Origin of the sequence: Microbacterium testaceum (assembly GCF_020781835.1) — a bacterium.
Classification (GTDB): domain Bacteria; phylum Actinomycetota; class Actinomycetes; order Actinomycetales; family Microbacteriaceae; genus Microbacterium; species Microbacterium testaceum_H.
This window is the reverse complement of sequence record NZ_JAJGNJ010000006.1, coordinates 230,687-273,840: the sequence shown is the minus strand read 5'-3', so window position 1 is coordinate 273,840 and position 43,154 is coordinate 230,687. Positions and strand designations below refer to the sequence as shown.

Genomic DNA, 43,154 nt, shown 5'->3' with positions numbered 1-43,154 from the left:
ATCACCGCGTCTCTCGCGCTCGACCCGGACTCCGCGACGCGCGCGGCGATGCAGGAGATCTCCTCCGCTCTGCTCAGTCAGGCGATCGCGGAGGATCCGACTCTCGCGGCCGAGCTGACCGCGGCGGCCGGGCCCGCTGTGGACGAGGCTGTCGCTGCCCGTGACCTGCTATCGAGCACGGACCCGCAGGTGCCGCAGATCGTGGCGGACATGGCGTGGAAGCACGCCATCGCCGGGTCGAACAACATGGTCCCGTTCGGTGTCGACGAGCAGGACCGCACGTTCATCGCGGAGTTCCACCCGTCGATGTACATGCCCGACCGGGACAGCGCTGACGTGACCCACTGGGCGCTCCGCAACCCCACCCCGGGGACCGCGCCTCTCGCGTACGGGACTCGGGGCTTGTTCGCTGCGGACATCCACCCGAACACCCCGCTCCCGCGCCACCGCATTTACTTGCAGGAGTCCCTCCTCCCGGGCGAGCTGCTCCCAGACGACGATCAGCGGCCGGCCGACGCTCTGTTCCAGCGTGCCGCTGCGCGCGCCCAGTCGCTCGTGCCGTTTTTCGGTCCCGTCGAGGTCGAGATCCCTGCGGGCCGCTTCCGGCTTGTGAAGGGCATCGACGTCTTCGGGATGAGCGGTGTCGGTTGGGTGGGCGCTGGCCGCAACGACACGACGCTTCTGCCGCGCCTGGGGGCGTCCGCGTTCATCGCCCGCATCCCCACCGGGTACGACGGCCCCGACCACACGGACATGTCGTTCCGGGACTTCACGATCGACGGCGCCGGCCAGGGCGGGTCCGGGTCGATGACGAACGTGAAGGGCATCTACATCCAGCGGATGATCCGCGCCCGGTTCGAGAACGTGACGATCAAGAACGTCGCCGCCACCGGGTTCGGGGTCGACTTCCTGCAGGACGCGTGGTTCATCAACTGCTACGCGGAGAACTGCGGTCGGCTCATCGAGGGTGACTCCTCCACCGGCGCCGGGTTCGGGTTCGCGACGGGCCTGTACCCGGTCGAGTCGATCCGGATGATCAACTGCACCTCCCGCAACAACCGCTCCCACGGGGTGTTCCTCGAGCGTGGCGCGTCGCGTCTCGCGGCCCTGCCCGGTGCCCCGGGCGGCTACCGGTCGATGGGGTTCACCATGATCGGCTGCTGGATGGAGGGGAACTACGACGGCTACTTCGGCTCCGGCGGGACGATGGCCGTGTTGCAGGGCAACACGTTCTACAAGAACCGTTTCGCGGGGATATTCATTGACGAGAACACGACCACGACGATCGCTGATGACCTGACCCAGATCCGGGGGAACGTGATCTACGGCAACGGGTGGGATACCACCGCCGGCACCAACCGGGGCGGGATCCGTATCCGCGGCACGCAGGTGAGCATCCCCCCGGTGATCGACGGGAACGTCATCGCCTGGAACGACGGGTGGGGGATCAAGATCACCGACGCGCTCACGGGCGATGGGCTGTGGATCACCCGGAACCAGATCTTCGAGAACCTGTGGTCCGGGGTGTCGATCACCTCCGGCACGGGCCCGCACCGGTGCCGCATCGAGGACAACGACCTGTGGAACAACGGTCGCGGTGCCACCGGTGTCACCGGTGAGGAGGACGGGATCGTGATCAACAACCGGGTCATGAACCGTCCCCGCATCATGGGCAACCGGTCGTGGGATCGCCGGTCGTCGGGGAAGACGCAGAAGCGGGGACTCGCCCTCACTGGCGGGAACCTGTGGACCACGCCCCGCGTGTCCGGCAACGACCTCGACGGGAATGCCACCGCGGGTCTCGTCGACGAGCTCGACGCCGCCACCGTCCGCACGTACGTCACCGACAACATCACTGCCTGAGAGGGAGAACCGATATGCCCACTGCGATTGTGCAAAACCTTCCCACGGCGGTGACGAACCCGCGGGCCCTGCCGTTGGTGACGCCGATCATCCGGGACTACTTCACTGGTGCGACGGGTCCGCTGACGGACGCGGCGGACGGGAACACGGTCCGGGCGTGGCAGGACGTCGCCACCGGCGCGTGGATCAAAGACGGTGGGGCGGCGCGTGCGTCGGCCACGCCGGCGTCCACGACGCAGTACATCACTCGGGTCGAGCAGCCTTCGGTCGATGTCGTCGTGACCGCGCGGCTCGCCGCGGAAGGTTCCACGTCGGCGACGACCAACGGCGCCGGGATCGTTGCCCTGTACCTCGACGCGGGTAACCATCTGCGTCTCGTGCACACAGGAGGTACGACCGGGTGGCGGTTGCAGCGTGTGATCGCGAATGCCCCCGTCACCCTCTTCGACACGAACATCGTCGAGGAGGCGCTCGACACCATCACCCTGCAGGTGATCGGGAACGTCGCGACGATCGCGGTCCAGCCGGATGGTGGGGCGGTGCAGTCGTTCCCTGTGACGATCCCGGACGAGTTCCTCGCGGTCATCTCGGGCGCCTCGACTCTGTATGCGGGGTTGCGGTCGCCGCGGAATGGTTCGACGTCGTCGGCGTCGTTCGACAGCTTCGAGGTGCGGCAGGCGATCATCGCGTGACCCGCGGTGAGGGAGGGTTCCGATGACTCGGATTGATTTGTCGGCGGTGGCGCGGGAGTTCGGTGACGTCCCCGTGGATGCTGTCGCTACCGTGCGGGTGCAGGGGTGGGCTGGCACGCGTCCTGCCGCGACTGTGGATGGTGCCGCGGTCGTGTTCTCACCCCGCAACGAGGTCATCGTCCAGGGTGACACCCCGGGGCAGGCGATCGACCTGGTGCCGACGGATGGGACTTTCTGTTACCGGTGGGACGTGTCGATGCGGTCGGGGTCGCTGAAGCTCCCCACCCGGTACACGCTCGTCCCGACGTCGGGTCCGGTCGCGTTCGGTGACCTGGTACGGGTGAGTCCGGAGTCGTTCGAACCGACACCGGATGTGGTGGCCGCGTGGGAAGCCGCGATCGGGGAAGTCGAAACCCTCCGCGACGAAACCCTCGGTGCGGCCGGGGACGCGCAGGTGTTCGCCAATGCCGCAGCAGGTTCCGCTGGTGCTGCATCGACATCGGCCGGTCAAGCAGCATCCTCCGCTGGCGCTGCAGCCGACTCCGCCACACAGGCAGGCAACTCGGCCACCAGTGCGTCAACCTCGGCAGGGCAGGCATCCACCTCCGCGAACGAAGCGAACACGGCGCGACAGGCAGCGGAAGACGCCGCGGCCAGCATCGCGAAGGGTAAGCCGAACGGAACCGGAAGCCTCGACGCCGACGGTCGCCAACCCGAAGCGGAAGTCCCTGAACGGCTCACACCCGAAGCGCTATCGGGAGCGTTCGCTTCGATCGGTGAGTCGGTCTACGCCACACCCGAGACCGGAATTCAAGCCGCTCTGGACGCAGCGCACCAGATCGCCACCGAACCGAAGTACGGGTCATACATCGCGGCGGGCGATGTGGGACCGGTCAAGGCGACCGTCGTGGTGCCCGCGGGCGTGTGGAGCATCACCGCACCACTGCGACTCCCTGACGGCGTGACCCTCCATGTTGATGACCGGGCGATCATCAAGGCAACCGCGGCTATGTCCCACCTGATCGACACCGACATCACCAAGCGGTATCAAGGCGTCGGAATCTACGGGGGAATCTGGGATTGCAACAACCTCGCCCAGGCCGCGATCTACGCACGGTGGGCGGCACACTTCACCATCGACGTGAAGCAGGTCCGCAACTGCGCCATGCACGGCATCATCTTCGGAGACCCCGCCGCCACGGGCGCGTCCTTCGAGGGGTTCATCGGCCCGGTGTTCATGGTTCGCCCCAACAACCAGGCCGTGCCCGCAGGAAGCGTCGGCGTCTGGATCCGCAACGCGACCGACTGCACGGTTGGTATCCGCAAGGGCATGATCATCGTCGGCCAGGACATCCAGGTTCGGATAGACGGGGCGGCGCACACTGTCGATGGCGTGCACCCGTGGGGTTTCGCCTCGACGCCGCAGAACGGGTACGCCACGGGTCTCATGCCGACCAACTCGTTCTACATCAACGCTCCGGCGACGAAGCTGATCGACTGCTACGCGGACGGCGTGAAGAACGGCGGCGCGGGTTACTACTTCACCGCCAACGCAACCGCTACCAAGGCGATCGCGTGTTCCGCGTTCCTCAACCCAGACGGTGAGGGAACCGACAACTCCGCTGACGCTTTCTACTTTGAGGCTGGGGCGCGGGTTTCGCTGCACGGCCCGGTAGTGCGGGCCTCGTCAACTAAGCGGTGGAGGACCGATTACGCCGGGGATCTGACGAACGTAACCGTGTTCGGCCAGACATACCAGGACGTCGTCACCGTCAACCGTCCAATAGTGCAGGCCGGGTACAGCTCGTGGGCCTCGTTCACGCCAACTCTGTTCGCTTCGGTTACGAACCCGTCGCTCGGGACGGGAGCAACGCAGTACGGCCGATACCGGGCGGATAGCTACGCGGTCGAGTTCTCGTGCCGCATCATTTTCGGCACGGGGGCGACGGCCGGCGACGGTGTGTTCGAGCTGGGATGCCCCGCTGCCATCGCGCACGGACTCACCGCGCAGACCGTCGCGGTCGGGAGCGGGTGGATCTACGACAGCAGCGCGAACACGACCCGCATGGTAGCGATCTACGCATCCACGTCGAACAGTGGGCGGCTGCGTTTCGTGTGCGAGGCGGTGGTCGCGTCTTCGCAGGTCGGTGCGGCAATCCCGTGGGCGTGGTCGGCTGGCGACTCGCTCACCCTCACCGGCCGGTACGAACGCGCAGCGACCTGACCCTTAGCCAGAACGGGACGCCTGACCCTTTTCGTTCACCCCCGATGCTTGTTCCCTTCCCCTGTTGTGGGGGTGGGGGCGGGCATCGGGGGTGTTTCGTCGTTGTCAACCCCCTCAAGGACTTCACGCAGCGCGATGCACCCTGATCGCGGGGCAAGGAACGAGCGCAGCTCACAATGCCCGAACTCGAGCCCATCACCTGGCAGAACATCCCCGGCCTCACCGACCGTGAACGCGAACTCGGAGAGATGCTGTTCTACGGCGCAGACCTTCGAACCCTCACGCTGGCCAGCGCGACCGTCGGGGATGAACGCATCCCCGACATCCGCGCTGGTCAGGTCTACCGCGAAACCGACTCTCACACTCACGGTCGCGCCGGATGACCTGACACTCAACGCCCCCGGCATCCCTCCTAAAGAGGTGACGCCGGGGGTGTTTCGAGTCGAGCAGCCGCGCCGATATGCTCTGGCTCATGTCTCCGCTGGTGTCCGTTTGCCCAAACTGCGGCCCCTTCGAGAGCATCGCATATCCGTTTCAGAATGCGCGACGGCTCACTATGAGCGGGAGTGGGGAGTCGTGCCCGAGGTGCGGGCGCCCAGCCCGAACGATCGACGGAACCTTCGACATCAGCGAGGGCGTTGTGACGGTGCTCTCCGCACCGGAGTGGTCTCGGCAGGCGCTGGATCTCATTCAGAAGCCGCTGCTGGACTCGGCGCGGGCATTGATCGATCCCAAATACAGCGACGCCCGCGCGTACGGGCTGCTCGATCGCAAGCTTGACGCTGTGGAGGCCGAGGTTTCGCAGCTTCGGCGTGAGAACGCGCGGCAGGCGGAGCTTGTTCAGAGCCTGCTCACCGAGATCCGTGACGCGCAGAAGAAGAAGCCGCGTCGCTGGCTCGCCAAGTTCCTGTACGGAACATGGCTCGCGGCCGGCGTACTAGCAACAATTGGTGGGGCTGCGTCCTTCGTGGGGGATGTGTGGGAGTGGGGTGCGACTATGTTCGACGAATCGCATCAACCGCAGCTTCAAGACGTGCCGCCCGAGATTCTGCGGCCAAAGCCAAGTCCCGGGCCGCAACCAGACGCGCCTCGATAAGACGCGCGCGGCTCTCCTCGACGCGTCGGCGGCGAGCATCGGTCCGGTGCGCCACCAGCAAGGCGACGATGGACGCGACGCCTGCAAGGGCAGCAGCCAGCGCGGTCCACATCGACGGCACGAAGAAGGCATGGAACATCGCGAGCAGGGCGGCCGCCGTTGCGGCGGAAGCTCCGATCTCTCGCATGAGACCAGGATAGATCCGACGCTGGCCAACGACTACGACCGTCGAGAGGGCGGTCGGCGGCTTCGATGTCGCGGACCTCGTCGCGGGCTCATGTCGTCACGGGGCCTGTTCGTCGACGGCGCCGACCCACACCCAGCACCGGTACTCGGTGTCGTCGATGTGGAACACGATGCCGATCGCGTCGGGCGTCCACCGGGCGGCGACAGCGTCGACGCGGACGGGCACGTCACCGAACCGCACCCACGCCTTGACCTTGCGACGCTGCTTCGGGTCGACGGTCAGCGGCACCTCGTTGAGACGGAGCTCACCCGGCGTGAGCGTTTGCAGCTGCGCGCCCCTCGCGATCGTGACGAGCGCCTTCTCGTTCATGCGCCGGTCGACGGCGTCGGCGTAGCGTCTGTTCGTTCCCACCTAGACCGGTCCCCCTTCCCCGGCCACAGCACAGGCTACGTCCCCGCACCGACACGATGAAACGCCCCTCCTCGCACCCTTGGTGCTGGGAGGGGTGTTTCGTGCGTCACCGAGGCGCGTGCCGCCGCTGGTGGGGGATCATGTGCACCCGGCAGACGTCGGCGGCAGGGGCGCGCGGGGGGAGCGTAGCGGGGATGTCGGATGCCCAGCGCAGACTTTCCACATGACGAGCGACGAGATAGTGGAGATGCTCGACTTCGAGGAGCAGTGGCCCCGCTGGTCCGGGCGGAAGGACGAGGCCATCCGTGCGAGGTTCAACGTGACGCCGGCGCGCTACTTCCAGATCCTGAACCGCGCCATCGAGACGCGCGAGGCGCTCGAAGCGCGGCCCATGCTGGTGCGACGGTTGCGGCGACGTCGCGAGCGCGCGCGAGCCGAGCAGGCGCGCCGCGCCGGGTAAGCTCGGCGGGTGTCACAGTTAGCGATCGGCATCGTCGGCCTTCCCAACGTCGGAAAGTCGACCCTCTTCAACGCCCTGACCAAGAACCAGGTGCTCGCGGCGAACTACCCGTTCGCCACCATCGAGCCCAACGTCGGGGTCGTGAACCTTCCCGATGCGCGGCTGCAGAAGCTCGCGGACGTGTTCGGCAGCGAGCGGATCGTCCCCGCCGCGGTGTCGTTCGTCGACATCGCCGGCATCGTCCGCGGTGCGAGCGAGGGCGAGGGCCTGGGCAACCAGTTCCTCGCGAACATCCGTGAGGCGGATGCCATCGCCCAGGTCGTCCGCGGATTCGCCGACGACGACGTGGTCCACGTCGACGGGCAGGTGAACCCGGCCGGCGACATGGAGACGATCAACGCCGAGCTGCAGCTCGCCGACCTCCAGACGCTGGAGAAGGCCATCACGCGGTACGAGAAGGAGGTCAAGGGCAAGAAGCTCGACCCCTCGGTGCTGGATGCCGCGAAGGCTGCACAGGATGCCCTCCAGCGCGGGCAGCTGCTGTCGGCATCCGGTCTCGACCTGTCGCCGATCCGCGAGCTGGGGCTGCTCACCGCGAAGCCCTTCATCTTCGTCTTCAACGTCGACGAGGCCGTCCTCACCGATCAGGCTCGCAAGGACGAGCTCGCCGCGCTCGTCGCTCCGGCGAAGGCGGTCTTCCTGGATGCCAAGATCGAGTCGGAACTGATCGACCTCGACGCCGAGGATGCCGCGGAGCTGCTCGCCTCCACCGGTCAGGACGAGTCGGGCCTCGACCAGCTCGCCCGCATCGGCTTCGACACGCTGGGCCTGCAGACCTACCTGACCGCCGGCCCCAAGGAAGCACGCGCCTGGACGATCGGCAAGGGCTGGAAGGCTCCGCAGGCGGCCGGTGTCATCCACACCGACTTCGAGAAGGGCTTCATCAAGGCCGAGGTCATCTCGTTCGCCGACCTCGTCGAGCTCGGCTCGGTCGCCGAAGCCCGTGCCAAGGGAAAGGCGCGCCTCGAGGGCAAGGACTACGTCATGCAGGACGGCGACGTGGTGGAGTTCCGTTTCAACAACTGACTGCAGTCCGCGTTCGAGAGCGGGTGCACGACCCGCGAATCAGCCGAGCTCGCCCGGATGCGTCAGGCGCCACCACAGGGTCGGCTCCTCGAGAGCGCCCGAGATGGCCACCTCGGCGGAGGCGGTGTTCGGGCCCGCGGTCCAGGTGACGGTGCCGACCGTCTCCCCGTCGGCGTAGGTCTCGGGCGTGCGGACGTCGAGCGTCGCGGTCACGGGGGTGTCGGACCACGTCATCAGCGACGCGCTCCGTGCCAGGACGATCTCGGCGCGCGAGCCCCACGCGGTGGTGATCTCTCCGACCGTGTCCAGGGCGGTTCCGACCTCTACCTCGTGGAACCCGGCGCGGATGCTCTGCAGGAAGGCGCGCACGTCCTGGTCCGTGCTGTCGTGCGTCTGGCCGCCGAGGCGGACGCCCGTGATCTGCAGCGGCGCACCGATGCCCACATCCAGGAGCGAGCTGAAAAGCAGGTTGAACGTGCCCTCACCGAGGTTCCCCGTCTTGAGGCCGCGGACGCCCTCGATGCCGAGAAGGTCGTTCGTGTTCGTGACGTAGCCCGGGCCGTCCGGCAGCGAGATCGAGGGCATCGCCACGATCGCTGCCAGGGCGGGGTTCGCCTCGGCGATCTTGCCGAGGGCGACGAGGTCGCGCGGCGTCGACGTGTTGCGCTCGTCGATGCCGGTGGCATCCACGATCCTCGTCGAGGTGAGGCCGTTGGCGGCGAGCCACGAGCGAGCCGCGTCGACGTACGCGCCCTCCGAGCCGTATGCCCAGCGCGCGACCGCGACGGCGTAGTTGCTCGCGGAGGGGAGGAGCATCGTGGCGAGGGCGTCGTGCAGGGAGAGCCGCGATCCGTCGGGCATGCGAGCGATCGTCGCGCCGCGCACGTAGAACTGGTCGTAGAGGTCGGTGTCGGCCTCGGTGAACGCCAGGGTGGGACCGGGGTCGGACGCGCCGTCGAGAGGATGCCGGTCGAGCACCACGAGCGCGGTGACCAGCTTCGCGATGCTCGCGATCGGACGCGGGTCGTCGCCGCCGGAGGTGGCCCATGCGCCGTCGACGTCCGCCCCGAGGTACGCTTCGCCGCCGGCGACGCTCACGCGCATCGATCCTGACGGGGGGAGGCGTACGGTCGCGGCCGTGCCCGCCGCGACCGGGGGAGGTTGGGTCGTGAGCGTCGGCGGACCCAGCGGAGCGGTGGACGCCCACCACACATACCCGCCGCCGCTGGTGAGAACGACGAGCACCGTCACCAGCACGACGAGCAGTGCGATGCGACCGGCCCGACCGGACCCGGATGCCGCGGGCGCGTCGTCGAGCAGATCGGCGAATGCGGCAAGCTCGTCCGAGCGCTCGTGCGTTTCCCCCATGTCGTCCCCCTCGTCGAACCTAACCCCTCGCGACTTCTTCCTCACGTACCGGCGAATTTCAAGCCCCCTCGCGTGCCGGCGGGTCCCGCCTACCGTGAGGGGAATCGGGAGATACCCGGCTCACCAAGCGGAAGGAAGTCGACATGGGACTCGACGACAAGATCAAGAACGCCGCTGAAAACCTCACCGGAAAGGCGAAGGAGGCGGCCGGCAAGACGACCGACAACGAGCGCCTCGAAGCCGAGGGACACGCCGACCAGAGCAAGGCCAACGTCAAGCAGGCCGGCGAGAACGTCAAGGACGCCTTCAAGTAAGCCGCCCTCCGAGCGCCCCGACCACGCCGGTCGGGGCGCTCGTCGTTTCCGCCGGCGGGGATCGGGATAATGGCCGGATGACCGATGTCGCAACGTCCGTGACCGCCGTGTCCGGAACCCCCGTCGCCCTGCGCGCCCACGGCTATGAGGCCGCGATCGCGAGCGTGGGCGCCTCCCTCCGATCCTTGACCTATGAAGGACGCGACCTCGTCGTCCCGTTCGACGCCGACGAGGTGCGCCCGTACTTCCGGGGGGCGACGCTCGCGCCGTGGCCGAACCGCGTCGTCGACGGCGTGCACCGTTTCGGCGGAGAGGAACACGAACTCGCGCTCACCGAGCCCACGCGCGGCCACGCGTTGCACGGCCTCCTCGGCTGGGCCGACTGGCACATCGTCGACGCGGACGACGAGGCGGTCACACTCACCGCGACCGTGGCGGCGCAGAGCGGCTATCCCTGGTGGGTGGAGGTGTCGACCACGTACCGGCTCGGTCCCGACGGGCTGACCCAGACGGTGCGCGCCACCAACCGCTCGCGGACGCCTGCGCCGTGGGGCACCGGCCCGCACCCCTACCTCGTCGCCGGCTCCTCCGGGCTCGACGCGTGGACCCTGAAGCTCCCCGCCGACACCGTGCTCGAAGTGACGCCGGACCGCCTCTCGCCGGTGGGAGTGGCATCCGTCACCGTCGACGCCGAGCGCTTCGACTTCCGCACGCCGCGTGCGCTGGGCTCGGTCGAGATCGACCATGCCTTCACGGACCTGATCCGGGATGCCGAGGGTCGAGCGACCGTGGAGGTCGCCGACCCGTCGGGCACGGGAGTGGCCATGACGTGGGACGGTGGCTGCGGATGGGTGCAGATCCACACCGCGGACCGACCCGAAGGGCCGCAATCCCCGGCGCACCGCGCAGGGCTCGCCGTCGAGCCGATGACGTGCGCCCCCGACGCGTTCAACGACGACGCCTACGACTTCTCCACCGGCCTGATCTCGCTCTCACCGGGAGAGAGCCACGAAGTGGGCTGGACCATCTCCGCCCGCTGAGACGAGACGACGCCGCCCCGGTCGCTGACCCGGGCGGCGTCGTCGTTCGCGGGAGCTCAGACCACCTGGGCCCCGCACATGCCGCAGTCGCCGCCGGCGGAGACCTCGACGAAGCAGTCGGGACACATCGCCCGCGTGGGGCGGTCGGTCGCCGGCACCGGCTTCGGGGACGCCGACCGGCGTTCAGCCCGCGGGGCGGATGCGCGCTTCTTCAGTTCGACCGGGGCCGGCGGCGCGGGCGCCGGAGCGGGCTTGTGCGCCTCGCAATAGAACCGCACGAAGCCGCCGTGGTGCTTCGGGTGACGGTGCTTGACCGCCCACAGCTGCGTGCGATCGAACAGTTCTCCGTCAGCACCGCACCCGACGCAGCGGGTGGGTTCACCGGGGACGACATCGGCGACGACGACGGGAACGTCGAACGCGATGGCATCCCGCCAGTCCGAGGACGAGACGATCTTCATTGGGGGACCCTTCTTCGGCGGTTCGGGCCGCCTCACCCTCCACGGTACGCGCCCGCCGTGGGGTGCGGGGACGGATATCCGTCCCCGGGGGGATGGACAGCACGTGGGCGCCCCCCGATAGGTTGGGAGGAATTCCCCCGCGTCGCCCCGGGTGGCGCCCATCGAAGGAGAAGCATGGAAATCGCCGCTCTGGGGGCGATCGGTCTCGTCGTCGTCATCGCTCTCGTCGTCGTCATCGTTGTCGTCCTGATCGTCGCGGGCCTCATCCGCGGCTGGTATCGCGTCGCGAAGGCCGACGAAGCCCTGGTCATCGTCGGTAAGCGCCAGAAGGCCGCCGACGGGAACTCGTCGCGGATCACCGTCATCACCGGCGGTGGCGCGATCGTGAACCCGCTCACGCAGCGCGGCGAGATGATCTCGCTGCGGGCACGCCAGATCAAGATGGAACCGACCGCGCAGTCCTCCAACGGCGTCACCGTGAACGTCAGCGGTGTGGCACTGGTGAAGATCGGATCGGATCCCGAATCGGTGCGTCGCGCGGCCGAGCGCTTCGCCTCGCAGGACAAGGCGATCGAGCAGTTCACGACGGAGCAGCTCGAAGGTGCGCTGCGCGGTGTCGTGGCGACCCTCACGGTCGAAGAGCTCATGCGCGACCGGCAGCGGCTGTCGGATCAGATCGCCGAGGGCATCAAGGGCGATCTGTCGTCGCAGGGCCTGATCCTCGACTCCTTCCAGATCCAGGGCGTCACCGACAGCAACGGCTACATCGCCGCCCTCGGCGCCACCGAGGTCGAGCGGGTCAAGCGCGAGGCCGAGGTCGCCCGCATCAACGCGGTGCGCGAGATCCGTGCGCGACAGATCGCCACCGACGAGGCCAACCTCATCGAGCAGACCGCGCTGGACAAGAACAGCGCCGCCGCGAAGGCCGAGGTCGGCCGCGCCAACGCCGAGGCCGAGCAGGCCGAGGCGCTCACGCGCGCCGAGCGTCGCCAGGCCGTTCTGCAACAGGAGGCGCAGAACACGCAGGCGCGCCTCGAGTCCGAGGTCGCTCGCGTGGCCGACGCCGACCTGTATCAGCGGCAGAAGGATGCCGACGCCGAGGCGTATGCGCAGATCAAGGCCGCCGAGGCCCGCGCCCAGATCGCCGAGCAGGAAGCGGCCGCCGTCCGCGTGCGCGCGGAGGCCGACGCGCAAGCCGTCCGCCTGGCCGGTGAGGCCCGGGCCGAAGCGATCCGCGCGGAGGCCGAGGCGCTGTCGCACAACCAGGAGGCCCTGCTCGCCCAGCGGGCACTCGAAGCGCTCGTGCCGATGATGGCGGAGTTCGCCAAGGGCTACGACCGCGTCGGCAACGTCACGGTGCTCGGCGGAGAGGGCGCGAGCGGCCACCTCGCGGCGGAATCGGCGACCGGGCTCCGCTCGTCGTTCGAGGCGGTGCGCGCCGCGACGGGCATCGACCTGACCGCCATCATCCAGGGGCGTGCCGTGGCCGATGCGTTCGCCGACGCCTCGCGCCGTCCCCCTGAGGCCGCGCCCGCGCCTGCCGCGGCACCCGACCCGGCCGCTCCGGCCGCGCCGCCGACGGCGTCCGAGTCGCAGGACTGACGGGAGCCGACCGTGCCCGAGGCGCCCGAGGTCGAGGCGCTCACGCTGTACCTGCGTGAGCGCCTCACCGGTCACGTCGTGCGGGCCGTCGAGCTGTCCGAGTTCCGGGCGCTCAAGACGCGTCCGAGGCCGCTCGACGAGCTCGTCGGACGTTCGGTCAGCGGCATCGAGCGATACGGCAAGCACATCGACGTCGATCTCGGTGGAACGCACCTCGGGATCGGTTTCGGTCGTGCGGGCTGGGCGACGTGGATCGACGAGCCGGCGGCATCCGATCCGCCGGAGAACGGCGCGGCGGAGATCGCCCGTGTGTCGTTCGACGACGGGGTGCTCGGCATCACCGATGCGGGTGACTGGCTGTCGGTCCAGTTGCATGTCGTCGACGATCCGCGTGATGTGCCCGCGGTGGCGAAGCTGGGGCCGGATGCCGCCGACCCGGCGTTCTCGCGCGACGACCTCGCCCGCGCGCTCGGGAAACGCCGGAAGCAGCTCAAGGCGCTGTTGCAGGAGCAGGAGTCGCTCGCCGGGATCGGCAACGCGTATTCGGACGAGATCCTGTACGTCGCGCGTCTCTCTCCCGTCGCCCACGCGGCGGCGCTCACCGAGGACGAGGTCACCGGCTGCACGAGGCGCTGCGCGCGGTGCTCGACGAGGCCGTCACGGCCCGCCGTGGTGTTCCCATCGCGGAGCAGAAGGCGGCGAAGGTCGCCGCGATGCGGGTGCACGGCCGCGCAGGCGAGCCGTGCCCGGAGGGCGGTGGCGTGGTCGAGGACATCCCCGGAACCAAGGGCGGCGGCCAGTACTGCCCGTCCTGTCAGCCGCCGCACGAGTGACCGTTCTCGCCGGTCGCTCCGGCGCCGCCCGCCGACGCTCCGCCCCGCTCGCACCGGCTCCGCGGGCTGCGGGGGAGACATCGGCGCGATGGGTTCGGGCGACTCGCACGGAGGAACGGCGAAGGGCCTCGAGCCGAAGCCCGAGGCCCTTCGCGGAAGCCGTGATCAGACCGTCTGGCCCGCGTGCGTGCCTTCGGCGACCTCCTCGACGAGCTTGGCGTTGAACGCCGGCAGGTCGTCGGGGTTGCGGCTGGAGACCAGGCCCTGGTCGACGTGGACCTCCTCGTCGACCCATGTCGCGCCGGCGTTGCGCAGGTCGGTCTGCAGCGTCGGGTAGCTGGTGAGGGTCCGGCCTGTGAGCACGTCGGCCTCGGTGAGGATCCAGCCGCCATGGCAGATGACGGCGACCGGCTTGTGCTGCTCGAAGAAGGCCCGGGCGAAGTGCACGGCATCCTTCACGATCCGGATGTCGTCGGCGTTCTGCACACCGCCGGGAAGAACGAGCGCGTCGAAGTCGTCGGCCGTCGCCGAGCCGACCGGGAGGTCGACCTTCTGCTCGTGGCCCTTCTCGCCCTTCACGCTACCGTCCGACGGCGACACGAGCACCGCCTCCGCGCCGGCCGAGGTGACCGCGTCCCAGGGGCTGGTGAGCTCACTGTCTTCGAAGCCGTCGGTGAGAAGGAAGGCGATGCGCTTTCCGGTGAGGTCCGTCATGGGGACTCCTCTCGATCGTGGTCGGGGATGTCACCACGCTAGGAACCGCTGCTGCCCGGGGCGCGGGGGTTGCGGTTGCCCGAATCGCGGGGTACGGCCGAGGATGGGTGTGCGCGGCCCGACCCCGGGCGCGCGGGCGTAGCATGAAGGGATGTCCGGTGATACCACACCCCATACCGAGACGCCGGCGAAGCCGCTGATCGCGCTGCTGACGCCCCCGGTCGACGATGACGCCCCCGCCCGCTCCCGTTGCTGCGGCGGCGGAGTCTGTTCGTTGAACTGACCCCCGCCCGCGTTGCCGCCCGTGGACGGCACCGCGACGGACGATCGGCCGCCCCGAGCGGACGGCCGCGGAGTCAGTGCGCCAGGGGCGCCGCGCCCTCGATCTGATCGGCGGGCTTGCGGATCACGAACGCGCCGAGGATGAGCGGCAGCGAGATGATCGCGGCGATGAGGAACGCGGTGCGCGCGCCCGCCGCATCGGCCTCCACTCCTCCGCCGCTCGACGCCGAGACCGCGGACATCACGGTCACCAGCAGGGCGATGCCCGCGGCTCCGGCGACCTGCTGCACGGTTCCGACCACGGCGGATCCGTACGAGTAGAACTGCGGCGCGACGGATCCGAGGGAGGCGGTGAACAGCGGGGTGAACGACAGTGCGAGTCCGACCGAGAGCACCGTCTGCGCGACGACGAGCAGGAGGAACGACGTGTCCGTTCCCACGGTGGAGTAGAACCACAGCATCGCGCTGGTGATGACCGCGCCGGGTACGAGAAGGACCTGGGTGCCGAAACGGTCGTAGAGCCGTCCGATGACCGGGCCGGCCAGACCCATCGCGAGCGAGCCGGGGAGGACGGCCAGGCCGGTCTCCAGGGGGCTCTTGCCGAGGACGTTCTGCAGATAGAGGGGCAACAGCGTGATCGCGCCGAAGAACGCCAACGACATCACGCCCAGCTGTGCGACCGAGAGGGAGAAGTTGACCGAGCGGAACACCCGCAGGTCGAGCAGCGCGACGCCGCCCTTCTGCAGACGCAGCTGCCGCAGGACGAAGAGGGCGAGGCCGACCACGCCGACGACGAGCGAGACGATGAGGGTCACGGTCGAGGCGGACTGCGCCGCAGCGGCATCGGCTCCGGCGCCGTGTCCGCCGCCGCCGATCTGGCTCAGGCCGAACACGAGGCCGCCGAACCCGAAGGCGGAGAGGATGACGGACAGGACGTCGATCGGGGCCCTGCGGGTCTCGCCCAGGTTGTGGATCCACCGGGCGCCGACGAACAGGGCGACGAGCGCGATGGGGAGCACGATGCCGAAGATCCAGTGCCAGCCGAGCGACTGCAGCACCAGGCCCGACATCGTCGGCCCGATCGCGGGCGCGAGCGCCATCACGATGCTGACGCGTCCCATCATCCGCCCGCGCTGGTGCGGCGGCACGATCGTCATGATCGTGGTCATGAGCAGCGGCATCATGATGGCCGTGCCCGAGGCCTGGACCACGCGGGCGATGACGAGCACCTCGAACCCGGGCGCGACGAAGGCCACGAGCGTCCCGGCCGAGAACAGGGTCATCGCCGCGATGAACACCTGCCGAGTGGTGAAGCGCTGCAGGAGGAACCCGGTGATCGGGATGACGACGGCCATCGTCAGCATGAACGCGGTCGTCAGCCACTGGGCGGCGACGGCGGTGATGTCCAGATCGCGGATGAGGAACGGGATCGCCACGTTCATCGTGGTCTCGTTCAGGATCGCCACGAATGCTGCCGTGAGCAGGAGCCAGACCACGCGGCTCTGCTCCGCGGTCACACCGGATGCCGAGACGGGGGGAGCGGTGGGTATTCCGGTGGTGGCGGCCATGGCGGGATCCAATCGGGGAGGGCGTCGTGGCGTCACAGAAGGCGACGGACTTCGGGGGGTAACGGCGCGAGCGCGCGAGGTATTCCCCGAAATCGAAGATCGAGGGACGGATGCCGAGTCTAACGGGAGCTTCCGACATCGCCCCGGGCGGCTCGATGTCCGCGGTCGGACGTAGGCTGACCGGCATGAGCATGGGCGGCGCCGGAGGGAGCATGTTCCGCGGTGTGTACGCGGAGACCCAGCGGCAGCGCAACGCCGAAGCACCGCGCGTGCCCGACCTGGGGCGGCGGGTGGCGTCGCTGTTCCGTCCCTACCGGGCGCGCATCGTCGTCACCGTCGTGCTCGTGGTGCTCGGGGCGGCCGTCGCGGTGATCCCGCCGCTCCTCGTGCAGCGCATCTTCGACGACGCGCTCTTCCCCGTCGACGGCTCTCCCGTCGACCTCGGCCTGCTCGCCACCCTCGTCGCTGCCATGATCGGCCTCTTCCTGCTGTCGGGCGGCCTGGGGGTCGCTCAGACGTGGTTCACCGCGACCGTGGGCAATCGCGTCACCGGAGACCTGCGGGTCCGTCTGTTCACGCACCTTCAATCCATGGAGCTCGGGTTCTTCACGCGCACCAAGACCGGTGTCATCCAGTCACGCCTCCAGAACGACGTCGGAGGCGTCTCGGGCGTGCTCACCAACACGGTCACGAGCATCCTCGGCAACTCGGTCACCGTGGTGGCCTCACTGGTGGCGATGGTCCTCATCGACTGGCGGCTGACCCTCATCGCCGTGGTCATCATGCCGTTCCTCGTCCTCGTCCAGCGTCGGGTCGGTCAGGTTCGCGCGCGCATCGCCGCCCAGACGCAGGAGTCGCTGTCGGAGCTGTCGGCGATCACGCAGGAGACCCTGAGCGTGTCCGGCATCCTGTTGTCGAAGTCGTTCAATCGGCAGCGCACGGAGTCGGCACGGTACGACGCCGAGAACGCCAACCAAGTGCGGCTGCAGGTCCGGCAGGCCATGAGCGGGCAGCGCTTCTTCGCCGTCGTCCAGGTGATCATGGCGAGCGTCCCGGCCCTCATCTATCTCGTCGCGGGGCTCCTGGTCGGCAGCGGTGCGGGCGCCCTCACCGCCGGCACCATCGTGGCCTTCACCACGGTGCAGGCGCGTCTGCTGATGCCGCTCATGGGGTTGATGCGCGTCGCCCTCGACGTCCAGACGTCGTCGGCGCTGTTCGCCCGCATCTTCGAATACCTCGACCTCGAGCCCGCGATCGCCGACGCGCCCGACGCCATCCCGGCGTCGGCGGCGCCCGGCCCGGTCGGGCGTATCGAGTTCCGCGACGTCGTGTTCCGCTACCCCGACGCCCCGGAGCAGGCACGGCCGACCCTCGGCGGTGTCTCGTTCGTCGTCGAACCCGGCGAGCACGTCGCCTTCGTCGGCCCGTCGGGCGCGGGCAAGACCACGATCCTGTACCTGACCCCGCGCATGTACGAGGCGAGCGGCGGCTCGGTGATGTTCTCAGGCGCCGACGTACGGAGCCTGGAACGGGCATCCATCATCGACAACATCGGCATCGTCTCTCAGGAGACCTACCTCTTCCACGCCTCCGTCCGTGAGAATCTCCGCTACGCCAAGCCGGAGGCGACGGATGCCGAGATCGAGGCCGCGTGTACGGCGGCGAACATCCACCACGTCATCGCCGGCTTCGAGGACGGTTACGACACCGTCGTGGGAGAGCGCGGCTACCGACTGTCCGGCGGAGAGAAGCAGCGCATCGCCATCGCCCGCGTGCTGCTGAAAGACCCTCCGGTCCTTCTCCTGGACGAGGCGACCAGCGCCCTGGACACCGTGTCCGAGCGGATCGTGCAGGAGGCCCTCGAGACCGCGGCGCACGGTCGCACGACGCTCTCCATCGCGCACCGTCTGTCGACCGTGATCGGCGCCGACCGCATCCATGTCGTGGACGCCGGACGCATCGTCGAGTCGGGCACCCACACCGAGCTGATCGCCGCCGGAGGACTCTACGCGGGCCTTGCCGCCGAGCAGCTGGCCGCATCGTTCGTCCTCACCGAGGAGGAGCGCGACCGGGCCGACCTGCCGCGCCCGGCTCTCACCGCGCGCCGGGCCGACGAGCCACCCGCGTAGGAGTCCTCAGCCGGGGAGTGTCTCCACGAACGCCTCCAGCGCGATGCGGTACACCGGATCGGGATGCGTCTCGGCGATCCGCAGGAGCGGGGGCAGATCGAGCGTGCGGATGAGTCGCCCGCGTTCTCCGACGGCGTCGTCCGCCCCGGCGGCGCGCAGGACGGCGATGCCCTCGCCGAGCGCCTCGAGGTAGTCGTGCAGCACGTCCACCTCGCCCAGCCGCTGGGTGATGGAGCTGCGGTCGCGACGCTCGCGCCACTCCACGACGACCTCGGGCAGGACGTCGAACGCGGTGGCGAGCGTGTACATCCGCTGCGCCACCACCTGGTCCTCGTAGTAGCGGCCCTCGGGGAACCGTAGCCCGTGGGCGTGCCAGAAGGCCGTCCTGCTCAGCTTGGACCACGCGACGATGTTCCCGGATGCCGCGGGGTGCTCCGCCAGCGTCGTGCCCGTGCGCGCCGGGTCGGTCGCCGCGGACACCCACGGCTGCACGTCTCCGGCCGTGTAGCCCGTGCCCTCGGCATCCGGTCTCAGACGCACGTACGCGCCGACGACGAAGTCGCTGCCCGAGGACTCCAGCGTCGACCACAGCCGTTCGAGGGCGTTCGGGCGCAGGCGGTCGTCGGCGTCGAGGAAGGCCGTGAAGGGCGTCTCGACGACCTCGAGCCCGCTGTTGCGGGCGGCGCCGAGGCCCCGCGGCGCGCGGTGCTCGACCACACGGAATCGCGAGTCGGAAGACGCGGCGTCGGCGAACAGCCGACGCGTCTGGTCGGTGGAACCGTCGTCGACGAGGACGGCGCGCCAGCTGTCGAGGGACTGCGCCTGCAGCGACCGCAGGGCTTCACCGGCGAACTCGGCGACATCGCGGCCGGGAACGATCACGGTGATCGCGGGGGAACTCACCCGCGTGATCCTACGGCGGTCACCGCCTCGGCGACGGCGATTGCCACGGCGTCGAGATTCCGTGTCAGCCCGTGCGGCAGGGTGAAGCGCACGGCGGTACGGGCATCGTCGGCTTCGATGCCGAGGGCCAGCAGCACGTGCGACGCCTCGTCGCTGCCCGCCGCGCACGCGGACCCGCTCGAGGAGACGACCCCGCGCCGCTCGAGCTCGAGCAGCACCGTCTCGCCGTTGACGCCCGGGAAGACGAAGCTCGCTGTTCCCGGCAGCCGGCGCGTCGGGTGGCCGGTGAGACGCGCGCCCGGCACCGTGGCGAGCACCCGGGCGATGAACGAATCGCGGATGGCCGTGACCCTCTCGGCCTCCCCGACGCGCTCGGCCTCGGCGAGCGAGAGCGCGGTGGCGAAGGCGACCGCACCGGCCACGTCGGGCGTTCCCGACCGGCGGCCGCGTTCCTGGCCGCCGCCGTGGAGCAGAGGTTCGAGTGGAAGGCGGCCGCGGACGGCGAGGATGCCGGTGCCCTTGGGGGCGCCGATCTTGTGGCCCGCCACGGTGATCGCGTCGGCCCCGAGTCCGGCGAGCGGCAGCCACCCGGCGGCCTGCACCGCGTCGAGATGCAGCGGGACGTTCCGCTCGTGCGCGACCGCGGCGAGGGCAGCGGCATCCTGGACCGTCCCCACCTCGTTGTTGCCGTAGCCGACGCTCACGAGCGCCGTGTCGTCGCGCATCGTCGCGGCGAGGTCGGCCGGCGACAGCGTGCCGGTTCCGTCGACGGGAGCGTACGTCACCTCGACCCCGTGCAGGCGGGCGAGGTAGTCGCCCGAGGCGAGTACCGACTCGTGCTCGATCGCGGTGGTGACGAGATGCCGCTTGCCGCGGGGGAGCGCACCGAGCACGAGACCCTTCACGGCGGTGTTGTTGGACTCGGTGCCACCGGAGGTGAAGACGATGTCGCCCGGGCGCATACCGAGGATCGCCGCGACACGCGCCCGGGCATCGTCGAGGGCGGATGCCGCGGCCTCGCCGACCTCGTGGTGGCTGGAGGGGTTGCCGAACCACCGCGTGAGGTAGGGCGCCATCGCTTCGACGACCTCGGGGCGGACCGGGGTCGTCGCGGCGTTGTCGAGGTACAGGCTCACGTCGTGCGGATGCGGATGTCGAGGCCGAGGTCGAGCGCGGGAGCGGAGTGGGTCAGCGCACCGACCGAGATGACGTCGACACCGGTCTCGGCGATCGCGCGCACGGTGTCGAGGGTGACACCGCCCGAAGCCTCGACGACGGCGCTCCCGGCGATCTTCTCCACGCCGGCACGCAGGTCGTCGAGAGAGAAGTTGTCCAGCATGATCGTGTCGACGCCGGCGGCCAGCACGGCGTCGATCTGGTCCAGACGGTCGACCTCGACCTCGACGTGCGTGGTGTGCGGCAGCCGCGCGATCGCGCTCTCTAACGCCTGTGTCAAGGGAAGACCGCTCGCGGCGAGGACGGCGAGGTGGTTGTCCTTGGCCATCACGGCATCCGAGAGGGAGAACCGGTGGTTGTGGCCGCCGCCGTCGCGGACCGCCTGACGTTCGATCGCCCGCAGTCCCGGTGTGGTCTTGCGGGTGTCGACGATCCGCGCGCCCGTGTGCGCGACGGCGGCGACGTAGCGGCTCGTGAGCGTCGCGATGCCGGACATGCGCTGGACGAAATTGAGGCCGATCCGCTCGGCGGTGAGGACGGCCCGCGCGGGGCCGGACACGATCGCGAGCACGTCGCCCGGCACGAACTCCGCGCCGTCGGCCACACGGACGTCGACGTGGATGGTGGGGTCGGTCAGCGTGAAGGCGGCGCGGAACACCTCGGCGCCGCTGAAGACGCCGATCTCGCGGGCCACGAGCTCGGCCCGGGCGGTCGCGTCGGCCGGGATGAGCGTCTCGCTGGTGAGGTCGCCCCACGGAGCGTCCTCGTCGAGGGCGGCGGTGACGATGCGGTCGATCGCGGCGCGGGTCAGCATGCGAGGGCCTCCTGGGCGACGGGGACGGATGCCGCGGCGGCGGGGGAGGCGGAGACCTCGTCCGAGCGGAAGTGCGCGCCGACCGAGCCGGTGCGGGCGAGGGCGGCGGCCACCACGTGACGGGCGAGCAGGAGCAGCCCGGCGTCTTCCGCGGAGCGCGGCCGCGGAAGATCCGCCCACGCCGCGAGGACGCCGGCCGCGCGGCGCAGCCCCGCGTCGTCGCGGATGAGTCCCGCGTGCTCCCACAGGAGGTCCTGTAGCGCGCCCCGGGAGAACACCGGCACCTCCACCGGGGCGGGGACGTCCGGCAGCGCGATGGCAGTCGGCGCGTCGACGTCGGGCCACCCGGTGTCGGTCGCGGCCGCTGCGCCGGCGCGTGCGCCGAACACGGCGCCCTCGAGGAGCGAGTTGGATGCCAGGCGGTTCGCGCCGTGCACCCCGGTGCGTGCCGTCTCTCCTACGGCGTACAGACCCGGGATCGTCGTGCGTCCGTCCAGGTCGGTGACGACCCCGCCCATCAGGTAGTGGGCCGCAGGGGTCACCGGGATGGGCTCCCGCGACCAGTCCAGCCCGCGGGCACGAACGGCGGCGTCGATGGTCGGGAACCGCTGCGCGAGCCGATCCGCGCCCAACGCCGTGGCATCCAGGCGCACCGGTCGCCCGTCCTGCGCGGCCATGGCCCGCGCGTTGGCCCGTGCCACCACGTCGCGCGGCGCGAGTTCGCCGTCGGGGTGGGCGTCGAAGGCGAAGCGGCGGCCGGTGTCGTCGATCAGGATCGCCCCGTCACCGCGCACCGCCTCGGACACCAGGAACGGCTCGCCGGCGGCGAGGGCGGTCGGGTGGAACTGCACGAACTCGAGGTCGGCGACGGCGGCGCCCGCACGCAGTGCCGCGGCGATGCCGTCTCCCGTGGCGGAGGACGGGTTGGTCGTGTGGGAGTAGAGCTGGCCCGCGCCGCCGGTAGCCAGGATGACGGCGTCGGCGGAGAGACGGTGCGCGGTCGCCTCGGTCTCGACGTCGATGCCGACCACACGCCCTCGTTCGAGGACGAGTTCCCGCAGGGCGGTGTGCTCGCGCAGCACGATCCCGCTCGAGCGCACCGCGGCACCCAGCGCCGCTTGGATCGCGGCGCCCGTGGCGTCCCCTCCGGCGTGCAGCACCCGCGGGCGCGCGTGGGCGGCCTCGAGTCCCCGCGCGAAGTCGCCGTCGGGGGAGCGGTCGAAGCAGACACCACGCCGCACGAGCTCTGCGATGCGGTCCGGACCCTCCGTCACGAGGGTGCGCACGGCCTCGGCGTCGTTGAGCCCGACGCCGGCGGTGAGCGTGTCGGCGATGTGCGACTCGAGGGTGTCGTCGGCCGTCGTCACGGCCGCGATCCCGCCCTGTGCCCACCGCGTGTTGGTGTCGGGCAGGGCGCCCTTGGTCACCACGGTGACGCGGCATCCGCGCTCGGCCGCGTGCAGCGCGGCGGTGAGACCCGCGATGCCGCTGCCGACCACGACGACGTCGGTCATTTCACCGCGCCGTTCGGCTTGGCGGCGAGCATGCGCTCGAGTGCGACGGTGGCGGGCTCGGCGACATCGGCGGGGACGGTGATGCGGTTGACGACCTCGCCGGCGACGAGGGACTCGAGGACCCAGGCGAGGTACCCGGGGTGGATGCGGTACATCGTCGAGCACGGGCACACGACCGGGTCGAGGCAGAAGATCTCGTGCTGCGGGTACTGGGCGGCCAGGCGCTGGACGAGGTTGATCTCGGTCCCGACGGCGAAGGTCGTCGGCTCTTCGGCCGCGGCGATCGCCGTGCGGATGATGTCGGTGGACCCTGCTTCATCGGCGGCGTCGACCACGTCCATCGGGCACTCGGGGTGCACGATCACGCGAACCCCGGGATGTTCGGCGCGCGCCTTGTCGATCTGGGCGACGCTGAACCGGCGGTGCACCGAGCAGAAGCCGTGCCAGAGGATCACCCGGCTGTCCTCCAGCTGCTCGACCGTGGAGCCGCCGAGGGGGCGGCGGGGGTTCCACATCGGCATCCGGTCGAGGGGCACGCCCATCGCCTTGGCGGTGTTGCGCCCCAGGTGCTGATCGGGGAAGAACAGCACCCGCCGGCCGCGGGCGAACGCCCACTCCAGGACCGTGCGTGCGTTCGAGGAGGTGCACACGATCCCCCCGTGGCGGCCGACGAAGCCCTTGATCGTGGCGCTGGAGTTCATGTACGTGACCGGGATGACGGGCACGAGCCCCTCGGCATCCGGTGTCTCGAGATCGCCGAGCACGTCGGCGAGCTGCTCCCAGCACTCCTCGACCTCGTCGATGTCGGCCATGTCGGCCATCGAGCACCCCGCGGCGAGGTTGGGCAGGATGACGGACTGCTCCGGCCGCGACAGCAGGTCGGCGGTCTCCGCCATGAAGTGCACGCCGCAGAACACGATCGCCTGCGCCTCGGGGTGTGCCTTCGCCGCGTTGGCGAGCTGGAACGAGTCGCCGACGTAGTCGGCGTGTCGCACGACCTCTTCGCGCTGGTAGAAGTGGCCGAGCACGACGACACGGTCGCCGAGGGTCTCCTTGGCCGCGCGGATGCGCGCATCGAGCTCGTCGTCCGAGGCCTCTCGGTACTCGCGGGGGAGCTCGCCCTGGCGGGGCGCCCCGGTGGGGATGACGTCGCCCATCGATGAGCCGGGACCGTAGCCCGGACGCGTGTCGAAGTCCCAGGGTCCCACCGCGAGGTCGGTCGTACAGGTGGCTTCGGTCGATGCACCGGAGACGATCGCCTGGATGACGTGATCGACGGAGGGGTCGACCGCCGGGCGGGGCTGCAGGGTGAGAGATGTCGTGCTCATGGACGTTCCGATCACTGACGGGACGTGAGCGGGCCGCGGTCGGCGAGCTCCACGTCACGGTTGTAGCGGTAGAGGCGGGCAGGGCGATGGCTTCCGGTGCGGAAGCGCTCGGTCGGGATGAGAGTGTCGGAGGTGTCGATCTGCCGGCGGAAGTTCGCCGGATCGAGGCGTCGACCGAGGATCGTCTCGGTGACCTCGCGCAGGTCGGCGAGGGTGAACTCGTCGGGCAGCAGGCCGTGCGCGATACGGCTGTAGCCGACCTTGTTGCGCAGACGCCACAGCGTGTACTCGACGATGTCGTTGTGGTCGAACGCCAGGGGCGGCAGGTCCGTCGCGTCGAACCATTCGACGTTCTCGGGGGCGTCGCCCTGGCGGGCGTGCGCCGCGACCTGGGCGTCGACCTCGTCGGAGCGCAGCAGCGCCCAGTACACGATCGACACGACACGCGTGGGGGAGCGGTCGACGGCGCCGAAGGCGTACAGCTGCTCGAGATAGCTGGGGGTGAGGCCGGTCGTCTCCTCGAGCGTGCGGGAGGCGGCGGCGTCGAGGCTCTCGGCGGGATCGAGCCACCCGCCGGGGAGGGCCCACCGTCCGTCGTACGGATCGCGCGTGCGGCGCACGAGCGGGAGGGAGAGCACCGGCTCGTCGCCGACGCTGCGGCGGACGCTGAAGATCACCGTCGACACCGCGACGCGCACATCGGTCTCGCGGGGTTCGGGCTGAGGGGTTCGTGTCATGGTGACCATATCTCCGTGGGCGATCTTAGTGTCATCTCGACCCGAAGGGCAAACGGCACTCTCTCAGCGGTGCCCCGTACGCTGTGGCGAGACCCTGGAGGTAGGGATGCCGCTCGTCGACATCGTGCTGATCGTGCTGCTCGCACTCGCGTTCATCGTGGGCATCGCCCGCGGTTTCCTCGCCACGATCGGCTTCTTCGCCGGCCTGGCGCTCGGCGGGATCGCCGCGTACTGGCTCATCCCGTACGTGGGCCAGTGGGTCACCGACCCGCTGTGGCGCGGCGCGGCGATCGTGGCCGCCGGGGTGCTGCTGCTCCTGCTCGGAGCGGCGCTGGGCACCGCGATCGGCAACACCCTCCGCCGCGGTGTCGACCGGATCAAGCTCCGCATCCCCGAGCGGATCCTCGGCGGGGCCGTCAACCTCGCCGCCGCCGCGCTGGCGCTGTCGTTCTTCGCGGGCACGCTGACCACCGCGGGGGTACCGATCGTCTCGGCCGCACTGGCCTCGTCCACCGTCGTCCGCACCATCGACCGGATCACCCCCGAGCCCGTGCGCGTCGCCCTCGCCGAGCTTCGCGGAACCGTGTTCGCCGACGGCATCCCGCGCCTCGGCCAGCTGATCCAGATCGGTCCGGTTCCGAGCGCTCCCGCGATCGCGCTCGACGACCCCGCGCTCACCCGCGCCGCCCAGTCCGTTGCGCGGATCACCGGGACCGCCTACGCGTGCGGTGTCACCGCGAGCGGGTCGGGCTTCGTCGTCGCGGACGACCGCGTCGTCACCAACGCCCACGTCGTCGCGGGCGTCGACGCGCCGCTGGTCGAACTGCCCGGCCAGGCGGCGAAAGAGGGGCGAGTGGTCTACTTCGATCCCGTGGACGACCTCGCCGTCATCGCCGTCGACGGCCTGGATGCCGCGGCCCTCCCGGTCGTGCCCGCGCTCGCGGTCGGGTCGGCCGCCGTCGTACAGGGCTACCCCTACGGCGGGCCGTTCACGTCGGGCGGCGCTCAGGTGCTGTCGGAGGGGACGGTCCCGGTGCCGGACATCTACGGCGACCAGTCGGCCCCGCGGGACATCTACGCCCTGGGTGCGGTGGTGCGACCGGGGAATTCCGGCGGACCGCTGCTGACGTCGGCGGGTGAGGTCGCCGGGGTGGTGTTCGCCCGGTCCGAGACCGACGACGACGTCGGCTACGCCATGACGCCCGCCGAGCTGGACCCCGTGCTGGCGCAGCTCGGGTCGATGTCGGCGCCGGTGGCATCCGGGAGCTGCACGACACGCTGACCCGCCGGTGAGCGCCGCGGTGGGCTGTGCGGGCGCGTCGCCTCGGTTATGCTGGCGCCACAAGTCCACACCGGCCCCATGATCGATGCGGGAGAGCTCCGGCGAACGCAGCCGGACACCGAAGGAGCAAGCCTCCCCGCCAATCTCTCAGGTACGCGTACCGCCTCGATCGGGCCACTCTGGAAAGAGACCCGGATGCCATCGGCCGGGTCCGCCGACGGTGAAAGCCCGCGTCCCCGGACGCCGGGCGAAACTCTCAGGTCCATGACAGAGGGGGAGTTCTCAGGCGCCGCCCGGCGTCTGACCGTCCTCGCGAACGGCAGAACTCATGACCGACACCCCCGCTCCACCGCGCTCGTCGCCCTTGCACGATCGGCACGAGGCCCTCGGCGCCTCGTTCACCGACTTCGGTGGGTGGAACATGCCTGTGCGGTACACCTCCGACCTCGCCGAGCACCGCGCGGTGCGTGAGGCCGCCGGGCTCTTCGACATCTCGCACATGGCCGAGTTCTGGGTCCGCGACGGACGCGCGGCCGACTTCCTCGACTACGTCCTGGCCGGCCGCGTGTCGGCGATGCGGATCGGCAAGGCCAAGTACTCCCTCGTCCTCGCCGAGTCGGGCGGCATCGTCGACGACGTCATCGTCTACCGCACCGGCGAGCAGCACTACCTCGTCATCGCGAACGCGAGCAACCGAGACGCGGTCGCCGCAGCCTTCGAACGGGCGCGCTCGACGTGGTCGACGGCCCAGGCGTCCGTCGACGGCCCGCCCCCGGGCGGCGAGTACGCGGTGTCGTCGGGCGGTCACGCCCCCCTCGTGGAGGACGTGACCGACTCCGTCGCCCTCGTCGCTCTGCAGGGACCGAGGGCCCGCGGCATCCTCGAGTCCATCGCCGAGATCACGATCCTCAGCACTCCGCTCGACGAGCTCGGCTACTACGCCTTCACGGAGGGCACGTTCGACGGGGATTCGCTCTTCATCGCCCGCACCGGCTACACCGGCGAGGACGGGTACGAGCTGCTCGTCTCGGTGAAGCGGGCCGCTGACCTGTGGGATGCGCTGCTGGCGGCCGGAGCGTCGGAGGGGCTCGTCCCGTGCGGTCTCGCCGCGCGCGACACTCTGCGACTCGAGGCCGGTATGCCGCTCTACGGACACGAACTCTCGCGGGATGTGACGCCCGCGCAGGCGGGACTCGGCCGCGTCGTTTCCGCCGACAAGACCGCGTTCGTCGGCAAAGACGGGCTGATGTCGCGACCCGCCGACGCTCCGGTGCTCGTGGGGCTCGTCTCCGAGGGCAGGCGCGCGGGCCGCGCCGGATACCCCGTGCTCGACGGGGACGACGTCGTCGGCGAGATCACCAGCGGCGCACTCAGCCCGACCCTCGGCTACCCCGTCGCGATGGCATACGTCTCCCCGGCCTCGGCCGAGCCCGGCACCACCCTGACCATCGACGTGCGCGGAACACGCATCCCCGCGACCGTCACCCCCCTTCCCTTCTACCGGAGGAACGCATGACCGACCTGACCGCTCTCCGCTACACCTCCGAGCACGAATGGATCGCCGTCGACGGCGACGTCGCCACCGTGGGCATCACCGACTTCGCCGCCGAGAAGCTCGGTGACGTCGTCTTCGTCGACCTCCCCGCCGCCGACTCCGCGGTCACCGCCGGCGACGTCTGCGGCGAGATCGAGTCCACCAAGTCGGTGGGCGAGCTCTACGCCCCCCTCGACGGCACGGTCGTCGAGGTCAACGACGCCGTCGTCGACGACCCGTCGCTCGTCAACGCCGATCCCTTCGGCGAGGGGTGGCTCGTCAAGATCCGTCTCGAGGGCGATCTGCCCGGCGACCTCCTCGACCGCGCCGCATACGAGGACCTCACCGCATGAGCCTGGCCACCGCCCCCCGCACGGATGCCGCGGCGCCCGCCGCCTTCACCGATCGCCACATCGGCATCGACGCCCACGACCGCGCCCGCATGCTCGAGGTCGTCGGGTACGACAGCGTCGAGCAGCTCGTCCAGACCGCCGTCCCGGCATCCATCCACGTCCGTCCCCGCGCGACGAGCGACCTGCCGCCCGCCGCGACCGAGGCGGAAGCCCTCGCGGAACTGCGCGAGCTGGCATCCGCCAACCGGTCCGCCCGGCCGATGATCGGGTTGGGGTACTACGACACGTTCACCCCGTCGGTGATCCAGCGCAACGTCCTCGAGAACCCGTCCTGGTACACCGCCTACACGCCGTATCAGCCCGAGATCTCGCAGGGCCGCCTGGAAGCGCTCATCAACTTCCAGACCATGGTCACCGACCTCACGGGCCTCGCGACCGCCAACGCCTCGATGCTCGACGAATCCACCGCGGTCGTGGAGGGCATGCTCGTCGCCCGCCGCGCGTCCAAAGTGAAGACCGACGTCTTCCTCGTCGACGCCGACGCGCTCCCGCAGACCAAGGCGCTGCTCGCGCACCGCGCCGCCGCCGTCGGCATCCAACTGGTCGAGACGACGTACGACGGCGAGGTCCCCGAGAGCTTCGGTGCCTTCGTGCAGTACCCCGGTGCCACCGGACGGGTGTGGGACTTCTCCGACGTCGCCTCCGCGGTTCACCGGCACGGCGGTCTCGTCGTCGCCGCCGCCGACCTCCTGGCGCTGACCCTGCTCCGCTCGCCCGGCGCCCTCGGCGCCGACGTCGCCGTGGGCACGACGCAGCGCTTCGGCGTGCCGCTCGGCTTCGGTGGTCCGCACGCGGGGTACATGGCCGTGCGCGCCGGACTCGAGCGCCAGCTGCCCGGGCGCCTCGTGGGCGTCTCGGTGGATGCCGCGGGCAACCCCGCCTACCGACTGTCGCTGCAGACGCGCGAGCAGCACATCCGCCGCGAGAAGGCCACCTCGAACATCTGCACGGCCCAGGTGCTGCTGGCCGTCATGGCGGCGATGTACGCCGTCTACCACGGCCCCGACGGGCTGCGCGCGATCGCGACCCGGGTCGCGCAGACCGCCGATGCCCTGGCATCTGCTCTCGTCGCGTACGACCTGCACCTCGCCGCGGACGCGTTCTTCGACACCGTCCGCGTGCACGTCCCCGGGCGCGCGCAGGACGTCGTCGACCGCGCCCGTGAGCGCGGCTACCAGCTGCTGTGGGTCGATGATGCCACGGTGGGCGTCGCGGTCGACGAGACGACGACGGATGCCGACGTCGCCGCGATCGTGGCGTCCTTCGGGCTGCCCACGGAGGCCCTGCCCGAGGGTGAGGCCCTCCGCCGGGTGCCCGCGCGCCTGCACCGCGAGGACGCCTACCTCACCCACCCCGTCTTCCACGCGCACCGCAGCGAGACCGCGATGATGCGCTACCTCAAGACGCTCGCCGATCGCGACTATGCGCTGGACCGCGGCATGATCCCGCTCGGGTCGTGCACGATGAAGCTGAACGCCGCGACGGAGATGGCCGCGATCTCGTGGCCGGAGTTCTCTCGGGTGCACCCGTTCGCGCCGGAGGCCGACGTCCACGGGTACCTCGCGATGATCGAGCAGTTGGAGCGCTGGCTCGCCGAGGTCACCGGGTATGACGCGGTGTCGCTCCAGCCGAACGCGGGGTCGCAGGGCGAACTGGCCGGGCTCCTCGCGATCCGCGGGTTCCACCACGCCAACGGCGACGCGCAGCGGACGGTGTGTCTCATCCCGTCGTCGGCGCACGGCACGAACGCCGCCTCCGCGATCCTCGCCGGGATGCGCGTCGTCGTGGTCGCGTGCGATGAGGCAGGCAACGTCGACCTGGACGATCTGCGCGCCAAGATCGCGCAGCACGCGGAGGAGCTGTCGGCTCTGATGATCACGTACCCCTCGACGCACGGGGTGTACGAGCACGACGTGCTCGAGATCACGCAGGCCGTCCACGACGCCGGCGGCCAGGTATACGTCGACGGGGCGAACCTCAACGCACTGCTCGGGTTCGCCCGCTTCGGCGACCTCGGCGGCGACGTGTCGCACCTGAACCTCCACAAGACCTTCGCGATCCCGCACGGCGGGGGCGGGCCGGGTGTCGGCCCCGTGGCGGCGAAGGCGCACCTCGCGCCATACCTCCCCTCGCACCCGTTCTCGCAGCGCGCCGACCATGCCGGCGGGGTGTTCGACGGCGGCCCGGTGTCGGCGGCCCCGCACGGCTCGGCCGGCATCCTGCCGATCTCCTGGGCCTATGTGCGCATGATGGGAGCGGAGGGGCTGCGTCAGGCGACCGCCGCGGCCGTGCTGTCGGCGAACTACATCGCCGCCCGTCTGCGCGCGCACTACCCGGTGCTGTACGCCGGGGAGGGCGGACTGGTCGCGCACGAGTGCATCCTCGACCTGCGTCCGCTCAAGGACCAGACCGGGATCACCGTCGACGACGTCGCCAAGCGACTCATCGACTACGGCTTCCACGCGCCGACGATGTCGTTCCCGGTCGCGGGCACCTTGATGGTGGAGCCGACCGAGAGCGAAGACCTCGCCGAGCTCGACCGGTTCGTGGATGCCATGATCGCGATCAAGAACGAGGCCCTCGCCGTCGCCGCGGGGGAGTGGCCCGCCGACGACAACCCGCTCGTGAACGCCCCGCACACCGCGGAGGCGGCCGTGGCGAACGAGTGGACCCACCCGTATCCGCGGGAGACGGCGGTGTACCCGGAGCGCTCGCTGGTGCGCGGGAAGTACTGGCCGCCGGTCCGCCGCATCGATCAGGCCTACGGCGATCGCAATCTCGTGTGCTCCTGCCCGCCGCCGGAGGCCTTCGCGTAACGCTCGGCTCCCGGGGCGAAGGCGTTCGGGCCTGCTCCCGCGAGACGCACCGCGCTGACATCTCCCGCGCATCCTGAACGGGAGATGTCAGCGCGGCGCGCGCCGGGGAACCCCCAGGGTGCATTGGATAGGGTGCCCCTGTGCACCTCGGGCAGTACCAGCAGACCTCGACACCGCGACGCCGCTCCGCCGGGCTGGTCGCCTTGACCGTGGCCGCGGCCATCGCCCTGACCGGATGCACGGCTCCCGAGCCGGCTCCGGCCCAGGAGTCTCCCGCCCCCACGACGCTGACCGTCGGCGTGGTGGGAACCCCCACCAGCTTCAACTCCGCCACGGTGCACGGTGACACGCCCGCCAACCGAGCCGTCTCGGCGCTGATCGACGAACACCTGGGTTCGCTCGACGGGACCCTGCAGGTCGTCCCGAACGACGGTCTCGGCCGCATCACGCGCATCGAGGGCGACCCGCTCACGGTGAGCTACGAGCTGTTCCCCGATCGCGTGTGGTCGGATGGCACCCCCATCACCCTGGACGATCTCCTGTTCGGCTGGGCCGTGTCGTCCCACTACTTCGACGACGCGACCTACGACGAGGCCGGCGCGGTCGTCTCCGGCACGCGCTATTTCGAGACGTCGGGACCGATCGACCCGAACGCGCGGACCTCGCGCCCCACGCTCGATCGAGCATCCGACACGCTGACGCTCACCTACGACGAGCCGTTCGCCGACTGGAACCGCCAGTGGCTGCTCGACCGGCCCGTCCACGTCGTCGCCGCGAAGGCCGGCGTGAGCGTCCGCGATCTCATGACGGCGATCCTGACCACGCCCGAGGGCGATCCGACCGCCCCGGTCGCCCCCAACCCCGTGCTGGCTGCTGCGGCCGCCGCCTGGAACACCGGGTTCGACGCTGCGCCGGACGGGACGCTGGACCCGTCGGCGGCTGTCGCGTCCGGTCCGTGGAGGGTCGGCGAAGCGACGAGCTCCTCGCTCACGCTCATCCGTCGCGACGACTACCAGGGCGGGCACTACCCGGGCCTGGAGGGACTGACCGTGCGCTTCTTCCCGGACCGGGCGGCACAGGTCGCGGCGGTGGCAGCCGGCGAGGTCGATATCGCCAACATCGGGGATCCCGATGCCGGTGACCTCGAGGCGCTCGCCGACGCCGACGTGTCCGTGCTGACCGGACCCACGGCAGAGACACTGCAACTGCGATTCGCCGACACCACCTCCGACGCGCTGCGTCAGGCCGTCACGCTGTCGCTGGACCGCGACGAGATCGTGCGGGAGCTCCTGGGCGAGGAGCGAAGCGACGCCCGCCCGCTGCAGTCGTTCCTCTCCTCGCCCGCCACCGGTCAGACCTACACCGACCTCGTCGCAGGCAACGGCGCACCGGGTACGGGAAGTGATCCCGGTGCCGCGCGCTCAGCTCTCGACGATCGTCCGGCCGTCTTGCGCGTCGCCCACGACCCCACCGACGAGATCTCGGCGGCCGTCTTCGCTCGGATGATCACGATGGGCGCCGAGGCGGGCATCGCCGTGCGCGCCGTGGCCGCCGACGAGGTTCCGGATGCCACCCTCGCCTGGGTGGGCGAGGACGAGAGCCTCTACCGGTCGGCGCGCGACCGGCTCGCCGAGGGGGTCACGACCGTCGAGGCCGAGAAGACCTTCCGCGAGATGACCCGCGACACCGATCCGGTGGACGTGCTCGCGCGCGCCACGGAGATCGATCGGGCGCTGTTCGCCGCCTACGCCGGTGTGCCGCTTCTCGAGCGGACCGGTGCGATCGCCGTGGCCAAGGGCGTGGGCGGAGTCACCTACACCTCCGAACCGAACGGCGTGCCGCCGTCGTTCTGGACCTGGTCGCCGCCGGAGCCGTGAGCCCGGGTGCACATCGCGTCACGGGGTCGGGGTCGCCGTCGGAGCGGGGGTGGGCGACGGGGGAGCGAAGACACCGGGCCACCACGCTGCCGCCAGCGGGTAGCCGACGAACGCGACGATGTCGATGAGGGTATGCGCCACGACCAGCGGCATGACCCGTCCCCATCGCTTGTAGCACCACCCGAACACCAGGCCCATCACAACGTTGCCGAGGGCGGACGGCCAGCCCTGGTAGAGGTGGTAGCTGCCGCGGAGGAGGGCGGTCGAGACGATGATCCACGTCCACGACCACCCCAGTCGCCGCAGCCGATCGAACAGATACCCGAGGAAGATCACCTCCTCGGTGAGACCCGCGCGCAGCGCCGCGAGGATCAGGAGCGCGATCACCCACCAGGACGAGTCCAGTGGCGCGGGCACCACGGTGATGCTCTGACCCAGCATCCGACCCACGGCGTACACGCCGATGCCGGGGACTCCGATGAGGGCGACGAGCGCCGCCCCTCTGCCGAGATCGGACCCGAACCGGCGGAAGTCCAGCCCCATGCGGCGCAGCGCGTTGTCGGCCGGCTCCCACAGCAGGTACAGGGCGAGAGCGACCAGCGCGAGCGAGAAGAAGATGTCGAGGGACTGGTACAGCGCGTCCCAGAACGGTTCGGCGCTGCGAGAAGGGTTCAGCTGAGTCTGCTGCTGGGAGATCGGCGCGCGCGTGGCGGCACGGACGAACGACACGACGGAGTAGATCGCGGACTGCCCGACACTGACCAGAAGCACGAGCACGATCTCCCACGCGAGGCGATGCCGCGCGAAACGATCGGACGCGGGGCGTCCCGAAGGGCCGTGGCTCACGGTTTTCGGCGGTGGATCACTTTGCCACATTCGAGGCCTCCCGAGTAAAGCCTTTGTAACGGTTCTGCCCGCGATGAGAAGCAGGACGTTCATGTTGCCTAGGGTGTTCCTATCCTGCCCCCCGGAGGCGTGCGATAGTTCACGACCCGTGTTCACGCTCCGGACGGGCTTCATTCCCTTCCCTGGAGGAACTGTGAAGCGCAACAAGATTGCCCTCACCAGTCTCGCTCTGCTGGGTGTCGCCGGGCTCGCGCTCGCCGGCTGCTCGGCAGGCGGCGACGACTCGGGTGACGCCGGCTCGGCCGACGCCACGGCCATCATCACCACCAACGGCTCGGAGCCCGAGAACCCGTTGATCCCGACCGCGACGAACGAGGTCGGCGGTGGCAAGATCCTCGACGCCATCTTCGCCGGTCTGGTCTCGTACGAGGCCGACGGCGCACCGGTGAACGACATGGCCGAGGAGATCACGGTCAACGACCCGCAGAACCTGACCGTCAAGATCAAGGAAGGCCAGACCTTCAGCGACGGTGAAGAGGTCACCGCCGACAACTTCATCAAGGCGTGGAACTACGGGGCTCTCGCCTCGAACGAGCAGTACAACAGCTACTTCTTCGAGGACATCGTCGGCTTCAGCTACGACGAGGACAGCGAGCTCACCGGTCTGCAGCAGGTCGATGACTACACCTTCACGATCGCGCTGAACAAGCCCGCGTCCGACTTCGCACTCCGCCTGGGCTACTCGGCGTACTACCCGCTGCCCGATGTCGCTTTCGACGACATGGACGCCTTCGGTGAGAACCCGATCGGAAACGGTCCCTACAAGCTCGCCAGCGAGGGCGCCTGGCAGCACAACGTCCAGATCGACCTCGTCAAGAACGAGGACTACCAGGGCGTTCGTCAGGCACAGAACGGCGGCCTGACGATCTCGTTCTACGCCTCGCAGGACGCCGCCTACGCTGCGCTGCTCGGTGGCGAGCTCGACGTCCTCGACGCCGTGCCGCCGTCCGCTCTCGCCAGCTTCGAGTCCGACCTCGGCGACCGCGCGGTCAACCAGCCCGCCGCTGTCTTCCAGTCGTTCACGATCCCCGGACGCCTCGAGCACTTCTCGGGCGAAGAGGGCGAGCTGCGCCGCGCCGCGATCTCGCACGCGATCAACCGTGAGGAGATCACCTCGACGATCTTCCAGGGCACCCGCACCCCCGCCACCGACTTCACCTCGCCCGTCATCGACGGCTGGTCGGACGACCTCGAGGGCTCGGACGTTCTCGAGTTCGACCCCGAGAAGGCCAAGGAGCTGTGGGCTCAGGCCGACGCCATCGCGCCGTGGACCGGTTCGTTCCAGATCGCGTACAACGCCGACGGTGGACACGACCAGTGGGTCGACGCCGTGTCGAACCAGCTCGCGACCACCCTCGGCATCGAGGCGTCGGGCGCTCCCTACCCGACCTTCGCCGAGCTGCGCGCCCAGGTGAACAACGACTCGATCACCACCCCGTTCCGCAGCGGTTGGCAGGCCGACTACCCCGGTCTGTACAACTTCCTCGGACCGCTCTACGCGACCAACGCGGGCTCGAACGACGGTGACTACTCCAGCGCGGAGTTCGACCGTCTGCTGGCCGAGGGCATCTCCTCGACCGACCTCGAGGAGGCCAACCGCCTCTTCGGCGAGGCGCAGACCGTCCTGTTCAAGGACCTGCCCGCCATCCCGCTGTGGTACTCGAACGTCACCGGTGGCTACGCCGAGACGGTTCAGAACGTCGAGTTCGGTTGGAACTCGGTGCCGCTGTTCCACGAGATCACCAAGGTCGGCTAACATCGCCTGATCACTCACCCGCGAGGCGGTGACGTACCCGTCACCGCCTCGCGTGGTGTGTTCCAGCCGTGCACTGCTCATCGGCGGTGCACGGCTTTCGTGCGGTGCCACATCCGAGGCATCCATCCATTCCCCGAAGGGAGACGAGGGTGGGCTATTACATCCTCAGACGACTCCTGCAGGTCATACCGGTGTTCTTCGGTGCGACGCTGCTGATCTATTTCATGGTCTTCGCCATGCCGGGAGACCCGATCCTGGCACTGTTCGGCGACCGGACCCCGAACCCGACCCTGCTGGAGCAGATCAGGGAGCAATACCACCTGAACGAACCATTCATCGTTCAGTACTTCTACTACATCACCGGCGTCCTGCAGGGCGACTTCGGCGTGAGTTTCTCCGGCCAGAGTGTGAACGACATCCTCGCTCGCGCGATCCCCGTCACACTGCGCCTGGCCGTCATGGCGATCGCGATCGAGCTGACGCTGGCGATCATCATCGGCACCGTCTCGGCGCTGCGCAAGGGCAAGATCTTCGACAACGTCTCGCTGATCGTCGCGCTCGTGTTCGTCGCGGTCCCGGTCTTCGTGCTCGCGTTCCTCGCGCAGTACTTCCTGGCGATCCAGTTCGGATGGTTCCGCGCCACCGTGGGCGGTCAGAACGGCTGGGGCGATCTGTGGCTTCCCGCGCTCGTCCTGGGCTTCAGCCTCTATGCGACGAGCATGCGCCTGACTCGCGCGTCGGTCATCGACACGTTGAACCAGGACTGGGTGCGCACCGCATACAGCAAGGGCCTGCCGCGTCGCCGCGTCATCCCCGTCCACGTGCTGCGCAACTCGCTCATCCCCGTGATCACCAACAGCGCGACGAACTTCGGCGTGCTGATGGTCGGTGCCACGGTCACCGAGGGCATCTTCGCCATTCCCGGTGTCGGCGGCACCCTCTACCAGGCGACCATCCGCCAGGAGGGGCCGACCGTCGTGTCCTTCGTGACGGTCTTCGTCGTCTTCTACGTGCTGATCAACCTCGTGGTTGATCTGCTCTACGGTCTGCTCGACCCGAGGATCCGTTATGCCAAGTGATCGCACCCCCGCCCCGCACTACGTCGCGCCGGTGCGCGACGTCGTCGACGCCGTCGACGCTGTCCGTGTCGGCGACAAGCCCCGCAGCCTGTGGGCCGATGCGTGGCGCGACATGCGTCGTCGTCCGACCTTCTGGATCACCTCGGCCGTCGTGTTCGTCGTCGTCCTCATGGCGTTCTTCCCGACCTTGTTCACGCAGGTCGAGCCGTACGGCGCCGGTTGCTCTCTGGCGAACAGCAACGCCGGACCCACCGACGGGCACCCGCTGGGCTTCACCCTTCAGGGCTGCGACATCTGGTCGCGCATCGTGCACGGTGCCCGCACGTCGCTGCTCGTCGGGTTCCTCGCCACGGCCATCGGCACCATCATCGGCACCGTCATGGGTTCGTTCGCGGGCTTCTACGGAGGATGGCTCGACTCGCTGCTCTCGCGCGTCGGCGACATCTTCTTCACGATCCCCTACGTGCTCGCCGCCATCGTCGTCATGAGCGTGTTCTCGCAGAACCGCACGCCGCTCGTCTTGGCTTTCGCCATCGGCGGGTTCGCGTGGGCATCGACCGCTCGCGTGGTGCGAGCCGAGATCCTGCGCGTGCGGCAGGCCGACTACATCACCGCCAGCCGGGCGCTCGGTCTCTCGCGCTTCCGCACCCTTCTGTCGCACGCGCTCCCCAACGCGCTCGCCCCGGTCATCGTCGTCACGACGATCACGCTGGGCGCGGCGATCTCCGCCGAGGCGACCCTGTCGTTCCTGGGTCTCGGCCTGGGCAGCACGGTCATGTCGTGGGGTCTGGACATCGGACAGGCGCAGTCTTCGCTGCGCGTGGCACCGATGGCGCTCATCTACCCATCGATCGCCCTCACCGTCACGGTTCTGGCGTTCATCATCCTGGGCGAGCTGCTGCGCGACGCCCTCGACCCGAAGGCGAGGGCACAGCGATGAACGCACGTTCCAGCGCACCACTGCTGAGCATTCGCGATCTCAAGGTCGCCTTCGACGCGGGCAAGACGTCGCGTCAGGTGCTGCACGGCGTCAGCCTCGACATCCACGCCGGCGAGACCCTCGCGATCGTGGGCGAGTCCGGCTCCGGCAAATCGACGACCGCCTCGGCGATCGTCAACCTGCTGCCGGGCACGGGCCATGTCACGGGTGGATCGATCACCCTCGAGGGTCGGGAGCTGACCGATCTGAGCATCGCTCAGATGGAGGCCGTGCGCGGTCGCGAGATCGGCTACGTTCCCCAGGACCCGATGTCGAACCTCAACCCGGTGTGGAGCATCGGCTTCCAGGTCAAGGAGGCGATCCGGGCCAATGGCATCGCGACCGGGCGCAGGGAGGTCGAGCAGCGTGCCATCGAGGTGCTGAAGCAGGCCGGGCTGAGCGACGCAGAGCGTCGCCTGCACCAGTTCCCGCACCAGTTCTCGGGCGGTATGCGCCAGCGCGCCCTCATCGGCATCGGTCTCGCGGCCGACCCGAAGCTCCTGATCGCCGACGAGCCGACCTCGGCGCTCGACGTCACGGTCCAGCGCGTCATCCTCGACCACATGGCCTCGCTGACGCGCGAGCGCGGGACCTCGGTGCTGCTCATCACGCACGACCTGGGGCTGGCTGCCGAGCGCGCCGACACCATCGTGGTGATGAACCGGGGCGAGATCGTGGAATCGGGGCCCAGCCGGGAGATCCTCGAGAACCCGCAGCACCCGTACACCCAGCGCCTCGTCGCTGCGGCGCCCAGCCTGGCGTCGCAGCGCATCCAGGCGCGCGTCGAGGACCGCGGCATCCTGCACGAGTCCGACATCGACGCCCCCGCCACGGTCAAGGTGACGGAGCTGGTCAAGGAGTACAAGATCCGCCAGGGCGGCTTCCGGAGCGAGCAGTTCCGCGCGGTCGACGGCGTCTCGTTCGAGATCCCGCGCGGCAAGACGCTGGCGCTGGTCGGCGAGTCGGGTTCGGGCAAGTCGACGGTGGCCAAGATGCTGCTCAAGCTCGAGGAGCCCACCTCGGGCACCATCGAGATCGACGGCGTCGACTCGGGCGGCCTGTCCTCGCGGGAGGCGTTCGCGCTGCGTCGTCGCATGCAGCCGGTGTTCCAGGACCCCTACGGTTCGCTCGACCCGCTGCGCAACATCGGGTCGTGCATCGCCGAGCCGCTGGAGATCCACAGGGTCGGCGACAAGGCGTCGCGCCGCGCGCGCGTCGCCGAGCTGCTGGACCAGGTGTCCTTGCCGCAGGAGGTGGCTTCGCGCTATCCCAACGAGCTGTCCGGCGGTCAGCGTCAGCGCGTCGCGATCGCGCGTGCCCTGGCGCTCAAGCCCGACATCCTCGTCCTGGACGAGGCCGTCTCGGCGCTCGACGTGCTGGTGCAGGCCCAGGTCCTGCAGCTGCTTGCCGAGCTGCAGGGCGAGCTCGGACTGACGTACCTGTTCATCACCCACGACCTCGCTGTCGTGCGGGTGGCTGCGGACCTGGTCTGCGTCATGGAACGGGGCAAGGTCGTCGAGCAGGGCACGGTCGACGAGATCTTCGCCCAGCCGTCCCAGGAGTACACGCGGCGTCTGCTCGACGCCATCCCCGGCGCGACACTGTCGCTCGGCGGCAAGTGACGCGAGACGAGCGCTTCCGGGGCGCGGGGCACCCACGGGTGTTCCGCGCCCCCTCGGCCGTGTTCGCGCTGGCGCTCGGCGCCGTCCTGGCCGCGGTGCTGCTGGTGGACGCCGCCCTCCGCGCGGGAGTGGGGGAGATGCTCCTCATCGCCCCGTGGCTGCTCCTGGCCCTGTGGGGCGTATACGCGCTCCTGTTCGCGCCGCACGTGCGCGTCGATGCGGACGGCATCCGGATCCACAACCCCCTGCGGATCGCCGACATCCCGTGGCCGCGCGTCGTGGACATCGACATGCGCTGGCAGCTCGAGGTGCGCACCGACGAGCCTCGCGTCTCCCGGGCCTACGGCGGACCCGTGGCCGGTCGCCCGGGGCGTCCGCCCCTGCGCCGCGACGACGACCGCGGGCGTCGCGAACCGCCGGCCATCCGCGACCTCCTGCTCATCCGGGAGGCCTGGGAGTCGGCGCGCGACACAGCCCCCGCGGGCGCGGTGAAACGCGCATGGGACGTTCCGTCCCTCATTTCCCTGGCGGTCCTGATCGTGTGGGTTACTATCTCTTTGTTCATTTCGGGAGTACTTCGTTGAGCGCGATGCTGCGCTTCTCGGAGCTCTCGGTGACAAAGCGCTATGTCATCGCTTTGTTACGGTCGTGAAAAGTGTGGTCCCCCGGCACCTTCCTCACGAGAACGGCGACGTAGGGTCGATCGAGATCCCACGTCGGGTGCACTGATCGGCGGGGGTCTCGAAGGCGAGAGGATCCCCCCATGATGCACATCCGCCCAGCGTTCCGGACGGGCTCGCGCGCGTCATGACGCTGTACGTCCTGCGGCGTTTTCTCAACTACGCCGTGCTGAGCCTTCTGGCGACCTGCTTGGCCTACGTGCTCGGGAGCGCGCTCCTGCGTCCGCAGGACCGCTTCTACGGCATGAACCCCCGCCCGCCTCAGGAATCGATCGAAGCGAGCCTGAACGCCCTCGGCGCGAATCCCGATGTGCCGATCATCGTCCGCCTGTGGAACTGGTTGGTGAACCTGTTCACGCAGTTCTCGCTGGGCACGACGATCGGCGGACAGCAGGTGACGGCCGAGATCGCCGCCCGCGCCGGGACGAGCCTGCGTCTGCTGCTCATCGGCTCGCTGATCGGCGCCGTCGTGGGCGTGCTCGTGGGAGTGTGGGGCGCGGTGCGGCAGTACCGGGCCAGCGACCAGGTCACGACCTACGCGTCGTACCTCGTCTTCGCCACCCCGACCTTCGTCATCGGCGTCCTGCTCATGATCGCCGCAACAGGCTTCAACAATGCGGTCGGCACCCAGGTCATCCGCTTCACCGGGGAGTACACCGCCGGTGTCGAAGGGTTCTGGCCGGTCGTGGCCGACCGCGCGGTTCACCTGCTCTTGCCGACGCTCGCGCTCGTCCTCATCAGCGCGGCGTCGTACTCGCGGTACCAGCGCAGCATGATGCTCGACGTGCTGGGTGCCGACTACATCCGCACCGCCCGGGCGAAGGGGCTGCCCCGTACGCAGGCGCTGTTCCGCCATGGAGTGCGCATCGCTCTCATCCCGATGTCGACGTTCTTCGCCTACAGCTTCGGCACGTTGATCGCCGGCTCGACGATGCTCGAGATCGTGTTCTCGTGGCGGGGGATGGGGCAGTTCCAGCTCAACGCCGTGACGCAGCAGGACATCAACGCCGTGGCCGGTTCGACACTGTTCGTCGCCGTGCTGGTGTTGCTGTCGTCGACCCTGTCCGAGGTGCTGTACGCCGCACTCGACCCGAGAGTGAGGAGCTGACATGACGATGCAGGAGGAGGCGATCGACGGCACCCTGGATGCCGTCAGCCCGGTGACCCGTGATCGCAAGCCGCTCTCGCGCGGAGCGCTCGTGCGCGCGCGGTTGCGCAAGATGCCGCGGTTCTGGGTCGGTGGTGGCATCCTCGCCTTCATCGTCCTGTGGGCCTTCATCGGTCCGCTGCTCTACCCGTACGGGCCCAGCGAACGCGACTTCCTCAATGTCGGGCTCGGACCGACCCAGCTGCACTGGTTCGGCACCAACGGCATCGGTCAGGACATCTACGCCCAGACCCTCGTCGGGCTGCAGAAGTCCCTCATCATCGGCGCCCTCGCCGGGATCGGCGCGACGCTCATCGCCGCCGCGGTGGGGTCGGTCGCCGGTTACCTCGGCGGCAAGGTCGACGCCGTGATCGGCTGGCTCATCCACCTGCTGCTGGTCATCCCGTCGTTCTTCATCCTCGTGCTGTTGAGCCCGCTGACGCGCGGGCTGTCGTGGCTGGCGCTGACCTTCTTCCTCGCCGCCTTCAGCTGGATGATCCTCGCGCAGGTGGTGCGCAATCAGACCCGGTCGCTGCGCAACCGAGACTTCGTGCGCGCCGCGCGCTACATGGGGATGCCCACGCGCAAGATCCTCGGGCGCCACATCATCCCGAACATCGCCTCGCTGCTGATCATCGATGCGACCCTCGGCATCGTCGCGGCCATCATGGCCGAGACCTCGCTCAGCTACTTCGGATTCGGCGTGCAGCCGCCCGATGTCTCGCTCGGCACGCTGCTGGCCGCGGGGACGTCGGCCGCCGTCACCCGGCCCTGGCTGTTCGTGTATCCCGCGGGCGTGCTCATCGTGCTGCTGCTGGCCATCAGCCTCATCGGCGACGCCCTGCGCGACGCCATCGACCCCACGTCCGGAGCGAACCGTGACTGATCCCCGTTCCGCCACCCTCTCGTCGCCGACCGGGCGTTCGCCCCTGCTGTCGGTGCGCGACCTCAGCGTCACGTTCCCGCAGCGCGAGGGCAATGCCGTGCGCGCCGTCCGCGGAATCTCCTACGACGTGCACGAGGGCGAGTTCCTCGGCATCGTAGGCGAGTCGGGGTCCGGAAAGTCGGTGTCGTCGCTCGCGGTCATGGGGCTGCTGCCCTCGAACGCCCGCGTCGAGGGTGACATCGTCTACGACGGCCGGTCGCTGCTGTCGATGAGCGACGCCCAGCTGTCGAAGATCCGTGGCGCCGAGCTCGCCATGGTGTTCCAGGACCCGCTGTCGGCCCTGACCCCGGTCTACACCGTGGGGGACCAGATCTCGGAGGGGCTGCGGCTGCACGACCGCTCGCTGTCGGCACAGGGCGCCCACGCCCGCTCGGTCGAGCTGCTCAAGCTCGTCGGCATCCCGGATGCCGAGCGCCGAGCGCGGGCGTACCCGCACGAGTTCTCCGGTGGCATGCGCCAGCGCGCGATGATCGCGATGGCGATCGCGAACGACCCGCGCGTGATCATCGCGGATGAACCCACGACCGCTCTCGATGTGACCATCCAGGCGCAGATCCTCGAGGTGCTGCAGAAGGCGCGCGAGGTCACCGGCGCGGCCGTCGTGCTGATCACCCACGACCTCGGCGTCGTCGCCGGCCACGCCGATCGCGTGGCGGTCATGTACGCGGGCAAGCTCGTCGAGAGGGGCTCCGTCGACGAGATCTTCCACGATCCGCACATGCCGTACACGGTCGGGCTGCTGCGTTCCGTGCCGAACATGCAGACGGCCGGCACCCAGCGCCTGGTCCCTCTGGAGGGGCGACCGCCGTCCCTCGCCGACCTGCCGCAGGGGTGCCCCTTCGCCGCACGGTGCCCGATCGCGATCGACGCCTGCCGTGAGGTGGAGCCCGAGCTGGTCGCCCACGGCGTCATGCCCGACCATGTGTCCGCCTGCATTCGCGCCGACGAGGTCGCCTCGGGTGCGCTGCCGCGGCCCGACATCTTCCCGCGCCCCGAGGCGCTGGGGGCGATCCCGCCGCTGCGTCCGGACGTCACGCCGGCCGTCGAGGTCACCGATCTCGTCAAGCATTTCCCGCTGATGAAGGGGGCGGTCTTCCCGCGGCGGATCGGCACGGTTCGCGCGGTCGACGGGATTTCGTTCTCGATCCAGCCGGGCCGCACCATGGGCCTGGTGGGGGAGTCCGGGTGCGGGAAGACCACCACGATCCTCGAGATCATGGAGATGGTCGCGCCCCAGCAGGGGACGATCCGCATCAACGGCACGGACGTGGGTTCGGTGGGGCGCCGCGACAAGGCGACCCTGCGCAAGGACATC

General features: G+C 69.7%; 37 protein-coding genes, 1 pseudogene and 2 riboswitches (1 of these 40 cut by a window edge). Of the genes and pseudogenes, 26 read left to right on the top strand and 12 right to left on the bottom strand.

Annotation, left to right across the window (positions count from 1 at the left end):
* From LL239_RS11130 to LL239_RS11110, 5 genes are all read left to right on the top strand, one after another.
* The coding region (locus LL239_RS11130) for a right-handed parallel beta-helix repeat-containing protein (RefSeq protein ID WP_228163505.1) at positions 1–1,863 on the top strand (1,863 nt) is incomplete at its 5' end.
* 14 nt (positions 1,864–1,877) lie between these two features.
* Positions 1,878–2,555, top strand: coding sequence for a hypothetical protein (locus LL239_RS11125; RefSeq protein ID WP_228163504.1), 678 nt, complete (start codon positions 1,878–1,880; stop codon positions 2,553–2,555).
* Positions 2,556–2,931: 376 nt separating this feature from the next.
* Positions 2,932–4,779 carry a hypothetical protein gene (locus tag LL239_RS11120; protein ID WP_228163503.1) on the top strand — a complete coding sequence of 616 codons (1,848 nt, stop codon included), beginning with the start codon at positions 2,932–2,934 and terminating at the stop codon, positions 4,777–4,779.
* 176 nt (positions 4,780–4,955) lie between these two features.
* Positions 4,956–5,162: a hypothetical protein gene (locus LL239_RS11115; RefSeq protein WP_228163502.1), complete on the top strand. Its 207-nt coding sequence runs from the start codon at positions 4,956–4,958 to the stop codon at positions 5,160–5,162.
* Between the two features lie 257 nt (positions 5,163–5,419).
* Positions 5,420–5,875, top strand: a complete 456-nt coding sequence (locus LL239_RS11110) for a hypothetical protein (RefSeq protein ID WP_228163501.1) — start codon at positions 5,420–5,422, stop codon at positions 5,873–5,875.
* A gap of 283 nt (positions 5,876–6,158) precedes the next feature.
* Here LL239_RS11110 and LL239_RS11105 read toward each other — a convergent pair whose 3' ends face one another.
* Positions 6,159–6,473 (bottom strand): hypothetical protein, encoded by a 315-nt coding sequence (locus LL239_RS11105; protein WP_228163500.1) that lies wholly within the window; start codon positions 6,471–6,473, stop codon positions 6,159–6,161.
* A gap of 223 nt (positions 6,474–6,696) precedes the next feature.
* Here LL239_RS11105 and LL239_RS11100 point away from each other — a divergent pair, with 223 nt between their 5' ends.
* Entirely contained in the window at positions 6,697–6,933 is a 237-nt protein-coding gene (locus LL239_RS11100) for a DUF3263 domain-containing protein (RefSeq protein WP_228163499.1), read from the top strand.
* A 9-nt stretch (positions 6,934–6,942) separates the two neighbouring features.
* Entirely contained in the window at positions 6,943–8,019 is a 1,077-nt protein-coding gene (gene ychF / locus LL239_RS11095) for a redox-regulated ATPase YchF (protein ID WP_228163498.1), read from the top strand.
* 39 nt (positions 8,020–8,058) lie between these two features.
* On the opposite strand, the gene LL239_RS11090 is transcribed toward ychF, so the two are convergent.
* The gene (locus LL239_RS11090; protein WP_228163497.1) at positions 8,059–9,387 is read right to left on the bottom strand and encodes a D-alanyl-D-alanine carboxypeptidase family protein; all 1,329 of its coding nucleotides are present in this window, start codon (positions 9,385–9,387) and stop codon (positions 8,059–8,061) included.
* 143 nt (positions 9,388–9,530) lie between these two features.
* Here LL239_RS11090 and LL239_RS11085 point away from each other — a divergent pair, with 143 nt between their 5' ends.
* Both LL239_RS11085 and LL239_RS11080 read left to right on the top strand, forming a co-directional pair.
* Complete coding sequence (locus tag LL239_RS11085; RefSeq protein WP_228163496.1) at positions 9,531–9,701, top strand: CsbD family protein; 171 nt, start codon at positions 9,531–9,533, stop codon at positions 9,699–9,701.
* Positions 9,702–9,778: 77 nt separating this feature from the next.
* Complete coding sequence (locus LL239_RS11080; RefSeq protein ID WP_228163495.1) at positions 9,779–10,741, top strand: aldose 1-epimerase family protein; 963 nt, start codon at positions 9,779–9,781, stop codon at positions 10,739–10,741.
* Positions 10,742–10,797: 56 nt separating this feature from the next.
* Here LL239_RS11080 and LL239_RS11075 read toward each other — a convergent pair whose 3' ends face one another.
* Complete coding sequence (locus LL239_RS11075) at positions 10,798–11,202, bottom strand: glucose-6-phosphate dehydrogenase (RefSeq protein ID WP_228163494.1); 405 nt, start codon at positions 11,200–11,202, stop codon at positions 10,798–10,800.
* A gap of 174 nt (positions 11,203–11,376) precedes the next feature.
* On the opposite strand from LL239_RS11075, the gene LL239_RS11070 reads away from it, so the two are divergent.
* The 3 genes and pseudogenes from LL239_RS11070 to LL239_RS11060 all read left to right on the top strand — a co-directional run bounded on the left by LL239_RS11070 (position 11,377) and on the right by LL239_RS11060 (position 13,637).
* Positions 11,377–12,804: a flotillin family protein gene (locus LL239_RS11070; RefSeq protein ID WP_228163493.1), complete on the top strand. Its 1,428-nt coding sequence runs from the start codon at positions 11,377–11,379 to the stop codon at positions 12,802–12,804.
* A 12-nt stretch (positions 12,805–12,816) separates the two neighbouring features.
* Positions 12,817–13,362: pseudogene (locus LL239_RS11065) on the top strand (DNA-formamidopyrimidine glycosylase family protein); the annotation flags it as partial.
* An 83-nt stretch (positions 13,363–13,445) separates the two neighbouring features.
* Positions 13,446–13,637 carry a hypothetical protein gene (locus tag LL239_RS11060; RefSeq protein ID WP_228163510.1) on the top strand — a complete coding sequence of 64 codons (192 nt, stop codon included), beginning with the start codon at positions 13,446–13,448 and terminating at the stop codon, positions 13,635–13,637.
* A 165-nt stretch (positions 13,638–13,802) separates the two neighbouring features.
* On the opposite strand, the gene LL239_RS11055 is transcribed toward LL239_RS11060, so the two are convergent.
* Positions 13,803–14,351, bottom strand: coding sequence for a type 1 glutamine amidotransferase domain-containing protein (locus LL239_RS11055; RefSeq protein ID WP_228163492.1), 549 nt, complete (start codon positions 14,349–14,351; stop codon positions 13,803–13,805).
* A gap of 356 nt (positions 14,352–14,707) precedes the next feature.
* The gene (locus LL239_RS11050; RefSeq protein WP_228163491.1) at positions 14,708–16,201 is read right to left on the bottom strand and encodes a DHA2 family efflux MFS transporter permease subunit; all 1,494 of its coding nucleotides are present in this window, start codon (positions 16,199–16,201) and stop codon (positions 14,708–14,710) included.
* Positions 16,202–16,392: 191 nt separating this feature from the next.
* On the opposite strand from LL239_RS11050, the gene LL239_RS11045 reads away from it, so the two are divergent.
* A complete protein-coding gene (locus LL239_RS11045) occupies positions 16,393–18,330 on the top strand; it encodes an ABC transporter ATP-binding protein (protein ID WP_228163509.1) in 1,938 nt (645 codons plus the stop codon).
* A gap of 6 nt (positions 18,331–18,336) precedes the next feature.
* Here the strand turns inward: LL239_RS11045 and LL239_RS11040 are convergent, their stop codons facing one another.
* Genes LL239_RS11040 through LL239_RS11015 form a run of 6 tightly spaced genes read right to left on the bottom strand, consistent with a single transcriptional unit; the run spans position 18,337 to position 24,802 of the window.
* Positions 18,337–19,233: a glycosyltransferase family 2 protein gene (locus LL239_RS11040; protein WP_228163490.1), complete on the bottom strand. Its 897-nt coding sequence runs from the start codon at positions 19,231–19,233 to the stop codon at positions 18,337–18,339.
* On the bottom strand, positions 19,230–20,369 hold the full coding sequence (locus LL239_RS11035) for a cysteine desulfurase family protein (RefSeq protein WP_228163489.1): 1,140 nt from the start codon (positions 20,367–20,369) through the stop codon (positions 19,230–19,232). The genes LL239_RS11040 and LL239_RS11035 overlap by 4 nt, the downstream gene beginning before the upstream one ends.
* Positions 20,366–21,223, bottom strand: coding sequence for a carboxylating nicotinate-nucleotide diphosphorylase (gene nadC / locus LL239_RS11030; RefSeq protein ID WP_228163488.1), 858 nt, complete (start codon positions 21,221–21,223; stop codon positions 20,366–20,368). The genes LL239_RS11035 and nadC overlap by 4 nt, the downstream gene beginning before the upstream one ends.
* Complete coding sequence (nadB, locus tag LL239_RS11025) at positions 21,217–22,737, bottom strand: L-aspartate oxidase (protein WP_228163487.1); 1,521 nt, start codon at positions 22,735–22,737, stop codon at positions 21,217–21,219. The genes nadC and nadB overlap by 7 nt, the downstream gene beginning before the upstream one ends.
* Complete coding sequence (gene nadA, locus LL239_RS11020; protein WP_228163486.1) at positions 22,734–24,065, bottom strand: quinolinate synthase NadA; 1,332 nt, start codon at positions 24,063–24,065, stop codon at positions 22,734–22,736. Before nadA ends, nadB begins: the two co-directional genes overlap by 4 nt.
* A gap of 11 nt (positions 24,066–24,076) precedes the next feature.
* Positions 24,077–24,802 carry an NUDIX hydrolase gene (locus LL239_RS11015; RefSeq protein ID WP_228163485.1) on the bottom strand — a complete coding sequence of 242 codons (726 nt, stop codon included), beginning with the start codon at positions 24,800–24,802 and terminating at the stop codon, positions 24,077–24,079.
* 106 nt (positions 24,803–24,908) lie between these two features.
* Here LL239_RS11015 and LL239_RS11010 point away from each other — a divergent pair, with 106 nt between their 5' ends.
* The 5 genes from LL239_RS11010 (at position 24,909) to LL239_RS10990 (ending at position 32,724) form a co-directional block, all read left to right on the top strand.
* A complete protein-coding gene (locus LL239_RS11010) occupies positions 24,909–26,084 on the top strand; it encodes a MarP family serine protease (RefSeq protein WP_228163484.1) in 1,176 nt (391 codons plus the stop codon).
* 78 nt (positions 26,085–26,162) lie between these two features.
* Positions 26,163–26,257: riboswitch (glycine riboswitch) on the top strand.
* Positions 26,258–26,365, top strand: a riboswitch (glycine riboswitch). It abuts the riboswitch before it with no gap.
* Between the two features lie 47 nt (positions 26,366–26,412).
* On the top strand, positions 26,413–27,600 hold the full coding sequence (locus tag LL239_RS11005) for a glycine cleavage system aminomethyltransferase GcvT (protein ID WP_228163483.1): 1,188 nt from the start codon (positions 26,413–26,415) through the stop codon (positions 27,598–27,600).
* Complete coding sequence (gcvH, locus tag LL239_RS11000; protein WP_228163482.1) at positions 27,597–27,971, top strand: glycine cleavage system protein GcvH; 375 nt, start codon at positions 27,597–27,599, stop codon at positions 27,969–27,971. The genes LL239_RS11005 and gcvH overlap by 4 nt, the downstream gene beginning before the upstream one ends.
* Positions 27,968–30,847, top strand: a complete 2,880-nt coding sequence (gene gcvP / locus LL239_RS10995) for an aminomethyl-transferring glycine dehydrogenase (protein ID WP_228163481.1) — start codon at positions 27,968–27,970, stop codon at positions 30,845–30,847. Before gcvH ends, gcvP begins: the two co-directional genes overlap by 4 nt.
* A 140-nt stretch (positions 30,848–30,987) precedes the next feature.
* Positions 30,988–32,724 (top strand): ABC transporter substrate-binding protein, encoded by a 1,737-nt coding sequence (locus LL239_RS10990; RefSeq protein WP_228163480.1) that lies wholly within the window; start codon positions 30,988–30,990, stop codon positions 32,722–32,724.
* Positions 32,725–32,742: 18 nt separating this feature from the next.
* Here the strand turns inward: LL239_RS10990 and LL239_RS10985 are convergent, their stop codons facing one another.
* Complete coding sequence (locus LL239_RS10985; protein ID WP_374197629.1) at positions 32,743–33,600, bottom strand: CPBP family intramembrane glutamic endopeptidase; 858 nt, start codon at positions 33,598–33,600, stop codon at positions 32,743–32,745.
* A 163-nt stretch (positions 33,601–33,763) separates the two neighbouring features.
* Between LL239_RS10985 and LL239_RS10980 the strand changes: the two genes are divergently transcribed.
* The 8 genes from LL239_RS10980 to LL239_RS10945 form a co-directional block, all read left to right on the top strand.
* Entirely contained in the window at positions 33,764–35,386 is a 1,623-nt protein-coding gene (locus LL239_RS10980) for a peptide ABC transporter substrate-binding protein (RefSeq protein WP_228163478.1), read from the top strand.
* A gap of 149 nt (positions 35,387–35,535) precedes the next feature.
* Positions 35,536–36,465, top strand: coding sequence for an ABC transporter permease (locus LL239_RS10975; protein WP_228163477.1), 930 nt, complete (start codon positions 35,536–35,538; stop codon positions 36,463–36,465).
* On the top strand, positions 36,455–37,405 hold the full coding sequence (locus LL239_RS10970; RefSeq protein ID WP_228163476.1) for an ABC transporter permease: 951 nt from the start codon (positions 36,455–36,457) through the stop codon (positions 37,403–37,405). The genes LL239_RS10975 and LL239_RS10970 overlap by 11 nt, the downstream gene beginning before the upstream one ends.
* A complete protein-coding gene (locus tag LL239_RS10965; protein ID WP_228163475.1) occupies positions 37,402–39,066 on the top strand; it encodes an ABC transporter ATP-binding protein in 1,665 nt (554 codons plus the stop codon). Before LL239_RS10970 ends, LL239_RS10965 begins: the two co-directional genes overlap by 4 nt.
* Positions 39,063–39,650 (top strand): PH domain-containing protein, encoded by a 588-nt coding sequence (locus LL239_RS10960; protein ID WP_228163474.1) that lies wholly within the window; start codon positions 39,063–39,065, stop codon positions 39,648–39,650. Before LL239_RS10965 ends, LL239_RS10960 begins: the two co-directional genes overlap by 4 nt.
* Before the next feature lie 223 nt (positions 39,651–39,873).
* Positions 39,874–40,854 (top strand): ABC transporter permease, encoded by a 981-nt coding sequence (locus LL239_RS10955; RefSeq protein ID WP_228163473.1) that lies wholly within the window; start codon positions 39,874–39,876, stop codon positions 40,852–40,854.
* 1 nt (position 40,855) lies between these two features.
* The gene (locus LL239_RS10950; RefSeq protein WP_228163472.1) at positions 40,856–41,779 is read left to right on the top strand and encodes an ABC transporter permease; all 924 of its coding nucleotides are present in this window, start codon (positions 40,856–40,858) and stop codon (positions 41,777–41,779) included.
* Positions 41,772–43,154: the 5' portion of an ABC transporter ATP-binding protein gene (locus LL239_RS10945; protein WP_228163471.1), read on the top strand. Its footprint extends 801 nt past the window's final position; only the first 1,383 of its 2,184 coding nucleotides appear in the window; it begins with the start codon at positions 41,772–41,774; its stop codon lies beyond the right edge, outside the window. Before LL239_RS10950 ends, LL239_RS10945 begins: the two co-directional genes overlap by 8 nt.

Coding starts and splice junctions, on each gene's coding strand:
- LL239_RS11125 (WP_228163504.1), top strand. CDS start 1,878: ATGCCCACTGCGATTGTGCAAAACCTTCCCACGGCGGTGACGAACCCG.
- LL239_RS11115 (WP_228163502.1), top strand. CDS start 4,956: ATGCCCGAACTCGAGCCCATCACCTGGCAGAACATCCCCGGCCTCACC.
- LL239_RS11100 (WP_228163499.1), top strand. CDS start 6,697: ATGACGAGCGACGAGATAGTGGAGATGCTCGACTTCGAGGAGCAGTGG.
- LL239_RS11090 (WP_228163497.1), bottom strand. CDS start 9,387: ATGGGGGAAACGCACGAGCGCTCGGACGAGCTTGCCGCATTCGCCGAT.
- LL239_RS11085 (WP_228163496.1), top strand. CDS start 9,531: ATGGGACTCGACGACAAGATCAAGAACGCCGCTGAAAACCTCACCGGA.
- LL239_RS11080 (WP_228163495.1), top strand. CDS start 9,779: ATGACCGATGTCGCAACGTCCGTGACCGCCGTGTCCGGAACCCCCGTC.
- LL239_RS11075 (WP_228163494.1), bottom strand. CDS start 11,202: ATGAAGATCGTCTCGTCCTCGGACTGGCGGGATGCCATCGCGTTCGAC.
- LL239_RS11070 (WP_228163493.1), top strand. CDS start 11,377: ATGGAAATCGCCGCTCTGGGGGCGATCGGTCTCGTCGTCGTCATCGCT.
- LL239_RS11055 (WP_228163492.1), bottom strand. CDS start 14,351: ATGACGGACCTCACCGGAAAGCGCATCGCCTTCCTTCTCACCGACGGC.
- LL239_RS11050 (WP_228163491.1), bottom strand. CDS start 16,201: ATGGCCGCCACCACCGGAATACCCACCGCTCCCCCCGTCTCGGCATCC.
- LL239_RS11045 (WP_228163509.1), top strand. CDS start 16,393: ATGGGCGGCGCCGGAGGGAGCATGTTCCGCGGTGTGTACGCGGAGACC.
- nadC (WP_228163488.1), bottom strand. CDS start 21,223: ATGCTGACCCGCGCCGCGATCGACCGCATCGTCACCGCCGCCCTCGAC.
- nadB (WP_228163487.1), bottom strand. CDS start 22,737: ATGACCGACGTCGTCGTGGTCGGCAGCGGCATCGCGGGTCTCACCGCC.
- nadA (WP_228163486.1), bottom strand. CDS start 24,065: ATGAGCACGACATCTCTCACCCTGCAGCCCCGCCCGGCGGTCGACCCC.
- LL239_RS11015 (WP_228163485.1), bottom strand. CDS start 24,802: ATGACACGAACCCCTCAGCCCGAACCCCGCGAGACCGATGTGCGCGTC.
- LL239_RS11010 (WP_228163484.1), top strand. CDS start 24,909: ATGCCGCTCGTCGACATCGTGCTGATCGTGCTGCTCGCACTCGCGTTC.
- LL239_RS11005 (WP_228163483.1), top strand. CDS start 26,413: ATGACCGACACCCCCGCTCCACCGCGCTCGTCGCCCTTGCACGATCGG.
- gcvH (WP_228163482.1), top strand. CDS start 27,597: ATGACCGACCTGACCGCTCTCCGCTACACCTCCGAGCACGAATGGATC.
- gcvP (WP_228163481.1), top strand. CDS start 27,968: ATGAGCCTGGCCACCGCCCCCCGCACGGATGCCGCGGCGCCCGCCGCC.
- LL239_RS10985 (WP_374197629.1), bottom strand. CDS start 33,600: ATGTGGCAAAGTGATCCACCGCCGAAAACCGTGAGCCACGGCCCTTCG.
- LL239_RS10970 (WP_228163476.1), top strand. CDS start 36,455: ATGCCAAGTGATCGCACCCCCGCCCCGCACTACGTCGCGCCGGTGCGC.
- LL239_RS10965 (WP_228163475.1), top strand. CDS start 37,402: ATGAACGCACGTTCCAGCGCACCACTGCTGAGCATTCGCGATCTCAAG.
- LL239_RS10955 (WP_228163473.1), top strand. CDS start 39,874: ATGACGCTGTACGTCCTGCGGCGTTTTCTCAACTACGCCGTGCTGAGC.
- LL239_RS10950 (WP_228163472.1), top strand. CDS start 40,856: ATGACGATGCAGGAGGAGGCGATCGACGGCACCCTGGATGCCGTCAGC.